The sequence below is a fragment of the Aneurinibacillus sp. REN35 genome (assembly GCF_041379945.2).
In the GTDB taxonomy this organism is placed as follows: domain Bacteria; phylum Bacillota; class Bacilli; order Aneurinibacillales; family Aneurinibacillaceae; genus Aneurinibacillus.
The window spans coordinates 115,344-173,014 of record NZ_JBFTXJ020000007.1; the positions used below are offsets into that span (position 1 = coordinate 115,344).

Annotated in this window: 54 protein-coding genes and 2 riboswitches (2 of these 56 cut by a window edge); of the genes, 11 read left to right on the plus strand and 43 right to left on the minus strand. The window is 46.4% G+C overall.

The window, feature by feature from the left end; genetic code table 11:
- The 7 genes from AB3351_RS14540 to AB3351_RS14570 all read right to left on the minus strand — a co-directional run.
- Nucleotides 1-10 carry the beginning of a mandelate racemase/muconate lactonizing enzyme family protein gene (locus AB3351_RS14540; protein ID WP_371147864.1) on the minus strand. 1,100 nt of this gene lie to the left of the window's left edge, so only the first 10 of its 1,110 coding nucleotides appear in the window; its start codon is at nt 8-10; its stop codon lies beyond the left edge, outside the window.
- Between the two features lie 144 nt (nt 11-154).
- Nucleotides 155-1,792, minus strand: a complete 1,638-nt coding sequence (locus tag AB3351_RS14545; RefSeq protein ID WP_371147865.1) for a peptide ABC transporter substrate-binding protein — start codon at nt 1,790-1,792, stop codon at nt 155-157.
- Between the two features lie 38 nt (nt 1,793-1,830).
- Nucleotides 1,831-2,850 (minus strand): ABC transporter ATP-binding protein, encoded by a 1,020-nt coding sequence (locus AB3351_RS14550; RefSeq protein WP_371147866.1) that lies wholly within the window; start codon nt 2,848-2,850, stop codon nt 1,831-1,833.
- A 6-nt stretch (nt 2,851-2,856) separates the two neighbouring features.
- Nucleotides 2,857-3,774, minus strand: a complete 918-nt coding sequence (locus AB3351_RS14555) for an ABC transporter permease (protein ID WP_371147867.1) — start codon at nt 3,772-3,774, stop codon at nt 2,857-2,859.
- A gap of 1 nt (nt 3,775) precedes the next feature.
- Entirely contained in the window at nt 3,776-4,708 is a 933-nt protein-coding gene (locus AB3351_RS14560; RefSeq protein WP_371147868.1) for an ABC transporter permease, read from the minus strand.
- 175 nt (nt 4,709-4,883) lie between these two features.
- The gene (locus tag AB3351_RS14565; RefSeq protein WP_371147959.1) at nt 4,884-5,216 is read right to left on the minus strand and encodes a DUF3870 domain-containing protein; all 333 of its coding nucleotides are present in this window, start codon (nt 5,214-5,216) and stop codon (nt 4,884-4,886) included.
- A 171-nt stretch (nt 5,217-5,387) separates the two neighbouring features.
- Nucleotides 5,388-6,530, minus strand: a complete 1,143-nt coding sequence (locus AB3351_RS14570) for a serine hydrolase domain-containing protein (RefSeq protein WP_371147960.1) — start codon at nt 6,528-6,530, stop codon at nt 5,388-5,390.
- A 176-nt stretch (nt 6,531-6,706) separates the two neighbouring features.
- Nucleotides 6,707-6,809, plus strand: a riboswitch (SAM riboswitch).
- Nucleotides 6,810-6,937: 128 nt separating this feature from the next.
- On the opposite strand from AB3351_RS14570, the gene AB3351_RS14575 reads away from it, so the two are divergent.
- Both AB3351_RS14575 and AB3351_RS14580 read left to right on the plus strand, forming a co-directional pair.
- Nucleotides 6,938-8,569 (plus strand): sodium:solute symporter family protein, encoded by a 1,632-nt coding sequence (locus AB3351_RS14575; RefSeq protein WP_371147869.1) that lies wholly within the window; start codon nt 6,938-6,940, stop codon nt 8,567-8,569.
- 36 nt (nt 8,570-8,605) lie between these two features.
- Entirely contained in the window at nt 8,606-9,073 is a 468-nt protein-coding gene (locus AB3351_RS14580; RefSeq protein WP_371147870.1) for an OsmC family protein, read from the plus strand.
- A 48-nt stretch (nt 9,074-9,121) separates the two neighbouring features.
- Here the strand turns inward: AB3351_RS14580 and AB3351_RS14585 are convergent, their stop codons facing one another.
- Entirely contained in the window at nt 9,122-11,443 is a 2,322-nt protein-coding gene (locus AB3351_RS14585) for an immune inhibitor A domain-containing protein (RefSeq protein ID WP_371147871.1), read from the minus strand.
- 224 nt (nt 11,444-11,667) lie between these two features.
- The gene (locus AB3351_RS14590; RefSeq protein ID WP_371147872.1) at nt 11,668-12,960 is read right to left on the minus strand and encodes an NCS2 family permease; all 1,293 of its coding nucleotides are present in this window, start codon (nt 12,958-12,960) and stop codon (nt 11,668-11,670) included.
- Nucleotides 12,961-13,099: 139 nt separating this feature from the next.
- A riboswitch (purine riboswitch) is annotated at nt 13,100-13,201 on the minus strand.
- 387 nt (nt 13,202-13,588) lie between these two features.
- On the opposite strand from AB3351_RS14590, the gene AB3351_RS14595 reads away from it, so the two are divergent.
- The 3 genes from AB3351_RS14595 to AB3351_RS14605 all read left to right on the plus strand — a co-directional run bounded on the left by AB3351_RS14595 (nt 13,589) and on the right by AB3351_RS14605 (nt 16,569).
- The gene (locus tag AB3351_RS14595; protein WP_371147873.1) at nt 13,589-14,500 is read left to right on the plus strand and encodes an SGNH/GDSL hydrolase family protein; all 912 of its coding nucleotides are present in this window, start codon (nt 13,589-13,591) and stop codon (nt 14,498-14,500) included.
- A gap of 33 nt (nt 14,501-14,533) precedes the next feature.
- Nucleotides 14,534-15,148 (plus strand): YpmS family protein, encoded by a 615-nt coding sequence (locus AB3351_RS14600; protein WP_371147874.1) that lies wholly within the window; start codon nt 14,534-14,536, stop codon nt 15,146-15,148.
- A 608-nt stretch (nt 15,149-15,756) separates the two neighbouring features.
- Complete coding sequence (locus tag AB3351_RS14605; RefSeq protein ID WP_371147875.1) at nt 15,757-16,569, plus strand: VanW family protein; 813 nt, start codon at nt 15,757-15,759, stop codon at nt 16,567-16,569.
- A gap of 115 nt (nt 16,570-16,684) precedes the next feature.
- On the opposite strand, the gene AB3351_RS14610 is transcribed toward AB3351_RS14605, so the two are convergent.
- Nucleotides 16,685-17,506, minus strand: a complete 822-nt coding sequence (locus tag AB3351_RS14610) for an STAS domain-containing protein (protein ID WP_371147876.1) — start codon at nt 17,504-17,506, stop codon at nt 16,685-16,687.
- Nucleotides 17,507-17,707: 201 nt separating this feature from the next.
- On the opposite strand from AB3351_RS14610, the gene AB3351_RS14615 reads away from it, so the two are divergent.
- Together AB3351_RS14615 and AB3351_RS14620 are read left to right on the plus strand one after the other, a co-directional pair.
- Nucleotides 17,708-18,157 (plus strand): MarR family winged helix-turn-helix transcriptional regulator, encoded by a 450-nt coding sequence (locus tag AB3351_RS14615; protein ID WP_371147877.1) that lies wholly within the window; start codon nt 17,708-17,710, stop codon nt 18,155-18,157.
- Complete coding sequence (locus tag AB3351_RS14620) at nt 18,154-19,788, plus strand: MDR family MFS transporter (protein ID WP_371147878.1); 1,635 nt, start codon at nt 18,154-18,156, stop codon at nt 19,786-19,788. Before AB3351_RS14615 ends, AB3351_RS14620 begins: the two co-directional genes overlap by 4 nt.
- A gap of 72 nt (nt 19,789-19,860) precedes the next feature.
- On the opposite strand, the gene AB3351_RS14625 is transcribed toward AB3351_RS14620, so the two are convergent.
- The 20 genes from AB3351_RS14625 to AB3351_RS14720 all read right to left on the minus strand — a co-directional run bounded on the left by AB3351_RS14625 (nt 19,861) and on the right by AB3351_RS14720 (nt 36,720).
- Nucleotides 19,861-20,280 (minus strand): VOC family protein, encoded by a 420-nt coding sequence (locus tag AB3351_RS14625; RefSeq protein WP_371147879.1) that lies wholly within the window; start codon nt 20,278-20,280, stop codon nt 19,861-19,863.
- A gap of 201 nt (nt 20,281-20,481) precedes the next feature.
- A complete protein-coding gene (locus tag AB3351_RS14630; protein WP_371147880.1) occupies nt 20,482-21,651 on the minus strand; it encodes a cation:proton antiporter in 1,170 nt (389 codons plus the stop codon).
- A gap of 247 nt (nt 21,652-21,898) precedes the next feature.
- Entirely contained in the window at nt 21,899-22,180 is a 282-nt protein-coding gene (locus AB3351_RS14635; protein ID WP_371147881.1) for a hypothetical protein, read from the minus strand.
- A gap of 179 nt (nt 22,181-22,359) precedes the next feature.
- Complete coding sequence (locus AB3351_RS14640; protein WP_371147882.1) at nt 22,360-22,611, minus strand: DUF2164 domain-containing protein; 252 nt, start codon at nt 22,609-22,611, stop codon at nt 22,360-22,362.
- Between the two features lie 13 nt (nt 22,612-22,624).
- On the minus strand, nt 22,625-23,221 hold the full coding sequence (locus AB3351_RS14645; protein WP_371147883.1) for a PD-(D/E)XK nuclease family protein: 597 nt from the start codon (nt 23,219-23,221) through the stop codon (nt 22,625-22,627).
- A gap of 312 nt (nt 23,222-23,533) precedes the next feature.
- Nucleotides 23,534-24,277, minus strand: a complete 744-nt coding sequence (locus AB3351_RS14650) for an MBL fold metallo-hydrolase (RefSeq protein WP_371147884.1) — start codon at nt 24,275-24,277, stop codon at nt 23,534-23,536.
- 22 nt (nt 24,278-24,299) lie between these two features.
- Nucleotides 24,300-25,280 (minus strand): sugar kinase, encoded by a 981-nt coding sequence (locus AB3351_RS14655; protein ID WP_371147885.1) that lies wholly within the window; start codon nt 25,278-25,280, stop codon nt 24,300-24,302.
- Nucleotides 25,267-25,911 carry a bifunctional 4-hydroxy-2-oxoglutarate aldolase/2-dehydro-3-deoxy-phosphogluconate aldolase gene (locus AB3351_RS14660; RefSeq protein ID WP_371147886.1) on the minus strand — a complete coding sequence of 215 codons (645 nt, stop codon included), beginning with the start codon at nt 25,909-25,911 and terminating at the stop codon, nt 25,267-25,269. The genes AB3351_RS14655 and AB3351_RS14660 overlap by 14 nt, the downstream gene beginning before the upstream one ends.
- Nucleotides 25,912-25,924: 13 nt before the next feature.
- Nucleotides 25,925-27,073, minus strand: a complete 1,149-nt coding sequence (locus tag AB3351_RS14665) for an aminotransferase class V-fold PLP-dependent enzyme (protein ID WP_371147887.1) — start codon at nt 27,071-27,073, stop codon at nt 25,925-25,927.
- Between the two features lies 1 nt (nt 27,074).
- Nucleotides 27,075-28,277, minus strand: a complete 1,203-nt coding sequence (locus AB3351_RS14670) for a M20 family metallopeptidase (protein ID WP_371147888.1) — start codon at nt 28,275-28,277, stop codon at nt 27,075-27,077.
- Between the two features lie 29 nt (nt 28,278-28,306).
- Nucleotides 28,307-29,302: a Gfo/Idh/MocA family protein gene (locus tag AB3351_RS14675; protein WP_371147889.1), complete on the minus strand. Its 996-nt coding sequence runs from the start codon at nt 29,300-29,302 to the stop codon at nt 28,307-28,309.
- Between the two features lie 61 nt (nt 29,303-29,363).
- Nucleotides 29,364-30,854, minus strand: coding sequence for a sodium:solute symporter family transporter (locus AB3351_RS14680; RefSeq protein WP_371147890.1), 1,491 nt, complete (start codon nt 30,852-30,854; stop codon nt 29,364-29,366).
- Nucleotides 30,835-31,197, minus strand: coding sequence for a hypothetical protein (locus AB3351_RS14685; RefSeq protein WP_371147891.1), 363 nt, complete (start codon nt 31,195-31,197; stop codon nt 30,835-30,837). The genes AB3351_RS14680 and AB3351_RS14685 overlap by 20 nt, the downstream gene beginning before the upstream one ends.
- 24 nt (nt 31,198-31,221) lie before the next feature.
- The gene (locus tag AB3351_RS14690) at nt 31,222-31,704 is read right to left on the minus strand and encodes a RidA family protein (RefSeq protein ID WP_371147892.1); all 483 of its coding nucleotides are present in this window, start codon (nt 31,702-31,704) and stop codon (nt 31,222-31,224) included.
- 42 nt (nt 31,705-31,746) lie between these two features.
- Entirely contained in the window at nt 31,747-32,427 is a 681-nt protein-coding gene (locus AB3351_RS14695; protein WP_371147893.1) for a helix-turn-helix transcriptional regulator, read from the minus strand.
- Nucleotides 32,428-32,742: 315 nt separating this feature from the next.
- Nucleotides 32,743-33,258, minus strand: a complete 516-nt coding sequence (locus AB3351_RS14700; protein ID WP_371147894.1) for a DUF6933 domain-containing protein — start codon at nt 33,256-33,258, stop codon at nt 32,743-32,745.
- Nucleotides 33,259-33,365: 107 nt separating this feature from the next.
- A complete protein-coding gene (gene rlmD, locus AB3351_RS14705; protein WP_371147895.1) occupies nt 33,366-34,787 on the minus strand; it encodes a 23S rRNA (uracil(1939)-C(5))-methyltransferase RlmD in 1,422 nt (473 codons plus the stop codon).
- A gap of 26 nt (nt 34,788-34,813) precedes the next feature.
- Nucleotides 34,814-35,692 (minus strand): diacylglycerol kinase, encoded by an 879-nt coding sequence (locus AB3351_RS14710; RefSeq protein WP_371147896.1) that lies wholly within the window; start codon nt 35,690-35,692, stop codon nt 34,814-34,816.
- 76 nt (nt 35,693-35,768) lie between these two features.
- Nucleotides 35,769-36,476: an ATP-binding protein gene (locus tag AB3351_RS14715; RefSeq protein ID WP_371147897.1), complete on the minus strand. Its 708-nt coding sequence runs from the start codon at nt 36,474-36,476 to the stop codon at nt 35,769-35,771.
- A gap of 46 nt (nt 36,477-36,522) precedes the next feature.
- Nucleotides 36,523-36,720, minus strand: a complete 198-nt coding sequence (locus AB3351_RS14720; protein ID WP_371147898.1) for a helix-turn-helix domain-containing protein — start codon at nt 36,718-36,720, stop codon at nt 36,523-36,525.
- 159 nt (nt 36,721-36,879) lie between these two features.
- Between AB3351_RS14720 and AB3351_RS14725 the strand changes: the two genes are divergently transcribed.
- Nucleotides 36,880-37,230: a helix-turn-helix domain-containing protein gene (locus AB3351_RS14725; protein WP_371147899.1), complete on the plus strand. Its 351-nt coding sequence runs from the start codon at nt 36,880-36,882 to the stop codon at nt 37,228-37,230.
- Nucleotides 37,231-37,308: 78 nt separating this feature from the next.
- Here AB3351_RS14725 and AB3351_RS14730 read toward each other — a convergent pair whose 3' ends face one another.
- Together AB3351_RS14730 and AB3351_RS14735 are read right to left on the minus strand one after the other, a co-directional pair.
- A complete protein-coding gene (locus AB3351_RS14730; RefSeq protein WP_373270235.1) occupies nt 37,309-38,676 on the minus strand; it encodes a (Fe-S)-binding protein in 1,368 nt (455 codons plus the stop codon).
- Nucleotides 38,627-40,075, minus strand: coding sequence for an FAD-binding oxidoreductase (locus tag AB3351_RS14735; protein ID WP_371147961.1), 1,449 nt, complete (start codon nt 40,073-40,075; stop codon nt 38,627-38,629). Before AB3351_RS14735 ends, AB3351_RS14730 begins: the two co-directional genes overlap by 50 nt.
- Before the next feature lie 131 nt (nt 40,076-40,206).
- On the opposite strand from AB3351_RS14735, the gene AB3351_RS14740 reads away from it, so the two are divergent.
- Nucleotides 40,207-40,905, plus strand: a complete 699-nt coding sequence (locus AB3351_RS14740) for a FadR/GntR family transcriptional regulator (protein ID WP_371147901.1) — start codon at nt 40,207-40,209, stop codon at nt 40,903-40,905.
- Between the two features lie 19 nt (nt 40,906-40,924).
- Here the strand turns inward: AB3351_RS14740 and AB3351_RS14745 are convergent, their stop codons facing one another.
- The 4 genes from AB3351_RS14745 to gatC all read right to left on the minus strand — a co-directional run bounded on the left by AB3351_RS14745 (nt 40,925) and on the right by gatC (nt 45,055).
- Nucleotides 40,925-41,695 (minus strand): sirohydrochlorin chelatase, encoded by a 771-nt coding sequence (locus AB3351_RS14745; protein WP_373270236.1) that lies wholly within the window; start codon nt 41,693-41,695, stop codon nt 40,925-40,927.
- A gap of 139 nt (nt 41,696-41,834) precedes the next feature.
- Complete coding sequence (gene gatB, locus AB3351_RS14750; protein ID WP_371147903.1) at nt 41,835-43,268, minus strand: Asp-tRNA(Asn)/Glu-tRNA(Gln) amidotransferase subunit GatB; 1,434 nt, start codon at nt 43,266-43,268, stop codon at nt 41,835-41,837.
- Nucleotides 43,269-43,285: 17 nt separating this feature from the next.
- Nucleotides 43,286-44,746, minus strand: coding sequence for an Asp-tRNA(Asn)/Glu-tRNA(Gln) amidotransferase subunit GatA (gene gatA / locus AB3351_RS14755; RefSeq protein WP_371147904.1), 1,461 nt, complete (start codon nt 44,744-44,746; stop codon nt 43,286-43,288).
- 18 nt (nt 44,747-44,764) lie between these two features.
- Nucleotides 44,765-45,055 carry an Asp-tRNA(Asn)/Glu-tRNA(Gln) amidotransferase subunit GatC gene (gatC, locus tag AB3351_RS14760; protein WP_371147905.1) on the minus strand — a complete coding sequence of 97 codons (291 nt, stop codon included), beginning with the start codon at nt 45,053-45,055 and terminating at the stop codon, nt 44,765-44,767.
- A 283-nt stretch (nt 45,056-45,338) separates the two neighbouring features.
- Here gatC and AB3351_RS14765 point away from each other — a divergent pair, with 283 nt between their 5' ends.
- The gene (locus AB3351_RS14765) at nt 45,339-47,387 is read left to right on the plus strand and encodes a methyl-accepting chemotaxis protein (protein ID WP_371147906.1); all 2,049 of its coding nucleotides are present in this window, start codon (nt 45,339-45,341) and stop codon (nt 47,385-47,387) included.
- A gap of 77 nt (nt 47,388-47,464) precedes the next feature.
- Here AB3351_RS14765 and speB read toward each other — a convergent pair whose 3' ends face one another.
- The gene (gene speB, locus AB3351_RS14770; RefSeq protein ID WP_371147907.1) at nt 47,465-48,445 is read right to left on the minus strand and encodes an agmatinase; all 981 of its coding nucleotides are present in this window, start codon (nt 48,443-48,445) and stop codon (nt 47,465-47,467) included.
- A gap of 162 nt (nt 48,446-48,607) precedes the next feature.
- Nucleotides 48,608-50,020, minus strand: coding sequence for a sigma-54 interaction domain-containing protein (locus tag AB3351_RS14775; protein WP_371147908.1), 1,413 nt, complete (start codon nt 50,018-50,020; stop codon nt 48,608-48,610).
- 187 nt (nt 50,021-50,207) lie between these two features.
- On the opposite strand from AB3351_RS14775, the gene AB3351_RS14780 reads away from it, so the two are divergent.
- Nucleotides 50,208-51,617 carry a sodium:solute symporter family protein gene (locus AB3351_RS14780; protein ID WP_371147909.1) on the plus strand — a complete coding sequence of 470 codons (1,410 nt, stop codon included), beginning with the start codon at nt 50,208-50,210 and terminating at the stop codon, nt 51,615-51,617.
- Nucleotides 51,618-51,690: 73 nt separating this feature from the next.
- Here AB3351_RS14780 and ligA read toward each other — a convergent pair whose 3' ends face one another.
- From ligA to AB3351_RS14805, 5 genes are all read right to left on the minus strand, one after another.
- A complete protein-coding gene (gene ligA, locus AB3351_RS14785) occupies nt 51,691-53,700 on the minus strand; it encodes an NAD-dependent DNA ligase LigA (protein ID WP_371147910.1) in 2,010 nt (669 codons plus the stop codon).
- A gap of 24 nt (nt 53,701-53,724) precedes the next feature.
- Nucleotides 53,725-55,968: a DNA helicase PcrA gene (gene pcrA, locus AB3351_RS14790; RefSeq protein WP_371147911.1), complete on the minus strand. Its 2,244-nt coding sequence runs from the start codon at nt 55,966-55,968 to the stop codon at nt 53,725-53,727.
- Between the two features lie 97 nt (nt 55,969-56,065).
- On the minus strand, nt 56,066-56,758 hold the full coding sequence (gene pcrB, locus AB3351_RS14795; RefSeq protein WP_371147912.1) for a heptaprenylglyceryl phosphate synthase: 693 nt from the start codon (nt 56,756-56,758) through the stop codon (nt 56,066-56,068).
- A 121-nt stretch (nt 56,759-56,879) separates the two neighbouring features.
- Nucleotides 56,880-57,182, minus strand: coding sequence for a YerC/YecD family TrpR-related protein (locus AB3351_RS14800; protein ID WP_371147913.1), 303 nt, complete (start codon nt 57,180-57,182; stop codon nt 56,880-56,882).
- Between the two features lie 136 nt (nt 57,183-57,318).
- A protein-coding gene (locus tag AB3351_RS14805) for a DUF3048 domain-containing protein (RefSeq protein WP_371147914.1) crosses the window boundary here: on the minus strand, nt 57,319-57,671 show its final stretch. The gene runs 685 nt beyond the window's last position; only the last 353 of its 1,038 coding nucleotides appear in the window; the start codon falls outside the window, past its right edge — the gene reads right to left on this strand; it ends in the stop codon at nt 57,319-57,321.

Here is a 57,671-nt window from a genome sequence, read left to right on the forward strand (position 1 = left end):
GAATGATCATTGTCTTGCGCCTCCCTATCCTTGCGTTCATATACTATATGAACTTCTTGCTGTGATGCCCCTTCCCCGCTTTTAGCAGCATACGGGGAGGATGCTGCGGGCAAAAAAAGGGCGGTCCGCCTGCGGCGGACGCCCCTCCGCTATCCTATTTGATGTCTGCCCATTTAAAGTCAATATAGCCAAAGGCGTGGCGCACAACACCGTCTACCTTATCGCTTTGCAGGTATGCTAAGTTGTAGTAGTAGAGCGGAATGATCGGTGCTTCATCCATTAAGATTTTCTCTGCTTCCTGCATAAGTTTATAACGCTTTGCATCATCCGCTTCGTTGTATGCATCCTTAATGAGTTTATCGTACTTTGGATTGCTCCATCCGGTACGATTCATGCTATTTCCTGTTTGGAACCCGTCGAGGAAGTTGATCGGATCGGCAAAGTCAGGCAGGAAGGAAGAACGAGACATCATAAGCTGACCTTTTTTCTGTTCATCCTGAAGCACTTTCCATTCTTTGCTTGTTACTTTGATATCGACGCCAAGCACTTCTTTATACATTTCCTGCATCGCCTGTGCGATTTTTGGATGGGTACCGCTGTTATTATACACAAGCGTAATCTCAGGAAGCTTGGTGTAGCCTTTTTCCTTCATGCCTTGCTCAAGCAGCTTCTTCGCTTCGTCTGGATTAAATTTAATTAGCTCACCGCTCACATCGCGGAAATCACCGCCGGACGGATCTTTAAAGCCGTAGGAGACAAAGCCTTTCGCAGGTTTTTCTTTTCGTTTGTTGACCAGATCGACAATCTTCTGACGATCAAGCGCCATCATGAAGGCTTTGCGGATATTCACATTGTCGAATGGTTCTTTCTTTACATTAAGACGATAGAAATACGTACCTGCTCCATCCTCTACTTTAACTTTGTTCTCTGCAAACAACTGGTCGCTTAAATCAGCAGGCACTGTGGTTGTCGCATGCAGATCACCCGTTTGGTATAACTGATATTCCGTATTGTTATCGTTGATCATTTTCCAGGTTACACCAGCAAGCTTGACGTTTGCTGCATCCCAGTACGTTTCGTTTTTCACTGTCTTAATCTCGCTGTCATGCTTCCATTCACTGATTTTGAACGGTCCATTGCTAACGAAGGTACTGCCTTCTGCCGCCCAGTTCTTGTTGGCTTCTGCCGTCTTTTTGTGTACCGGGAAGAACGCCGGGTTAGCCAGCATGTTCGGCAGATAAGAGGCCGGATTGATCAGCGTTACTTCCAACGTTTTCTCATCTACCGCTTTAATCTTGACACCTTCAGCCTTTCCCTTGCCGGAGTTAAATGCTTCAGCACCCTCGATCACATAGGTAAGCGGCGCTGCCTGTGAAGCGGTTGCCGGATCGATCATTCGCTTCCACGCATATTCAAAGTCTTGTGCAGTCACAGGATCACCGTTCGACCACTTCACACCGTCACGAAGAATAAACGTATATTTCTTTTTATCATCAGATACTTTCCATTCTTTAGCCATCGCAGGTTCCGGATTCTGGTCCTTGCCGAGACGGGTCATCCCTTCCATCAGGTTATTGAGAATGTCATACGAGCGCTGATCGAAGCCGATCGGCGGGTCAAGAGAGGTAGGTTCTTCGATGTTGTTATACATTAGAATTTTGGCTTGCTGTTCCTTCTTGCCTTGGGACGCATCCTGCTGCCCCGGTGCAGCTGTATCGCTTGACGAACATCCTGCTGCAAGCAGTCCGAACGCCATCGTACAGCTAAGCAATACCGTTGAAAGCTTTCTCACACTGAATCCCCCTTTTATATAGAAAAAATTGAACTACCTCATCCAATGGCCTTGTCGGACTGCGGCTGTACTTTTCTCGCACGCGGATCCGTAAGCCAACAAGCTACCTGATGACGCTCTCGTACAACTGTCGTCTCGGGCTGATATTTCCCGCAGACTTCAAGCGCATGCTCACATCGGGCGGCGAACGAACAGCCGATTGGTGGAGCAAATAAATCCGGCGGTGTACCAGGAATGGAGCGAAGCGGCACTTCTCGATCCGAGTCAAGCCGCGGCATCGAATCAAGCAGTCCTCTTGTATACGGATGCTGCGGATTGTAGAAAATATCCCGCACCGGACCGGATTCCACTACCTGGCCTGCATACATTACATTGACGCGATGAGCGATCTTTGCCACGACACCAAGATCATGTGTAATAAGGATGATCGAGACGCCGGTTTGCTCCTGCAGACGTTTAAACAAGTCAATAATTTGCGCTTGAATCGTTACGTCGAGCGCTGTCGTCGGCTCGTCAGCGATCAGAATCTTCGGGCGGCATACAAAAGCAATCGCAATCATAATTCGCTGCCTCATGCCGCCGCTAAATTCATGAAGGTACTGCTTAAGCCGACGCTCGGGATTTGCGATTCCCACCAGCTTCAGCGTCTCGATGGCTTGGGTTTTTGCCTGCTGACGCGACACTTTCTGGTGGCGGATGATGCCCTCCATGATCTGCTCACCAATCGTAATCGTTGGATTGAGCGCCGTCATCGAATCCTGAAAGATCATCGAAAGCTGTGATCCCCGCAGCTCGCGCATCTGCTTCTCACTCATCCGCACCAAATCCCTGCCTTCAAACAGGATGCGTCCATCCGTAATGCGGCCGATATGTTCGGGAATCAGCCGCATCACGCTTCGCGCGGTTACACTCTTCCCACAGCCTGATTCGCCGACAACAGCAAGCGTCTCCCCTCTGTTAATCGCAAAGCTTACACCACGGACAGCTTTCACTTCTCCGCCATGGGTTTGAAACGAAACACGGAGGTTCTCCACTTCTAGCAATGCTTCCTTCTCCATCGTGCGTCATCTCCTCTGTTTCGGATCGAATGCATCCTGCAATCCATCACCAAGCATATTAAAAGCAAGCATAGTAACCGAAATAAAAAATGCCGGGAAGAACAGGCGCCACCAATGACCGGATAGAATGGTTGGAAGCGCATCATTGGCCATCACACCCCAACTTGCAAGCGGCGGCTGTACTCCCAATCCGAGAAAGCTTAGGAATGCTTCCGCAAAAATGGCGGATGGAACGGTAAAGGTAAGCTGTACGATAATAATGCCAAGCGTATTCGGCAATAGATGCCGCCGGATGATGTACCACGGCTTTGCCCCCATGGTCCGAGCAGCTAGTACGTACTCTGAATTCTTTAGCTGTAGCACCTGCCCCCGAACCAGCCGCGCCATGCTAAGCCATCCGGTGGCGCTTAGCGCAATAATAATTGTCAGAAGTCCCGGCCCCATGACCACCATAAGAAGAATGACAATGAGCAGGTACGGAACCCCGTATAAGATATCGACAATACGCATCATGATATTGTCTGCTCTGCCACCTAGATAACCGGAGATTCCTCCATAAATAATGCCGATAAAAAAATCAATCAACGCGGCCATTACGCCAATAAAGAGGGAGATTTTAGCCCCGAATAAAATCCGGGCATATACATCTCGGCCTAAATCATCCGTGCCAAACCAATGTTCAGCGGAAGGAGCCTGATTCCCCTGCAAAAGCGACTGCTTCGAGTAGCTCTGATCGGTCAGCAGCGGACCGAAGATAGCAAGTGCGGAGACGAGCAGGATGACGACGAGTCCAAGCATTGCCAATTTGTTTTTACGCAGGCGCAGCCATGCATCCTGCCAATAGGTCAGCCGTGGACGCACCATTGCCTCGGCCGCTCCCGTATCCTTTTTCATCGGGACGAATAAATCATTGGGTACCGCCATACTACCCCTCCTTCCTATGCAGCTTAATCCGCGGATCGATGATGCCGTATACTACATCGACAAGGAACATCAAGAATACAAGCAGCGCACTATAGAAGACCGTCGTTCCCATAATCACCGCATAATCGCGGTTATTAATGCCATCGACGAAATACTTACCCATGCCAGGAATTGCAAAAATCTTCTCAATTACAAAGCTGCCTGTCAAAACATTGGCGAGCAAAGCGCCTAAAAGCGTTACGACCGGAAGCACTGCATTGCGCAGCGCATGCTTAAATATGATCACGGCAGGCGATAATCCTTTTGCCCTTGCTGTCTCAATATAATCTTGATTCAACACTTCAATCATATTGGCCCGTGTCATCCGGGCAATTAGCGCAAGAGGTCCTGTTGCCAGCGCTAGCGCAGGAAGCACCATATGCTTCCATGTTCCCCATGAGGCGACAGGCAGCAGCTTCCACTCAACTGCCACATATTTAATTAATAGCGTGGCGACAATAAAGTTCGGCACCGCTATACCGATAACCGCAAAGACCATCGCCATATAATCAATCAGTTTGTTATGCCGCAATGCGGCCACGGTACCAAGTGCCACCCCGGATATAATGGCAAAACCAAGCGCAAACATCCCTAATTGGAAGGAGACAGGGAAACCTCGTTCAATCATGTTGTTAACGGTATCCGGATAATGCTTAATCGATGGCCCTAAGTCCAGCATGACAAGCGACTTCAAATACAGCACATATTGGACGCCAAGCGGCTTATCTAGGTTATAGTGCGCCATCATGTTCTGCAGAACAATCTCATTCGTCTCCTGTCCATCCCGCTGGAACGGCGAGCCGGGAACCATATGCATCAAGAAAAATGTCGCCGTAACAATAAGCCACAACGTAATGATCATGGAGATGAATCTCCGCAGCAAAAACGACCCCATTTCCTCACCTCCGCTATTCACTCTGAATGAAATTCTCAATACAAAAAACCCAGCAAATGAAAAGCACCGCGACGTCTATCGCACTCATCATCTGCTGGGTTTTATTTACGTGTATGTATGCATACGGATAAATAAAGCAGCGCCTACTATTCAGTTGTACAGATATGCATCACTCTTACGATACAGACTCTGTATTCGTCTTAATTGCTTTATACTTCTTCTGCGCATCCTTATAAGCCACAATTAATGCCTTCTGTGATGAACCGTGATAACGGCGGCGAATCTCACCTGCCATCGCTTCTGTCTCCCATATCGTGCGCCCTACAAAGATTGAGCGCACAAAATCAGATGTAAGCGGAATGGTAGATGAACAGCCCGCGTCAATAATCTTATCGCTGCGGCAATCAATCACCAGCCCAATAAAAAACGCATTATACTGCTGGGTGATCGGATTGTTAATCGACGATTGCGCATCGCCTACGATATAGATAGAATCGGCATCATACAGCACAGAAGTCCTCATTTCTCCGCTATACGGCCAGGCTCCCCGGGATGTCCAAAGGAACGCTTCAGACGACCGGCTTCCTGCATAGCGGCGACTAGTTCTAGGCTTAATTTTAACAGAAAATAATGTATTTTGTAAATAATACAATTCGGATTATTTGTCTATATTTTCTTTCTATTTGGTATACAGTGTTCGACAGATTTCTTCTTCCGCCGTAAAAAAAGCCCCGCCTTTTCGCTGGATAAGTCCATTCATAAGATAAATCACACCTCGTTTTGCCTCCTTGTCAAAATACATACCAGAGAGAAGCCCGTATGCATCTCCTGCATGTCCGATGAGCAATCGATTCGGCACCAGATCTTCCGTAATATGAAAGTTCAATCCCGATTTGCAAAAGAAACGATCCGCTGAATGACCGCTCCACTGCACACTATGCATCTGCTTGCATGTTCCCTGCTGCAAGATACGTACACCATTCCATGCGCCGTCATGCAGATGCGCCAGCATGAACCTGCTCAAATCGGACGCATGCGTACGCACACCGCCCTGCGGTCCGAAGATGGAACCGTTTGTTCCGGGTACATAGCGGCTGTAATCAATGCTCGCTGGCTTAATACCCCGGTACTCATCCATACTCGCATGGAATGCTTTCTTCTCTTCATCGTATTCATACAAGACCGCAATCCTGTCCATCTGCTGGTAATCCTGAATCGCGAAGCTTGTATCCTTCATGCCAAGCGGTGTAAAAATATGTTGTTGGCAATACAGATCAAAGCGCTGGCCTGATTGTTTTTCTATAATGGTTGCAAGAATGATAGCGCCCAGATTCGAATATTCGAACCGCCCGTTATCTTCCGGCGGGTACGCCCCCCAGAGATCTTCCGTATAATAACGCCCTTGCGGGAGTAAAAGCTCTCGTAGGTCCAACATAGGCGGGTTCTCACTTCGGGAAGCGATTACAAAATCAACATACACATCCTGTAAACTAGATGTATGCGTCATCAATTGTCGCAGCGTAACAGGGTGTTCAGGATAGCCAGGATTACGCAGCTTATATCCTACATACTCTCCCACCTCCCTATCAAGATCGCATAAGCCTTGCTCAACAAGCTGCATGAGCGCGGTTGCGGTGATTGTCTTGGAAATCGATGCTGCCCGAAACACCGTATCATGCGTTACCGGTATTCGTCGGTCGTAATCCGCCCATCCATAGCTGCCACGCCAGCATATATCCTGCCCTTGCACTACAGCCGCAGATAGGCCGATTACTTGATGGGCAGCCATAATTTCTTTTATCCGTGCATCCACTCGCTTCATCTCCACCTTTCTTTTCCCAATAAAAATATGAGATGCTCCTAAGCTAGCACCTATTCAACCTATAAATTACCATATTATTTGATGCTCAGAGAAAGTAATTTTCAAAAAACAAATTCCTTATTGACATATCGGAATAATACATTTATGATTAGACACAACTTCATATCCACGATCATTTCTTATCCAGAGAGACTGAGGGATCTGGCCCAATGACGTCTCAGCAACCTGTCTTATACAAGGTGCTACCTCCAGCAGAAGCTTTATTCTGGCAGATAAGAGGAACGAATGCATGCAACCATCCTCTTCTCTTGTGAGAAGAGGATTTTTTATTGTCGAGAAGCAGTGCATGGAACTCTTATCAACGTTAAACCAAGTAAACCTATATACAAAAAAGGAGTGTGAACACAATGACAACGGTTGGATATTGGTTTGTGTCTTTAGCTGTCGCCTATACGGTTCTTCTTATTTCCATCGGCCGAATTGCCCGTAGAAAAGCAGCCGGCGGCAGCGGATATTTCGTAGGCGGCAGGAATTTTACTACACTATTCGTAGCAGTATGTATTACAGGCTTATTCTCAGGGTCTTCTTTCATCTCTATTATTGAGCTCTCTTATCTCAAAGGGGTATCTGCCGTGTGGTACGGTGTAGCTGAAACGCTGCAAGTACTGCTCATCGCTACACTACTGATCGCCCCTTTCCGTAAAAAACTTATCATTACTGTATCCGGATTGATCGGTGATCACTTTGGCCGCAAAGCACGGGCGCTTGGCGGTGCCATTACCGCTTTTGCCTTCCCGATGTGGTCGGTAGCCACAGCGTTAGCCTTCGCTTCGGCGCTCCATGTATTTACCGGTATTTCCTTACTCGTTTCGGTAGCACTGACAGCTGTATTGCTGTTTGCATATCTGCAATTTGGCGGTATGTGGGCCATCGGCTACACACAGCTACTGAATACGATCGTCTTCTATATTATGCTTGTCATCGGCTTTGCGGCTGTACTTATTTATCCGGGAATTGACGGACTTAAGGAATTTGCGGCAGCCAAACCGCACATGTACTCTCCTGCGGGTGCAGGCATTCAGACGATTGTAGCCTGGTTCGGTACGTTTCTCGTCAACGTCGTATTAGCACAAGCAGCATTCCAGATGGCACTATCATGCCGTACACCAGAAGAAGGGAAACGCGGCCTATTATGGGCAGCCGTTCTTGGCATCCCGCTCATCATCGGAGCGGTTGTCTTTGGCTTGGCAGCAGCAAGCGTGATTCCAGATGAGACGCGTGGGTTGATTGCCATTCCACAGTATTTGATGCAGGCCCTGCCGGCACCGCTCGTCGCTTTATTCTTCCTCGGCTTCTGGGCTTGTGCGTTGAGCTGGGGCGCACCCTGCCAGTTCTCTGGGGCCACAAGCCTTGGCAAAGACGTCGGGGAAGCCATCCATCCAGGACAGAGCGAGCAGACATACATCCGCTATACGAAATGGTCTCTGGCAGCCCTTACGGTACTAATGGTCATCTTCGCCTCACTGCGGGCCGAGCAATCCGCATGGTGGAACGTTCTTGCCTGGGTCACACGCAATTCCGCAACATTCGCACCCGTCGTTGCAGCGCTGTTCTGGCCGCTCGCTACACGACGTGCTGTACTTGCATCTATGGCAGCAGGTACATTCACCGGTCTGCTCTGGTATTATTTGAGCGGCTGGCAGATTAGCAGCTTTTTCTTGAACACACACCCTGTATGGCCGGGCATGATCGCCAATATGCTAACACTCATACTCATAACGATTGCAGAGAATAGCGGCCGCATCACCTGGAACCTGCACACGTCACGCAGCGCACTTGGCAGGATATGCCTCGCTACAGGTATTGTATTCGTAGGAATAATCAGCTTTGCTTTTTCCTGGCTCTATCAAACAGGATTATTGGGATTGTGCCTGTTTATCGTAGTAATTAGCGCCTTCTTCACGCTGATGACATTCACATCCGCTAAAGATCCGGAAGCAATGTATACACAAGAAGTTAAAAAGGCTTCGGCACAATAACCAAGTCTAGTAATAGAAGTAAGGAGGAATTATATAATGACAACAACCAAAGAAAACGACGCAACAAAAGAGATTCGAAAAGTACGCGCCCAAACAGAATGGGTACATGGTTTTGAAACGGTACAGCATATACGTGACTTCGCCTTCACCATCGACGAGCCGGAGAAAATCGGCGGTACAAACAAAGGGCCGACTCCGCTCGAATATGTGCTCGGTGCTTATAACGGCTGTCTGCAAGTTGTCATTGAGACGATTGCCCGTGAACTTGGCGTGCATATTGTAGCAATCTCCTTATACAGCGAAGGTACAGTAGATCGGCGCGGTATGTTCGGAACAGCCGATGTCTCTCCTCATTTTCAACAGATTCGCACTACTATAGAAATAGAGGCAGCAGGCAAGGAAAAACTCGAAGAACTCAAGAAAAAGCTGTACCAACGATGCCCGATGTACAACTTAATCAAAGACGCAGGCATTGAACAGGAAATCATTTGGAAAGTCAAATAAGAAAAGGGGGCCGGATCATACATCGCGGCTCCCCTTTTCTTATCCAAACTACTTAAATAATCTTATTGATCCTGCTGAGTTGTCTTTCGCCTCTCCCGTCACTTCGAATTTCAAGCCATGCTGCGGGATCAGACGCCCCGCATCCGGGATGGACGAGTCAAGATACGATTGTGCATCATTAAATGTTCTAACCCCTGCAAACCCTGGTGAAACAATCGTACCCCAGCGAGCGCTTGTATACTCCCAAGCAGGTGCTTTATCGAAGGAGAAAGCGGCATCCGCAATCTGATAACGCGTTGAATTTGCCGTCGTCTTCTGGCCATCCGCATTGAAATACAACACATTATGAGCATGCGAATCCACTACTCCGAGGAAACCTTCTCCCGGATGTGCACCTACCCAATTGTCTGTATGACTCTCATCTGCATACCAGACCAATAGACCCGTATTGTATTTAGCTCCACGTGCATAGGCCAGCGCCCTGTCAGCTCCGGCATAGTTACGCCACTCCAACAAATAATAATTCTTAGCAAGACTCTTACCGTTCGAGCGGACAAAACCATCCAATTCAAACTTCGGTGCTTCTTCGGCATCATCACTGAACACCACCTGTTCGTCCACTGTCAATACCGCACGATCCAGCAGGAATCCGTTTAATGCCAACCCACCATCTGTTATATAGTTAAAGCGCAGTTTTACTTTTTGGCCTGCATAAGCACTAAGATCAATCGTCTCATCAACCCAACCATGCGTATCGTCATCGTATGCCGCGAGGTTGGTCCATGTCTGTCCACCATCCGTACTGGCATCAATATACAAGTAATCATAGCCCGTCTCGATCTGTCGGTACGCTTTGTATTCAAATACTGCCGTCTTCGCATCAACCAGATCGAATTCCGGTGAATACATTGCCGTATTCAAATCATCTCCCTTTGTACTAAAGTACGAATACGCTCCTTCAAACGGCGCTACTCCCTGCACTTCTTTATCCGGTACATTTACCTTTATCATACCTGGCCGCTTTGATTTGGTTACGCTTTGATCAATAACCGTCCTCAAGCCCCGTGAGGTGATATCTTCAGCATCTACTTCCTTTATGTTAGCCCAGTTGCCGCCCATCGTTGTTTGAAAGAATAGCTTATTCTGTGGGCTGAAGCTTGTCGGTGCCGTACCCGCGATCTTACCTGCCCAGCTTCCTCCACTCATAATTGACCAGACGCCCACCGGCTCACCCTGTCCGCTATACTGCGTATCATATTCATCAGGAAGACCTAGATCATGACCGAACTCATGTGCAAATACGCCGGTCGCTCCATCTTCCGGTTCAATCGTATAATCGTATGCCGCCATCTGTCCGCCCCAATTCGGACTGTTCGATATCGTATTCGGCACTGCATATACTCCGTCAAGCGTCCAACGATGCGACCAGATTGCATCATCGCCAAGCTGGCCTCCGCCGGCCTCTTGTCCCGTTCCGGCATGAATAATCATTAGATGATCAATTAGCCCGTCCGGTTCATTCAGATTTCCGTCTCCATCCAGATCATATTGGTCAAAACGATCATACTCAGCTAGATTAATACCGCTTGCTACCGCTGCATTGAGCGCATCTTTTACCAAATCACGCGGACCCTTTGGCTCTAAATTATCCTGCCCGCGGCTCGGATCATCATCGCCATACTCCTTGGCCATACCTGGCACAGTTAACCATTCAGACACCGTACCATCTACGGTATAACTTCCTCCTGACTGCTCTTGGTAGTACTGCTTAAGCGTCTGAACCTTAGAGCCGTCAAACAAGGTAAATTCTTTATCCCCAAACAGCATCTCCTGATAGTGCTGACGGCTGAAGTCATCAGCATACATATAGCCCGGCTCCTGTTCCACGCTGTTATGTTTAAAATCAGGGAACTCTGCCAGAAGCACCAATACCTTATCCTGACGTACAGGTCCGCTGTATCCCGCTTTTTTAGCAGGCGTCACATTGGAGCCATCATGCTTCATTTTTTCTTGTTTATTCATTTTGTCTTTAAACTTATTTTTTTGCTTGGTAAGAAACTTTTTGGCTTTCTTGTCCATTTCCGTGACGGTTGTATGCGGCTGCTTTGCTTTACTTCCCGCCTTCTTTTGTATGTACGCTCGAACCGTGCGATTTATCTCTGCCTGTGAAGCTTGCGGTGAGATGATTCCTCTTTTTTGCAGCCCTTTTGCCAGCCTGTCCTCGTTTATTATCGCAAAATCAATGGCAGGCTGTGCGACTCCCTGAATAACCGCCTCCACCTGCTTCGCCTGCGCGCTAAATGAAGTCGTGCTGAGCAGTGAACCAGCCAGCATAAGCGATAATACACAGCCAATCGTTTTTCGTTTCATTGTAAGCGTACTCCCCTTCTCTTTTCCATTTCTAATTTTCAGTAAACTAATACTACATAGATTTCTACAAAAGAGAAATAGGTCTAGTAAATTACTTTCATTTTTGTTTTTTTCCTTCCTAGGTACGCATAACTAGGAATTTGTTGGAAAATGGAGCTGTTTTCTTAAAATAAAAACACAGCCGCCTATAAAAGCAGCTGTGTTCTCAAACTTATTATTCTTAATTATACGTAAGCAAAATAAGCGATAAAGATAACCGCTAAACCGTACATAATCGGATGAACGTCACGGCCCCGTTTTAATGCCAGCATCGTAATCGGATATAGAATAAAACCAAGCGCAATGCCAGTTGCAACGCTGAACGTGAGCGGCATCATAATGATGGTGACAAAGGCAGGAATCATAATATCGAGACGGTTCCAATTAATATGGCGGATTTCAGACGCCATCATTGCGCCAACAATAATCAATGCCGGTGCCGTCACTTCCGATGTGACAACAGAAAGAATCGGCGAGAAGAACAGAGCCAGTGTAAAGCAAGCCGCGATAACAACCGATGTAAAGCCGGTTCGGCCGCCTACCGCAATGCCTGCTGATGACTCGATAAATGAAGCCGTCGTAGACGTACCAAGCACAGAGCCGATCACAGATGCAGAGGAATCGGCAAGCAGCGCACGTCCCGCATTCGGAATTTGATTATCCTTAATAATACCGGCCTGACTCGCTACCGCAATCAGCGTACCTGCCGTATCGAAGAAGCCCACGAACAGAAACGTAAAGATAACCGCTAAAAGCTCCGGCGTAAATACATCCGGCAGGTGCTCGAACGCGACGCCAAATGTCGGCGCAAGACTTGGGATGGTTCCCACAACGTTAGAAGGAACATCAATCAGGCCAAAAATCATACCTACAATTGTAGAGATGATCATCCCGTAAAAAATACCGCCCTGTACATTTCTGATTAACAATACCATGGTAACGATGAATCCGAACAGCGCAAGCAGTGTCGGTGCCGCCTTCAGATTACCGAGCGAGACAAATGTCGCATCACTCTTCTGTATGATCCCGGCGCTTTTCAAGCCAATAAAGGTGACAAAAAAACCGATGCCCCCGGCAATTGCGTATTTCAAATCCTGCGGAATGACATTGATGATCTTCTCCCGGATTTTTAACACGCTCAGAATCACGAATAGCACACCAGACACAAATACGCCGGTCAGTGCAGTCTGCCACGGAATTCCCATGCTGATTACAACCGAATAGGTAAAGAATGAGTTCAATCCCATGCTTGATGCAATCCCGATTGGATAGTTGGCAAGAAGCCCCATCAACAGCGTTCCTAGAATGGCCGTCAAAGCGGTAGCAGTAAATACCGCGCCTTTGTCCATACCGGATTCACTCAGTACAATCGGATTTACTACAAGAATATAGGCCATCGCCAAAAACGTGGTAATACCTGCGACAGTTTCTTGTCTGTACGTTGTCTCCCTTTCCTCAAAAGCAAAAAACTTCTTCATTATCATGTCCTCCAGCCGCGTCTCCCTGCATAAACCAAAAAAGCTCCAGCAAGCCGTCTACGGCTTCGCCAAAGCTTCTGAATAACAAAGGATACGGAAAATGAGGCAGCAACATACAGAGTAGACTGTAGTATTCGCAGTTTTCAACGCAATCCTCTGTAGTCAAGCTTTTTACGGAAGCTCGGTAGAGACGTGCGGGCCATATTCCCGAACATATACAAGGACTTCAATCATGTTTTATAAATGTATGGAGACAAATGTACCAAGAACACGAACGTTCGTCAATACAAGATAGAAAACACGAAACATTAAAAAAACGGTCAGGATATATCCTCAAAAACACTGAACACACAACCCAATTAAAATTCAAACAATGAAACCTCCCCATAGAGACGACTTGGTCACATATTCGGTACGTAATCCGTTCAGTTCCCTCAATGATCGCTTCTCTTTCAGCATACTTTCGCGCATTTCTTGCCACAAGCTCGGAAATATTCATTCTCCTCCCCACCTTCTTGAGACATACATAGTGCTCTGTTTCTTATATATAAGAAGGGGGTAGTAGAGGCTTGAGATTATTCCGACCCTGGCGGTACGATACTGTTAACAAGAATTAGGTGTGAGTGCATTGAAAAAGATACGAATCGGACTTGCAGCAGCAGGCGTGGCCGCATGTGTGCTCTCCATCGCTGCGATGGTGTTAAAACAACCTACACAGCCTGCCAACTCGTCCGCTGCTTTATCCCATACGAATAAACAAAGCGACATTCCCCTCTCCACCCAACCAGCTATGCGGCAGTATACGAAGCAGGCGGCCCCACCTGCCGCAGAAGTCAAGCAAAAGGTGATTCAGGTGATCGAGAGTGCGCAGGGACTGGCGCTTAAAAAAGATATTAAAATTGTTGCGCTCGGCGACTCCTTGACGCAAGGCGTAGGAGACGAGACGAATGAAGGCGGATATGTCGGCATCATCAAAAACACGTTAAAAAATAATAAGAATCAAAGCCACATTTCAGTGGAAAACTTCGGAAAAAGAGGGAATCGAACCGATCAATTGCTTGAGAGAATCGAACAAAAAAAAATTACGTCCTCCATTCAGGACGCCGATATTATACTCATTACAATCGGTGCCAATGATGTGATGAAAATCGTTCGCTCCAATTTTAACCATCTTACCTATGAAGACTTTGTTAAAGAACAGGTGAACTACCAAATCCGGCTTCAGCATGTCATTGAACGTATACACAAAAAAAACCACAACGCTCATATTTATTTGCTTGGTATCTACAACCCGTTCGATAAATACTTTGGTGATATTAAAGAAATGGATCTTATTATCGCAGATTGGAACCGAATCGGCGCACAGGTGATTAGCCGATACGATCGTGCTACATTTGTTCCGATTCAAACCATCTTTCAAAAACCAAAAGAAAATCTATTATATGAAGATAATTTTCATCCGAACGAAATAGGATACAAGCGCATGGCTGAACGGGTACTGCAATATATCAAACCCGAAATCGAAAATCATAGCCGATAACTAGCACACTAGAACGAAAGTAGGGACTGACCCATGATAGACAGACAAAATAAAGAAAACAACTGGAAACGCTGGTTTTTGGTCCTGCTCGGGATCAACCTTTTTATACTCATCGGAATGATCTGGCTGATTTTTGCTCCTGCTTCGCAATCCGATCTTCCTAACATGGAAAATACGAAGCAGAACGAAGCTGAATTTACCGTCTCCTCCACCAAGCAGAACGTAAACCAGCTAATCAGCAGCTATCTCGCAACATTACCGAAAAATAAGGCACTTCACTATTCGCTTACCCTTAAAGATGATGTTGAACTGCAAGGAGCGGTTTTTGCCTTCAACCGTAAAATTCCGCTTACTGCGACATTCGAGCCGCTTGTACAGGAAAATGGAGATCTTATTCTGCGGCAGAAATCACTCGCACTAGGCAAGCTAGAACTCCCGAATAAAGCGGTGCTTGCATATGTGCGCGACAACTATCCAATGCCCGAGTGGGTGAAGGTTGATCCGGTAAAGGAGGATATCTATGTAGCCGTAACGAAAATGGAGACAAAAAGCAACTTTAAGATTAAGGCAAAGCAAATTGACCTTGCACGTGATCAGCTCGTCTTCACGTTTACCGTACCGAATGATGCTTTGAACTTTCAAAAGTAACAGTTCCTTGCTCCTTTGGATTATGAGTATATGATTTCGTCATAAGTTTTTGCAACCTTATGCCTGCCGACCCGTATGTAAAAGTGTACTATCCCCTTTATTCCCACCCCTACTGTTGACAGCCTGTAGGGGTATTTTTTTATCTATTAGAAAAGAATCAGCAAAAACATGGACATAAAACCCATATCCCAGCCGAATCCTATTACCATAGAAGCCTTTTATGGAAAGGGAGAAAGAAAAATGAGGGTATACGGTAGCAGAAAATGTGACGAGTGTCTCCAAAAATATGACTGGGTAGGTTCATTAGATAATCAAATAAGTATAGAAACACAAAACCAAATTCTCCGAAATCGGTATTTACAATTCGCTAAATTCTCCCATCTGCAGATGAACACATACAATGTACATGCTCGATGCCCCTACTGCAAAAAAATAAATGAATTCAGCTATATAAGCTTATCTTTTGACCATAACAGGGAAAGCAACGAAATGCGATTGGGCCTGGCTATGATCTAACCATACAGCCTAGGTAACTCATACCTCGGCTATCTTCACAGCACAAATCAATTATAGTATAATACATGGAAAAATTATACAGGTGAAAAGAGATGAAAACGTTACAGCCGATAAAAAGAAGTCCACTTCGCATCTATGCAGGCAAAAAGTTCTACCGCTTAAAACGATATGTAGAGTGGTATCTAAGCGGGAAACGCTATGCCACCCAAAAAGAACAAACCACATTGCTTTATGTAATGTATACACATGAGACTCCCTTGCTTCGTGAACTGAAAGATGTGGACATGTGGCTGCAGCATAATAAGGTAACGAACCTCAAAATCGCTTCACAGCGACTCAATCACCTCATTATCAAACCTGGCGAGACGTTCTCTTATTGGCGCCTTCTCGGAAATACGACCAAGCGAAAAGGATATGTCGATGGCATGATTCTGTTCTATGGCAAAGTTACAACCGGAATCGGTGGAGGACTGTGTCAGTTGTCCAATCTGATCTATTGGATGACGCTGCATTCGCCGTTAACAGTTACTGAAAGATATCGACATAGCTATGATGTATTTCCCGATTCAAAGCGAAGCCAGCCGTTCGGAAGCGGAGCAACGTGCGCGTATAACTATGTGGATTTGCAAATAAAGAACGAAACAAACCAAGCCTACCAATTAATTGTCTATGTAACAGATACACATCTGGTCGGGGAATGGAGAACGGAGAACCCGGCAACAAGAACATATGAAGTATACGAGAGGGAGCACCGCATCACACATGAATACTGGGGTAGTTATGTACGCCACAATAAAATTCATAGAAAAGTATACAATCTTAGCAATGAACTAATTGATGACGAGTTTGTTACAGAGAATCATGCGATTATGATGTATGAACCACTGCTAGAAAATAAAACCTAACAATATTTGATGATAAAGAAAAGGAAGGCTGTCTGCACTGCCTTCCTTACCAACTTAATTTATACGCATATAATCAAGGATTTCCCATTCTTCATAATTATCCGTGCTATGAAGCTTATTTATTCTGCATACTTTCCAATGCCTGCTTCACATTTGCATACGTCTTAATAGATGACAGATCAATTCCGCCGCTTACAACCGTCTGAGCGATTTCAGGGCGGATTCCCGTTACGATTGTATGAATTCCTAATATGCGAAGCACCGTTTCAATCTTAAACAAGTAATGGGCAATCGCTGTATCAATCGTCGGAATACCGGAAAAGTCCACAATAAGATGCTCAATCTTTAGTTCGGTAATTTTGGGTACAACCTTCTCTAAAATATATGTAGCTCTATAAGAATCAATGGAACCAACCAACGGCAGAACTGCAATAGTCTCTTCAATTGGCACAATCGGTGCTGATAACTCCGCCATTTCTCTTTGCGTCTCTTTCATAATCTTATATCTAAGACGCTCAAATGCAAAAACGGTTTCATTCGCACTTATATCCAGCATGAAGTTAATTCGCTTGATAATAGAGACCGTCTCTTCTACAGAAAGCCCATATTCTACACTCAACCGGGTCACACGTTCGGCAAAGACTATGCGGGTGGACGGGTAACGAACAATGATATCAGAAATTCTGCCCCCTGAAGATGCTTCGCGTTCCCCATTCTTTTTGCTCCAAGCAATAAGGTCATCCGGAATCTCTTCTTCCTCACAAGCTGCCGTTTTCCCCAAAAACGCCAAAAACTCTACATACATGGTGATGGCTTGTTCTTTTTCCCATTCCGGAATGTGTAAATTCATCCTGTCAAGAACACCTTCAACGATTTCAACAGCCAAAGATTGCGCATGTTCAATTAAGTAGTTCGTCACTTTAGATATCGAGCTCATTGTTTTCTCCACACCCTTAGTTCTGTGATGATTAAATTATACCCCAAATTCGTAAAAAGGCATGTCCATAAAACACATTCACATTCAACAGAAAACATGTAGTTGACGTAAATACGTACTACATTATATACTCATAAATACTTTAGCGGGTAAATATTATATGCGGTATATAATTAACAAAGCTAACCAGGAGGAATAAAGATGCCTGACCAAAATAACCGAACTGATTTTGAAGAATTGTATCTACAGGTGCAAAGGAAAGTTGCCGCTGAATGGCATAAGCGCTTAGATCAGCTTATTTCCGGATCGCAGTCCATGATTCTGCGAATGCTTGAGGTAAGCGGACCACAAAAAGTCTCTACATTAGCAGAACGATTGTGCATCACACCGGGAGCTGTTACCAGCCTTTCTGATAAATTGATTTCCTGCGGTTATGCTACCAGGAAAAGAGATACCGTTGATCGCAGAGTAGTCAATCTGGAGATTACAGAGAAAGGGCGCACAATATTGCGGCAGTACAGAAAAGAGGTTAAAAGCACGGTAGAGTATTTTTTCGCGGGTCTATCTGATGAAGATATCGATCACTTAACACGTATCTATCAACAGGTGCTGAAGAATATTGATACACAGAAAGAGGAATACACCGAATGACACACCTAACGGAAAAGAAAAAAATCACGATTATGATTGCTCTGATTGCCTCCTTGTTTTTTGCGGCGATCAATCAGACTATTATCGGAATCGCTATGCCACGTATTATCGCTAAGCTGGGCGGCATGGAATATTACTCTTGGGCGATTACGATTTATTTGCTGACATCAACCGTCGCTTCCGTATTGGTAGGAAAGCTCTCCGATATTTATGGGAGAAAGCCTTTTATCCTTACCGGTATTGGATTGTTTATGCTCGGCGCACTTCTGTCCGGCTTTTCTGCTGATATCTTTCAACTCATTACGTATCGGGCCATTCAAGGTGCCGGCGCAGGTATTATCATGTCAACCGTCTTCACAGGAATTGGAGATTTATACGAACCGCGAGAGCGTGCTAAATGGACCGGAGTAATGAGTGCGGTCTTTGGCATATCAAGTGTAGCCGGCCCCTTAATGGGAGGCTACATTGTTGACCATCTTGATTGGCATTGGGTATTTTGGATCTTCCTGCCGCTTGGTATTATCGCCTTTATGCTCATCTTAATCAATTTTCCACAGGTGGAACGCCGCAAGGATGAATCGGTTGATTATTTGGGCTCACTCTTCCTAACACTAACCATTGTGCCGATGCTCCTGGCCTTTTCATGGGTCGGGGATGGAGCTGGCAAATATGCGTGGGATTCATGGCAAATCCTCGGCTTATTTGCAGGCACTATTTTGTCTTTGCTCCTTTTTATCTGGATTCAAACGAAAGCAAAGAGTCCGGTTATGCCGCTCGGATTATTTAAGAACAGTATTTTTACCGTCTCCAACCTGGTTAGCTTCTTCATGAATGCCGGAATGATGGGAGCCATCATTTATGTTCCCTTCTTTGTCCAGGGAGTAAAGGGAATTTCCCCAACAATTGCCGGATATGTAGCCATGCCGATGTCGATTGCGATGCTGATTACCTCCGCCCTTTCCGGACAGTTCATGTCCAAAACAGGAAAGTATAAACGAATGGCGATTATCGGGTTGATAATCATGACCATCGGTATGGTCTTTATGTATTTTATGGATCCTGCCACTCCAATTTATCTATTGATTCTCTATATGATTATATTGGGCTTAGGGCTTGGCGTTGCGATGCCCGTATTCTCACTCACCGTACAAAATGCTGTCGCTCCGCAGCAATTAGGCGTAGCCACAGCAACCTCACAGCTCTTCCGCAACCTCGGCGGGACGATCGGAATTTCTGTGATGGGAAGCTTAATGAGTGCGAGCATTGCAAAGAAAATGACGCAGCTATCAACAGAACTGGGGCAAAATGCAGCGGCTGCACCGATGAACCCTGCTTTAGCAGAGAAGCTGGCTTTATTCCAGAATCCACAAAACCTATTGGATCAGCCTAAGATAGAGGCAGCGCTACAAAGCCTGCCACCAGAATCGCAAACTTTATTTATGAACATGCTGGATCTCATTCGTGGGGCGCTAAGCTATGCCATAACCACCACATTTTTGGCTGGTGCGATTGTAGCTGGCGCTGCGGTGCTGATCGCATTATTCCTAAAGGAAATCCCACTGCGTTCTAGTAAAGGGACAGATCAAAAAGCAGTACAGTTCAAGTCAGACGGTGCTTCTGAAACAAACTAAACACATAAGCAGCAAATGGCACCTGCTCGGCATATATGTACGAGCAGGTGCCATTTTTATCAATATACGCCCTTACATAGGATGAACAGTACTCTGATCCATATACATGACTTCCCACAGATGACCGTCTAGATCCTGAAAGCTCCATCCATACATGAAATCACCCTGACTAAACGGTTCATTGGAAGCCTTTCCCCCGGCTGCTAGCGCCTTATTAACGATCTCATCTACTTTTTCCTTGCTCTCGGCAGACAGCGCTATAATAACCTCTGTCGTTTTTGTTGCATCAGCAATTTCTTTTTTGGTAAATGTTTTGAAAAAAGGTTCAACCAATAACATGACAAAGATATGCTCACTGATAACCATACACGCTGCATTTTGATCAGTAAATTGAGGGTTGAATTCAAAACCGATTTTAGTAAAAAACTCGACAGACTTATCCAGATCTTTAATCGGCAAATTAACAAAAATCTTCTCCGCTGTAACTGCCATACTAGATCACCTCGAATGTAAAATTGTCATGCATATGTAAACCTCATCTCCAATTACTACTTATTCTAGCACGAAGGATATAAAGAGATTTCTTATCGATTGCTATCTTACAATTACCGCTAAAAACAAGAAAAAAGGGACTGTCCAGAAAGTCGACTTTTTGACTTTTGGATGCCCCTTTTAATGGTGAATGATCATGCTCTATAAAGTTACTCGCGCATTCTCTTGATTTTCATCGGCTTGGCTCTTTGCTTTAAAAAATCTTTTCATCATCGGCGGAGTTACGATGGTTGTAACGAGAATGACAACAACAAGCACTGCAAACATATCCTGACTCAACAGCTTAGATTCTAAACCAATCGCTGCAATAATCAAGGCTACTTCCCCACGAGACACCATAGCTGAGCCAATCCCAAGTGAGCTATTCCAAGAGAACCCGGCTGCTTTGGCACCAAACGTACCCCCGATTAATTTCGTTAAAATAGCCAAAACGCTCAAGGCAACAATCAGCCATAAATTTTCTGTAATTCCGCTAAATTGAGCGGAAACACCGATCGAGGTGAAGAATACCGGCACAAATATAGAGTAACTAATGGTTTCCACCTTTTCAACTACTTCATTCTTGTAATCGGTTAAGCTAATAGCAACCCCTGCAATATACGCTCCGATGATGGCCGCAACGCCTGTATATTCTGCTAAATACGCATATACAAAGCAAATAATCAATGCAGAGGAAATCACCGATTCCGTTACTTTTAATGGCGCAAATTTCTTAAGGACCCATGGAACAATCTTCCATCCGATAAGTATGGCTCCTGCGAAGAACAATACTTTCTTCAGTACAACCATACCCAGGTTGACATCTCCACCAGCCATACTCATCAGGAATGCCAACGCAATGATAACCAAAACATCATCAATAACAGCTGCTCCTAATATGGTTGCCCCCTCACGGGAATTCAATTTATTCATCTCTTTAAGAGCTTGAACCGAAATACTAACACTTGTTGCGGAAAGCAATAATCCTAAGAACAACGCCTCTATAGACGTAAGATTCAGCATAATTCCAGCAAAATACCCCAAAGCCAGAGGCACAACAATGCCGGTAACCCCTACATATGCCGAAGCTTTTCCCGTCTTTTTAAACTCGTCGATATCCGTTTCCAGTCCCGCAATAAACATAAGCAGTATGACACCGATTTGGCTAAATTCTGTTAATATTTCCGTGTCATTCACTAATCCCAGTACGGAAGGTCCGAGTACAATCCCAATCAAAAGCTTACCAAGAACAGAAGGCTGTCCCAGCCTTACGCTGATATCCCCAGCGATTTTAGATGCGATTAAAATAATAGCTAATTGAAGTATTAGCACAGACATTCCACCTTTCTTTTGTTTATTTTTTTGTTTGCTGTGCAAAAAAACACAAAAGGAGCCCGTCTACCAAGGGACATACGAATCCCTTGGTGACAGACTCCTCCAAAAAAAATTACTCATAATCATATGCATAAACCTACGTATTATTATTACATACGGTGTAAAAAAGAAAAAGTTCCAAATTAATTAAATTTATTTAAATTAATTTCCGTATAGAATAATACTACCCTATACGGAAATGCTATTATAGATCTTTTGCGATATGGGGCTTGCTGTAATGGCTGGTTCCCCCGCCACCTACCAGGATTCTTCCCCCACGGTTAAAAATAAGCAGCTTCCTTGCACCGCCTGAAAGCAGCACGACCACCCTCGCATTATTTCTTGTAGCCACATACACAACATACCCGCTTTCAGAAACAAATGTGCGCCAGTTTCTGTCGAACTCAGAACGCAGCACTCGGCTTGAATATACCTGATTTTCCACTCTTGTTGCCCGTACGTTTGGCAATGGTATTTCGCCTCCCATAAATTAGTGACTTCCATACCATTGTATGTGGAAAAGCTATATTCGCTTGGACAACTGTTACTAGACAATACCCATTTTTTAACGCGAAAAAACTCGTTGTAATCTTATCCTTTCCTTCTCTCACCCTTTTCTTTTATACGTTGACGCCAGCCTCAATGACGTACTAAACAATCTTGTGCTTATCTTCTTTCCACTGCTGCACGCAGTGCATAGATCTCTTCTTCGAGGGACGTATACTGCTGCTGAATGACATGACTGGCATCATGCAGCGCCTGATTATAAATCAGCGGGGCAGCCTGATTTACTATGAAGTCGAATAACTGTTCCGCTTCCAGATTCCCTATCGTCTCTCCTCTTTCCTCACTAAAATAGCGCTGGAGCTGAGCAATCATCGCATCCTTTTCTTCCCGTGGTATCTTCTTAATCAGCATGAGCGAGCCTCCCTTATATTTGTTGATCCTTCCATACGTCCGTCAACAGCGCTCTTCCTACACCGTCCGGACTCTCGCTATCCTTCCAGTAGATCATAACACCGGCAGGCGGATTGGTTATATCGAGCTTCCGAATCAGCTTTTTGTTTGCTTCCTCCGGATAATAAAATAAATTTTTCTCCATTTTAAACGGACTGTTCACACCATAATGTCTACGGTTGCGGTCATTTACGATATAGGAGTTATCAAAATTCGCATTCTTAATGATCAGTCCGGATGCCGCTTGAATTTTGTCCTTTACCCAGCGTTTCAACTCCTCATGTTCAATATCTGTACCGATGTCTACCGCATCATAGAAATCCTTTATGTATTGAATCACCGGCTTTCCATAATCCGACTTCTCATTCGATAAATCCCTCACCCTGTTATTATAAAGCAGCTCTTTATAGTGTTCTTCGTTTCGTAAAATCATGGGAGATAAAAAGCGTTCCACAAACCGCGATCCCAGTCCAGGATTCTCATTTGGATCAAGTAAATACGCTAAAAATGAACTCACATTCGGCTCGTTGATTGAGCCGTCATTTGAAGAAAGAACTTTAAAAATATTCATCTCACGCTACCTCTTTTTTATGATGTATATGTATATCCTCTTAATCTCTGTTCCGCTGGCTGAGAAAGCTCTGTTGCTCTCTTTCGCTCGATTTCAAACCGGTATATCTTGTTATATTTCACCATTCCATATAACCTGCTTAAAAACCTGCTCTACACGAAAAATAAACACGCAGGGAGCGGTACCATTGTACCTTACATTCTCTTAGACCGTTTCCTGTCCTGCATGTTTCTTCTCTGCATTTGCTCATAAAAAAGAGCGCTGTCCGTTAGCGCTCTTTGACAGATCTATTCTGTTTGGTAGCTAGACTCTTTAATAGATGATACTTTGCGGTATGACCATTCTTTCTATCGACTCAATCGCCTTAGTAATATGATCTTGGGCATGATTAAGAACAAACATATCATGACCTGGCAGTAGGGCATCAATTTGTTTTTCTTTTAATTTACGTAAGCTATTGCCCAGATCGAATACATTACAATCAGGTATGCATTGTGTGGCTACTCTTCCTTCATAAAAAATGAGATCGCCCCCAAATAGATAACGCTTTTCCGGTGTATTCATCAGGAAAGAAATATGGTCTCTACTATGTCCCGGTGTTTCAATGACTTCTATTTTGTGCCTCCCAACTGTGATCACGTCTCCTTCTTTTACCACACGGTCAACCGGGGCTGATTCAAAGACATAATCCATAGGGTAGAAGCCTGCTTTTTTTGCCATAGATAAGCTAATCGCTTCTTCATCACCTTGTTCTAAATAAGTAGCTGTATGTGAAGAACACAGTACTTGTGCATCTATTTTTTCTAAAAGTTTCTTTGTTCCACCAGCATGATCAGCATGCCCATGCGTTAAAAGCACATATTTTACCCTCTCAAGCGAAAAGCCATCCTCGACTATATTTTGGAGGATTTGGTCAATCCCTAAGCCTGCCCCGGTATCCACAAGCGCCAATTCACTTCCACCATCTATTACGTACACATGACAATCAAACGCATCGGTAAGATGAATTCCCTTTCCACCGCTTCCAACAAGATACACATCTTTTGTAAGCTTCATTACGTACCCTCCTTACCTTTTTCTATCTCGTTTTCAGGTCCCCATCTCCACAGAACTCTCTCATCCGCTCTTTTGTAGGGAGGTTTTCCCAATCCCCTTTAAATTGAGTAACCAGTGCTCCAACAACATTGCCTCTCCGCAAACATTGCTGCAAGGATTGTTTCTCAATAAAACTTGATAAAAATCCAGCAGCAAACCCATCTCCTGCTCCCACGGAATCCACAACCCTTTTTACTTCAACACCCGGTTCACTTATTTTTTCTAACTCACCATGTTCCGTCGTTGTATAGAGGACCGAGCCGCGTGCGCCCAGCTTCATAACGACATATTTCGGTCCAAGACGGAGTAGGCTTTGGGCAATTCGATCAGGCTCTGTTTCCCCTGTAATTAGCTTTCCTTCGTCAAGACCCGGTAGGATCAAGTCAGACAACTTTGCCAGCTCAAGGAATGTTTCTCTGGCCTCTTTTTCTCCCCATAACTTGTATCTCATATTTGGGTCAAAACTGATTTTTATCCCTTGCTTTTTTGCAAGATGTACCGCATGAAATATACATTCTCTCGCCTGCGGACTTAAGGCAGGAGTAATGCCTGTAAAATGGAAAAGCTCCGCCCCAGCAAAAATCTCTTCCGTTATTTCTGACGCATTCCACTGACTGGCAGCTGAATGTTTTCTGTAATAATAAATGGTAGGGTCTAATTCACCGTTAATTTCTTTAAACATAATGCCCGTGGGATGTTCTTTATCCCTGATTACAGCAACGTCTACGTCTTCTCCCTTAAGAACCGATTGGATATAATCTCCAAACGGGTCAACACCTAAGCGACTTATCCATCTCGTTTTCACTCCCAGCCTCGTTAGCCCGATTGCAACATTTGATTCCGCACCAGCCAATGTTTTCGCCAAATACGGCATATATTGAATGCGGCCATCCTGGGGAGTTTGAAAGGAGACCATGGTTTCTCCTAAAGTGACAACCTTTGCATCAATATTAACTCCGCTCATTTTTTACACCCTTTATATTCTCTAAAAATAAAGCCGCTTTTTCAGTAATACTTTTGAAATCACCCTGTTTAATTGCGGTCTTATCTATTAAGCTGCCCCCGACACCAACCCCTACCGCTCCTGCTTTAATAAAAGCAGCTACATTTTCAGGGGTAATGCCTCCCACAGCAACCATTGGAATATGAGATAGCGGTCCTTGCAATTCTTTGATATAGGTACTTCCCAGGCTGCTGGTAGGAAACACCTTTACCATCCTCGCCCCAGCTTTATAGGCATGTACGACTTCAGAAGGTGTCATGACACCAGGTAAAATGCCAATAGTATGATCCAATGCAAATTGGATGACCTCTTCATCCACGTTAGGCGTTATAAAATACGTTGCGCCTGCGCTATATGCTCGTTGGGCTGTTTCTACGTCCAGTACCGTACCGGCGCCGATCAATAGCTTGCCCTCAAATTGCTCATTCAGCAGTGAAATCATCTCAGAAGCATCTTTCGTATTCATCGTCACTTCAACCAATCGAATCCCACCATCATAGAGAGCTTGTGCCAATGGAAGAATATCATTTTTTTCTATTCCTCTAACGATAGAAATTAAATGGTTTTCCATTACTGCATCATATACATTCATATGGTTCACCCTTTTACTTGATTATAATATCCAAAAGCTGATCGATTTCCTCTTTTGTATTGTAGAAATGAGGTGAAATTCTCAACCCATTTCGTTTATTCACAATAATGTTTTTCTGCTTAAGCCTTTCAAAGCAATCATCGACGTCAGAACATTGAAGCAAGAGAATGTGCGATTGATTTGCCTCATCAAAATTCGATAGGCACGTAACATTCCCCAAGCGAGACACACAGCTCCGTATATAATTTGCAAGCTCCATGACCTGATGGTAGATTATGTGACTGCCAACTTCATTGAGTAAATCCAGCCCTTTATGGACGCCTCTGATAGCGGAAAAGTTTAAATTCCCCGTTTCAAAGCGCCGGCTTGTTTGCGATAAATTAAAATCATATGTTGAATAATTAAATTTATCTTCCATGCTTGTCCAGCTAACAAAAGGAGGGTCGATGCTATCCAGCATTTTTTTACTGCAGTATACAAACCCCAAGCCGTCCGGGCCGCATAACCACTTGAAGAATCCACTCACTAAAAAATCAATTTGAAGTTCTTCTACATCAATTTTCTGTACTCCCAGCCCTTGAATCGCATCTACAACGAAGAAAATATCATGCTGTTTACATAGGTTTGAAATAACTTTCAAATCATTTTTAAATCCATTTCCAGCCTCAACAAAGCTCAGACTGATCAATTTTGTCTTTTTGTCTACCAATCTTTCCATATCTGATATAGACAATCTTCCGTCTTTATTTCTCACAAAGCGAACTTCGATGCCCTTGTGCTGCAAATTCATCCATGGGTACACATTTGAAGGAAACTCTAAATCAGAAATAATTACATTGTCTCCTCTTTGAAGCGGGAGTCCTTGAGCAAGCAGATTTAGCCCCATCGAGGTATTTTGAGTAAATGAAATTTCATCTGGATGGCTTCCAATCAATGCGGCAACTTTACTGCGAACCATCTCTACTTCATCCCACCACGCATCAAAAGCTGCACCATGAAGCGACCGGAATTCATGAAAGGATGCTATCGAATCTCTTACCCTGGTCGGAAGCGGCGACATAGCAGCGTTATCTAAGTAAATATATTCTCTCGTAATCGGAAACTCTGACTCCCGCCAAGCGTTTACGTCAAACTGAGTTACCGCCCTGTTGATCGCACTCAAGCTATTCCTCCTCCCTAAAATAGGTGTGGAAGTGTAAAATCAATGTTTTATATATTTCTGCAGCTTTTAAAACCTCGCTAATCTCAATGAACTCATCTTTCGTATGAGCTTGGCTGATACTGCCTGGGCCAAATACGATCGTTGGAATATGGCGCATTGCAATTTTGCTGGCATCGGTTCCAAATGGCACTCCATACATATCGCTATCTTCCCCCAGCTTGCTCATCGTATCAGTCATGGATCTGACAATAGGAGAATGCCTATCCGTTTCTAGGGATGGATCAATTAAATATGGATACTCGATAGAAACGTAGGGATGGAATGCACCGTCTATATTTTCCATTATCGCTTGCTTTATTTCTAGGTAGGCTTCCTCCCAATGCTCCCCGGGTAATAATCTGCGATCCACATCAATTACGCATCGATCCGGAACAATGTTTACCTGGGTCCCGCCCTGGATCGTTGTCACACTCATCGTTGCTTTTCCGCATAACGTATGATTTCGTTCACGTAGCATTGGCACTATATGTTTATGGATCGTTTGTATGATATCTGACATGATATAGATTGCATTGATTCCATCTTGCGGATTGGCGCTGTGCACCGACTCTCCAGTTGTCACGATTTTAAAGCGAATACTTCCTTTTGTAGCAGCTACTACCTTCAATTCGGTTGGCTCTCCTGCCACCGCACCATCTGCTTCTACTTTCATATCTACTAATCTATCAACTCCGCGATGAAGGTGTTCTTCATCCACCGTGGCTGCTACATGCACATTAATCGGAAGGTTTCCATTCGTTTCTTCAAGTGCCATCTCAAGGCCACAAATCATCGCTGCTAACTGTCCCTTTGCATCGCAGCTCCCTCTTCCATATAGTTTTCCGTCTTTCACACATGCTGTGAATGGCGCTATCGTCATTTCATCCACACGTACGGTATCTGTATGTGTCTCCAATAACAAGGTCTTTTTCATAGGGTCCCGGCCTGTCTTAATATAAACATTAGGCCGATTCGGCAGGATCTCCTCTTGTGCCACATCCAATGTAAATGGATGGTTTCGAAAGTACTGGCACAAATAATCGGCCATGCTTTGTTCTCCGTGAAGATCCTGAAGCGGGCCGTCTCCAGGATTAATGCTTGGTATCGAAACCATGTCAGATAATAGATGTATCAATCTCGTTTCGCGCTCGATGTCTTTATCCATTATGTCCACTGTCCTTATCACGTATATTGTTATAATTCAATAGGCTGCCCCGTTTGTGCTGACTTGATTAGTAACTGCGCAAGTTCGATTCCTTGAACCGCTTCGTCCCCTCGAATAGATGTTGGTTTTTCGTTATTCTCTATAAGCGAAATAAAGTAATCCAGTTCATTTTTAAGCGCTCCTGTTGATGTGCCAAATATCTCCGGCCATAATGTGACATCCGGCGTTTCCAATTTGTTATTCACAGCCAGTCGCAAATGAGTACCAGGATATTCAAGCGCAACTCTTCCTGCTGACGTCATCATTTCAAGCCGCACATCAAGATATTGTCCCAGATGATTTGGTAGGGTCCATTGTGTTTCAAAGGTCGCAATTATTCCATTGGAAAACTCAACAATTCCCCAGAAAATATCTGGATTTTTATATTCAGGTGACGTCTTTCTTTCCACTGCATACACTTTTTTTACAGTTGATTGCACATACCATAGAGTAATATCAATGTCATGGGCTAATGCCATAAAAACAGGGTGTGTCCTGGAGTGAAGTCCAAACCGCTCTCTCGGCACATTCCTTCTAGCGTAAATCGAATAAATATCGCCAAGTTCACCGGACTCCAATTTTTGTTTAATCGTATAATAGCTCGCATCATAGCGTAATAAGTGGCCTGGAAGCAAAATAACATCCTGTTTTTCTGCGATCGCTACCATTTCTCTTGCTTCTTCTGCCTCTAATGAAATGGGCTTTTCGATTAACACATGCTTCTTTGCCTCAAGGCACTGAATAGTAAGCGGATGATGCGATTCTTCTGAGGTTGCAATAATAACCCCATACACATTTTTATCTGCTAAAACGGTCTCAATATTGTCTGTATAGTGTGCAGCTGCAAAACGATCCGCTACTTTTTTTGCCTGCTCTATTGATTTATCGCATATATAGAGAAGCTCTACCTTTCCCATTTGCGAAAGAATCTTAGCATGGTTCTGTCCGAATTCCCCGACTCCTACAACCGCTATTCCAATTTTCATCGTCATAACCTGCCTTCATGTGAATCTGAACAGGGCATACTCGTGTATGCCCTGTTCTATATTAGAGTTCTTTGTCTGCTGCTGAAAGCTTCGAAAAGAAGTTGTCCACTCTTTTTTGTTCAACAGTATTTCTAGATGTAACCAAGCTAATGATGATTCCCATCGTCAGAGCTGTTAAAGTACTAGTCGCAGTCGTGATCGCTAAGTTCTGAATTCCACCGACACCCATTCCAACGGAGGATACAATTCCACCCGCAATCGTTCCGCTTAAAATAGCTGCTAATGCACCCTTGGCATTCATTTTTCTCCAGAACACCGCTAAACAGATAATAATAAAGATAGGCATATCCGTAATAGCGATAATCGTTAAGATCGAATTAATTACCCCACCCAGCTTCGGTACTAAAAACGCCCACGCAGTCCCAATCACACAGAGAACAATCGTTGCCATACGAGTAACCTTTAAGTAATGCTTTTCAGACAGATTCGGTCTAGCCTTTTTGTAAAAATCTTCTGTAAATAGAGAGGATGCTCCACACAATGCCGAATCCGCCGTTGACATTCCGGCAGCCAATAGAGAGGAGAAAAAGATCCCTACCGCTCCTACAGGCAAAAGCTGCAAATAAATTTCCGGCCCGATCATATCCGGATTCATGTTTTTTACTGTCTCAGGATCAAGCATGACCCTCGCTGCAAGACCAGGGATGATTTCCATAATCGCCATAGGAATAGCTAGCACTGCCGCAAAAAGCATGCCCCACCTTGCTACGTTAACCGTCTTTGCTCCCAATCCGCGCTGCATAACAAACTGGCTGGTAATAAAATACGGGAAGCCTAACACCGTTAAGGCAATAATCCACGGCCAACCCGTCGCACTTGCTGCTGATGGTACCCAGTCAACTAGATTCGCAGGTACAGATTCAACGAGACCACTCAACCCGTTAAAGTGACTTAAAATATAAATGGACCCTATAAACAGCCCCGCCCACATCAGAACGAATTGAATCGCATCCGTAATAACGACAGAGACGATTCCACCAATAAAGGTCAAAGCTAGCACCAATACCGCCATTAGAAGGATCATATAATTAACCGAAACATCCAATATTAAACTCAAAATAAGCGCTGAAGCAAAAACGGTTACGCCATATCGATTAAATGTATCAGCCAAAATCCACAGGATACTGATTAATCCTCTATTTACACCGTTATATCTATCTTCGAAAATTTCAGACATCGTATGGTAGCGCAGCTTTCGATAGATCGGAATAAAAAATACGGCTGCCGCTACACACGCCATGGCATTCCAAGCGAGCCATACTACGGAAATTCCCGAACCATAAACCATACCCGGCTTTCCAACAAGGCTCCATGTGGAAAAATTAGTGGCCCCAAAAGTTGCTGCTAAAATAAAAGGGCCGAAGGAGCGTCCACCTATGGAGAAATCTTCATATCCGGAAACTCTCTTTGAAACATACCAGCCTATAAAAAGAGTTCCGATGATATAAAGAACTATAATCGCTAGATCGATACTAGAAATTCCTAGATTCATTCAATTCACTCCTTGGGCGCTCAACTTCTGTAATCGCTAACATTACTTTCAGTACTTCATTGCGAATAACTGCTGCAAATCCCCCAACAAACCACAGCACAAAGGAACCCAGCACAATTGGTGTAACAACTTCAGATGGAAGAGCCGCTCTTAAAAAGAGGCCGGCTATGAATAAGATAAAAGAGACAATCATCAGCCCCATCCCCCATCTTGCCTTGGTCTTCGGCGGTTTCGATGGTTGTAAAAAGAGAATCTTGCCTCTCATTTCCATGATGGGTCCAACGATCATAAGTAACCCTGAAGCTACTATCGACAAAATGATAATACCGCCCCAAAAATCCATCTTTATTTCCCCCTTTTGCTGTTACTACTCCACTTCCACAATCATTTCGATTTCTACGGGTGTATTAAATGGCAGTTCGTTAGATGAAATAGCGGAACGCGCATGCTTTCCTGCCTCTCCGAATACCTCTTCTAATAATTTGGAAGCACCATTTATCACATAGGGCTGCTCAACAAACCCTGGTGCGCTATTTACGAAGCCAAGTAATTTCACAACTTTTTTAACTCGATCTAGGTTGCCCAAATGACCTTTTAAAACCGCCAGACAATTAATCATTGTTTGACGAGCAGCTTCCTGTCCCTGCTCGACGGTTAAATCCTTCCCCACTTTTCCTTCATAGATTAATACTCCATCCTTACGGCAATCCTGGCCAGAAGTATACACCAGATTGCCCGTTTGCTGCGCTGGAATATAAATAGCTGCAGGCTTTGGAACTTCCGGTAATTCGATTCCCAGCTCTTTTAATCTCTTCTCAATGCGGCTTTCATTTGACGTAGTGTTTTTCATATCTAAATCTCTCCTATACTTTATTTATCTATATAAAATCAGCTATATAAGCGGACGTTCCTTCTGCTTCCTATCCTCTTCCTCACGCACCAGATCAAGATACGTATACAGCGTATATTTAGAGATATCAAAGTACGTGCACACCTTATCACTGGACTTTTTAATCAGAAACGCACCTTTTTGGTCCAGATACTTTATGCCTTTCATCTTGTCTTCCTTCAACATCAACGCCACAGGCTTCCCTACATGCTCCTGTGCCTCCTGAAGCAAATGATCCAACAATTCATTTACATCATTTACAAAGAACTCTTTTACCTCTTTATTGATCTCTCTTACCTGCGCGAATTCGTGGATCGTCTTCTCCGCCATAATTAAATCGGTGATGTCTAAGTTAATACAAATACAGCCTATCGGCACATTGTTTGAATTTCTAATATACATTGTTGTAGAGCGGAGGACTCTTCCTGCTTTCGTTTGTGTTACATAATTATGTTTATCTCCCTCTCGATCCGTACCCCTGAGTACTTCCAAGCCAAGATTGGTTCCGGAATCTCCAACCTTTCTGCCTGTTACGTGTCCGTTTTCAATGGAAACAATAACACTGCCGACTTCTTCAAAATTCGATAAGTCCAGTAACACTACCTCACAGTTTTGTCCAAACTGATTTGCAATTCCTTTTATGATGCCTTGTAAAAGAGGCAACTCATCTTTAATGTTTTCCAAGGATCTGCTCCTCCTAAAGTTTATATTGATATTTTCAAACTATTTATAATTGATTATAATTAAAAATTTTTAGCTAATCAACAGAAAAAAAATTATTATACCTAATTTTTTTTCTGTTGATTGGTGATAGAGGTAAGATCAAAGACATAACTTCTATTTGAAACTCTGTAGTTTGGTAATTCGGGGATGTGAGAATCACAAAAAAGCACCTGCCCATTACTCAGCAGATGCCTTTTGCTTTACGAAGTTTTAGCCACGACAATAAAAAAATCTAGAATAAGCTCATCTGCTTCATTTTTTTACTCACCAACGCTCCTAGACATTATCATTGAGCAATTCTTCAAGCATCGTTTCTCCAGAATACAGCTTTGGCAACTTCATCATAACGTAGCGATTCAACCAGCGATTAAGTTCGTAACTTTTTACCTCGATTCCATCAAGCTTGTCCTGTTCCATGCTATGCTTAGCAGCCATTATCATCTCATTAACCTGACTGATAATACTTCGATCGCTTGTCGCGGCATATGAAACCTCGTGGCAGTTCTGTATATACTTTTCAATATTGACCTTATTCGCCCCATCTGCGGATAGGTTCTCAGCTATCGCTTGAACAACGATGTCATCAAATCGTTTGAAGTCATCCTTCCTGAGACCAAACAGAACAAAATTGTATCTTGTCTTATTATTCATCACCAGCACACATTTGCGACGGTTCCATAGAAACAGATGCGCATGCCACGAATAAAGCGGATTCGTATGTACTAACTTGTTTTCCGATATGTTGACGTTTAACTCCTCAGAAAGCTTTTTGGTGCATTGAATTGTAAGCATTATTTTTAATCTCCAGTTCAAATTTTAAACGTTCCGATCCCGATAAATGTTTTACTCCTATGAAAAAGCACCTGCCAAATTACTCGGCAGATGCCCTTCTTTACGCCTTACTTTCTATCCTTCAAATATAGCTTTACCACGCACTCCACATGATTCGTATGCGGAAACATATCCACCGGCTGCACCTCTACCGTCGCATAGCCGCCATCCTCAAGAATCCGAAGATCGCGGGCCAGCGTGGCCGGATTGCAGGACACATACACGACCCGCGCAGGCTTCATTGCCAGAATCGTAGCCAGAAGCCGCTCGTCACAGCCCTTGCGCGGCGGGTCCACCACGATCACATCCGCAGCGTTTCCTTCCTCATACCACTGCGGAATCACGGTTTCCGCCTCCCCGACAGCAAAGGTCACATTGTCCATGCCGTTCAACTCCGCATTCCGCTTCGCATCCTCGATCGCATCCGGAACAATCTCCACACCGAAGACCTGCTTCGCCTTCTGCGCAAGGAACAGTGATATTGTACCGATGCCGCAGTACGCATCAATTACATTCTCTTCCCCCGTCAGTGCCGCGTAGGCAAGCGCAGTGCTATAGAGGCGCTCCGTCTGCACAGGGTTAACCTGATAGAACGAGCGAGCGGAGATGGCGAATTTCACGTCACCAATCGTGTCATAAATGTATTCCTCACCCCACAGCACGCGGGTCGTCTCTCCAAAAATCACATTCGTCCGCTTCGTGTTAATGTTCTGTACGATGCTGGCGGTGCCGGGAACAGCCTGCGCGAGTTCTTCTACGAACGCATCCTTGTTCGGCAGATGTTCGCCGTTCGTGATGAGCACGATCATGATTTGTCCGGTCGCAAAGCCGATCTTGGTCACAACATGGCGGAGCTGGCCGCGGTGCGTTTCTTCATCATAGGCGCGCACACCGTGCTTATGTGCAATCTCCTTGACGCGCGCAATGACCTCATCGGTTTTTTCGTGCTGGATGAGACAGGCTTCCATGTTGATGATGTCATGCGAGCGCGCAGCATAAAACCCACCGATCAATCCGCCTTCTTCCTCGCCGATCGGCACCTGGGCCTTGTTTCGGTAGCGCCACGGATCAGCCATGCCGAGCGTAGGATGCACCGGCACGCCTTCAATCTTACCAATCCGCTTCAGGTTGTCCTCCACCAGCTTGCGCTTGAAGGCGAGCTGCGCCTCATAATCCATGTGCTGCAGCGTACAGCCGCCGCAGCGCTGGTAGATGGGACATGGTGGCGTGGTGCGGCTTGCGGCCGGCTCTATGATTTCTACAAGGCGTGCATAGCCGAACTGCTTTTTCAGCTTGGTCGCCTTGGCCATTATGCGTTCGTCCGGCAGCGCGCCTGGCACGAACAGTGTATATCCTTTATAGCGCGCAACCCCGTTGCCTTCATGTGTCAAATCTTCGATCACGACGTCCACCGTCTCGTTTTTTGCGAGCGGCAGATTGGCAGGTGTCAATGCGGCTGTGCGCTTGTTGGTACGTGATGTATTTGCCAAAATAGTTCACCTATATTTCCTTAATTTTATCGAATGAGCTGGATGTGCCGCGGCAGCGACGTAAATGTGCACGGCAGGCGGCTGCCCAGCTCGCCGTCCAGATTGATATCGACGCGCTTCGTCGAGGTGGCCTTTAACTGCTTCGTCTGGAAATAAAGAACGTCCGGGTGCTTGAGATGGTCACCCTTTAGGGCCATGGTAGCGATGCGGATAAACTCAGGCAGCGACGTTTTTCTAAGAATGATGCAGTCAAATAAGCCGTCATCGAGCTTGGCATTCGGTGCGAGCTTCTCAAATCCGCCGACCGAGTTGCTGTTGGCAATGAGAAACAGCATGATCTCTTCGTCAATCACCCGTCCGTCAATTTCCATCCGTACATGCATGGGCGAGAGAAAGGGCAGCTTTTCAATCCCTTTAATATAGTAGGCAAGCTGACCAAGCATTGTTTTTACTTTACTTGGCACTTCATAGGTCAGCGTGGTGAGAACTCCGCCGCCCGCAATATTGATAAAATACTTGTTATTGATTTTTCCAATGTCGATCGGGGACGGCTTGCCTTTTGCGATGACGCTGACGGCTTTCATAATCGACTTCGGCAGGCCGATGGCGCGGGCGAAATCGTTCGTCGTTCCTGCGGGAATGATGCCGAGCGCAGGCCGATAGCGCTGTTCCGCAATACCATTGATCACCTCATACACCGTTCCGTCACCGCCCGCAGCAATGACCAGATCGAACCGGTTCTCCACCGCCTTGCGGGCCGCAGCCGTAGCGTCTCCCTCTCCCTTGGTTGCATGGCACGAGGTTTCATAGCCGGCCTCTTCTAACACATCTAAAATATCAGGAATCCGCTTGCGGACTTCTTCGCGTCCGGCGGAGGGATTATAAATAAGCCGAGCTCGTTTCAACTTGTATCCATCCTATCCACTATTTTTCTATGCTTATCATACCTTCTTTTAAATCTTTTTAAAAGCATCGAGAAATTTAACCATGCGGTAGAGTAAACATGACCGCGGTCCCTTGGCCTTTGCGGCTGCGGATGTTCATCGTTCCGCCATGCATGGCAATGATTTTTTGGGAGACGGGCAGCCCTAAGCCCATCCCTACTTTTTTTGCGGAAAAGAACGGATTAAACGCTTGCGAAAGCGCATAGCCATCCATTCCTCTTCCATCATCAATAAAGCATACGGATACCGTCTCACTGCTGGTCTTTGTTTGAATGGTGATGGATATGGTTTTATTATCGCTAGATTCCATAGCGTTGCTAAAAAGAGAGAACATAACGCGCATGATTTGTTCCGTATCGACATGGAGCGGAAGTTTATTTGCATCAGGAGAGAGGTCAAGAATCACATTCGTATCCCTTAAGGTAAGTTGTTGTGTTACTGTATGACGACAAAATTCGTGTATGAGATGATTCATATATGTATATTGCTTTCGAGGGGTAAAGGGTCTTGAAAAAAGCAAGAAATCATGAATAAACTTATCCGCCCGGTCAAGTTCCGGCAGTAAAACATTCAAGACGATCTCTGCTTTGTCTTGCTCTGCTCCATCAGTCTCAAGAAAGTACTGCAGATATCCACGAACGGTTGTCAAAGGATTCCTTACTTCATGAGCCAGCTTCATGGCAATGTTTCCGAGCAAGGGTGGAACTTCCCTCGCTATTTCTTCCTTACATACGGATTCCTTCATATCGCCTCTCTCCCTTCTCTCACTTCGGTTATCTGCCTATACGGCATTACCGCTCATCAAAAAAGAATGTCCATTCAAACTGAAGTATCCCAGCTATTTTCTGCGCTACCGGTACGCTTGGTGTCCGCACGCCGTTTTCAATCTGTGTATAGTATGCTCGCTTGATATCGGCTCCCGCTGCAACCTGTTCCTGTGTATACCCTTTGCTTTCTCTTATTTCTACGAGCCATTTTCTTCGCTGCACAACCCCTTCGCCTCCTTTGTAGCAATCAGCAACTTTTTTCCTTAATTTTACTTTACGATGCATGGAAATACAATGATCTTTGCAACGTATTGCGACAAACATTTTTATGTAGCAATTTGCTACAGTATAATAAAGCAAAAAGCGAAGGAGGGGATTGTTGTGTTTGGCACCCGGTTAAAGGAGCTTCGTCAGCAGCGGCAGCTTACCCAGGAAGAGACTGCAAGGCTTCTTAACATTTCTCGCGGTACCTATGCCCACTATGAAATCGATAAACGCCAGCCCGACTTTGCCACACTACAGAAGCTGGCTGACTTTTTCGATGTATCAATTGATTATCTGCTTGGCCGCACCAATGAACCGGATCATCTCCCGCAATTCCTCCGCGATCCTTCCGTTGATATTTCTGCTTATGAAGGCTATCAGGATCTCTCACCGAAAGAACAGGAAATTGTCAAAGAGCAAGTGCGGCATACGATAAAAATAATAAAAGAACTAAAGGATAAAAAATAAGCAATCTCCCTTCGTTTTAGTAAGCACCAAAAAGCGAAGAGGATTGCTTATTTTAATGACAGAAACAAAATGTACGAACTACAGTGCGCGATCGAGAAGGTCCATGATATGCACAGCTTCCATCTGATCCTGCATACCGGCCCGGATGATTCCCTGCTTCATCTGAAGCAGGCAGCCTGGGTTGGAGGTGACGATCAGGTGTGCCTGGGTTTGCTCGACGTTTTTCATCTTGCCATCGAGAATGCGCATCGACATATCAAAGTTCGTAATGTTGTAGATGCCTGCCGAACCGCAGCAGCTGTCCGCATCGATCATCTCAATGTATTCGATACCCGGAATGCGGCGGATGAGCTGGCGCGGCTGATTGCGAATGCCCTGTCCGTGTGCCAAATGGCAGGAATCCTGATACGTAACGCGCATATTCATCTCTTTGGTAAAAGTGATCTCAGGCAATTCTGCGAGCAGTTCGTTGGCGTCTCGGCTTTTCGCTACAAAAGCCATCGCCCGCTCCTTCCATTCCGGATCATCATGGAACCAATGGTGGTATTCCTTAAGCGCGGCACCGCAGCCGCCGGCATTGTTGACGATGAAATCCACGCCCGCTTTTTCAAACGCCTCGATGTTGCGCTTCGCAAGCTCCACCGCACCATCCTTCTCCCCGGCATGGGCATGAAGTGCGCCGCAGCAGGCTTGATCCTCGACAAATACGACTTCACAGCCAGCCTTGGCCAGCACGCGAGCTGTCGCCTGATTCGTTTCGTAGAACATCACATCCATAATGCAGCCTTTGAACATCCCGATTTTGAGTGTGGCTGTCCCGTCTTGCGGCTGCATTACCTTTTCGCGCTTTTTGCGTTCGGCAGGCGAGGCGATCTTGTCTACGGCACGCTGCATTTCCGCCATCGGACGCGGCAGGATGTTAATTAGGCCCGTCTTCTGCGCCATCGTCTGCAGCCCCGCCGACTGTGCGGCCCAGAGCGCTGTTCCCATCTTATCGATACGCTCCGGATACGGAAAGACCTTATTGAAGATCACATCACGAATCCATGGCGCCTTCTTCTCTTCCTTCTTGCGGGTCTCGACAACCTCGCGTGCCGTCTCGACCAGACTGCCATACGGCACACCTGCCGGACAAGCGGTCTCACACGCTCGGCAGCCGAGACATAGATACATATTATCTTCGAATTCATGATCCACCTGCAGCGCATCCTGGGCGATGCCTTTCATTAAGGCGATACGGCCGCGCGGACTGGCGACTTCCTTTCCTGTCTGACGGTATGTCGGACAGGATGGAAGACAAAAGCCGCACTGCATACAGTTCATAATTTCATTCATGTCAAACTTGCTCGTTAAGGATGTATTCGTCGTCTCACAGGCCGGTGTTGTATTCTGCGGCTTAGTTGTGAGTGTGTTCATGTTTGCATCCGCACCCATTGCTTTGTACAACCACCCTTCTTCTTGCGTTTTTCGCAAAAATTTTACCCGGATTCATAATGCCGTGCGGATCGAACGCTTCTTTAATCCGCTTCATTAAATCCATGCCAACCGGACCTACCTTAAGATCGAGGTATCCGGCCTTTGCCAAGCCGACGCCATGCTCGCCCGTAATGGTACCGCCAAGCTTAATTGCGGCATGGAAAATCTCTTCAAATGCTTGTTCAACGCGGTGAATTTCTTCCTGATCCCGCTCATCCGTCAGGCAGGTCGGATGCAGGTTCCCATCCCCAGCATGTCCGAATGTGCAGATTTGCAGGCCGTATTTTTGGCTGATGATCTCAACCTGGTCCACCATCTCAGCCAAGTTGGCCCGTGGAACGGTCGCATCCTCTAGAATGGTCGTCGGCTTCACGCGTGCAAGCGCTGACAATGCGGAGCGCCGTGCTGCCATCAAGCTCGCACCCTCCTCAGCCGTCTGAGCGGTATGCACTTCAGTTGCCCCTTCTGCTCGGCAAATATCGGCAATCCGAGCCATATCATGCTCCACCTGCCACTCGGAGCCATCCTGTTCAATAATCAACATCGCCTTCATATCCAGCGGCAGACCGATCTTAGCAAAATCCTCGACGACAACCATTGTGGCTTGATCAAGGAATTCAAGCGTCGCCGGAATAATCTTGGCGGCGATAATACGCTGCACGGTGCGGGCCGCTGAGGTCAGATCATTGTAGTAGGCTACCATTGTCTGCTTTGCTGCCGGAAGCGGCACAAGCTTCGCCGTAATCTCTGTAATAACCGCAAGGGTGCCTTCCGAGCCGACGAGCAGCTTCGTTACATCATAGCCAGCTACGTCTTTCGCATTTTTGCCGCCTACACGCAGCACCTCTCCACCCGGAAGCACCGCCTCTAAGCCCATGATATAATCTTTGGTCACCCCGTATTTCAATCCGCGCATGCCCCCGGCACATTCGGCTACATTGCCGCCCATCGTAGAGATTTTCATGCTGCCAGGGTCCGGTGGATAGAAGAGACCGACAGCTTCCACTGCTTTGTGTACATCGGCCGTAATGACGCCGGGACCGAATGTCGCGGTCAGATTCTCTTGATCAACCTCTTTAAATGCATTCAAGCGATTCATATTCAATACAATACCGCCCTCAACCGGAACGGTTCCCCCACACAGATTCGTTCCCGAACCACGGGATACAATCGGAATCCGGTGCTGATTGGCGGCCTTCATAATCGCAGCTACTTCTTCTACGCTGGCCGGAATCATTACCGCATCCGGCATGGCTTGATACAGCGGCGTCGCGTCATACGAATATACATACAGCTCATTCGGCGAATCCAGAAAATAATCCTTGCCGACAATGCTGCGCAGTTCACTTTTAATACGTTGCTCCACAATTGTTCCTCCCTCTCTCAAAACAGCAGGTCATCAGATGAATTTTATTTAACTCTATCATACTTTTCAAAAAAACTGTAGAGTATATAAGAAAGCATATGCGGAGAGAGAATAAATAAGGAGAAAAGAGAACCATGAGCCTGATGAAAAAAAGCTACCAAATCGTAGCGGAAGATCTGCAGAAATTGATTGAAGAGGGGATTCTTACCCCCGGTGCACGCCTAAAGACCATCGATAAGCTCGCAGAACAATACGGTGTGGGCAAATCAACCATTCGGGAGGCACTAAGCCAGCTTAAAGCACGAGGCTTGATTGAGTCACGGCAGGGAGAAGGGACATTCGTGAAGAGCAGCGCGGTTACAGCGCTACAGCAGCTGCCTGTACTGACCGTAGGCAACCGTGAAGAGCTTGTTCATCTGCTGCAAGTCCGCAAAATTATCGAGACAGGCTGCGCCGAGATTGCAGCGATTGCCCATGATGAACAGGACGAAGCGGATCTAAAAGAAATCCTTACCAACATGGCGATTTCCGGAGACAATGAAGAGATGTCGAGAATTTATGATATCCAATTCCATATAGCGATTGCAAAAGCAAGCAAAAATCCATTTCTCAAAAATATGATGGACAGCATCTCAGAGGTGATGAACTATACGATCCGGGACAGCCGCAACCTGTGGCTGTACAGCAAGGACGGGTCTGCGAATCGCTTGTATCAGGAGCATTATGAAATATTCGAGGCCATCCGCAGCCGTGATCCTAAAAAAGCGCGCCGGATGCTAGAGAAGCATCTGAATCGCGTTGAGAAGGCGCTCGAAGCGAACCTTCTGCAATAATAGGAGGGCAGAAGGCGGCTTACTGCTCTTGGGGGCAGGATGCGGCGGTAAGCCACTCGGCGATGGAGTTCTCAATCCACTGTGCCACACGGGAGTCGGGAAGATAAGCGGCACCGTCATAACGATGTGCAATACCTCTGAGTCTTTCTGGTATCGCTTTTTCTGTATAATAACCCGGACTTACGAACAGAGGAACAACAAGCACCTGATTCTTCCTTGCCAGGACACGCGCACGCCGGGCCACTGTGTCCGGATGAATGGTTGCATACGAAGCACCCCTAAGCCCCAGCTCACGCCGCAGCTCAGCGCTAAGCTGGCCGAGCATACGCTGCCACCGCTCAGCAAATCCTGCTGTATCGCTGCCGTGTGCCACAAGAAGCAGCACTTCATCTTCCGGGTGCGTTGACAGCGCACGAATGCGGTCTCGAAGAATGTCATACACAAGCGGATGATCGTTCATTGGCCGCCCCCAGACAATGCGTGCCTGCGATGGGATCGGCTTCAGATCGGTCTCAATCGCAGCTGCTTCATCAAGGCCGAGCACATACCGAATTTCACTTAGGTGCGTACTACCATCTGATACGAACAGTGGTACGGCAAGAATCTCTTGCACGCCATCCGCTTCTAATCTGCGTATACCAGCTTCGATTGTCCGCTTCTCCACCTTATCCAAAAATACGGCTTCAAGCACTACATTCGTCTGTACCTGTGCAAGTAAACTGTCTACAGCATCGATCCACCTGCGGTTACGTGAGCCATGACTGATAATAAGTACTCCACGCTTCATCATATCCCTCCTCACTTTAAACCCATTATACCAGTATGAATTATAATATTAACAATAGCGCCTCCCTCTTTCGTTTTCAAACCAAAATCCCATAAAAAAAGAACCAACCCTGTATTGATACAAGATTGGCTCTCTCTTTGCTTTATAATTTTTCCAGCGCATCACGCAGCAGTTGATTAACTACACCCGGGTTGGCTTTCCCTTTGGATGCTTTCATAACCTGACCGACCAATGCGCCGATTGCTTTTTCCTTACCGGCTTTGAAGTCTTCTACCGCCTGCGGATTTCTAGCAACCACTTCATCCACCATTTGCTTAATGGCGCCTTCGTCACTGATCTGTACCAGCCCTTTTTCTTCGACGATTGTCTCCGGCGCTTTGCCCGTGTCTACCATCTCTTTGAATACTTTTTTCGCGATGCTGTTGCTGATGGTGCCTTTCTCAATCAGCGTAATCAATTGACCCAGACTATTCGGTGTTAGTTGAATGTCCTGCATCTCTTTTTCATTCGCATTCAAATACCCGATCAAATCACCCATCAACCAGTTGGATACCGATTTCGCATCGGCTCCTGTTTGTACCGTGGCATCAAAGAAATCGGACAGCTCCTTGGACATCGTAAGGACGCCCGCATCGTATTCCGGCAGGCTGTATTCCGACATATAGCGCGCTTTACGCGCATCCGGCAGTTCCGGAATGGTGGCGCGAATTTCCTCCACCCACTCGCGGTCGATTTTCAGCTTAATAAGATCCGGGTCCGGGAAGTACCGGTAATCATGCGCTTCTTCTTTGCTGCGCATGGACAGGGTACGGCCTTTGGCATCATCAAAGCGGCGCGTCTCCTGTATGACTTGTCCCCCATCACGCAGAATATCTGCCTGACGCACTTCTTCATATTCGAGTCCGCGCTGTACGTTACGGAATGAGTTAACGTTTTTCAGCTCCGCACGAATTCCGTATTCCTTCTGACCTACCGGACGAAGACTGATATTGGCGTCACAGCGCAGCGAGCCTTCTTCCATTTTCAGATCAGATATTTCACAATACTGCAGAATGGCCTTTAACTTCTCTAGAAAAATACGTCCTTCTTCCGGAGAGCGAAGATCCGGTTCCGACACGATCTCTAGCAGAGGCGTTCCCACGCGGTTGTAATCTACGAGGGTTGCATAGCCGCTCTCGGCATGCGTCAGCTTACCCGCATCCTCTTCGAGCTGAATCCGCGTAATGCCAATGCGCTTGGTCTCTGTGCCTACTTCAATTTCTACCCAGCCGTTTTTGCCGATCGCTTTATCAAGCTGAGAGATCTGGTAGGCTTTTGGCAGATCCGGATAGAAGTAGTTCTTCCGATCAAATACACTTTCTTCTACGATTTCACAGTTTAAGGCAAGCGCTGCTTTCATGGCGTATTCAGCTGCACGCTTATTCAATACAGGCAGAACCCCCGGGTGTCCAAGACAGATTGGACATGTATGAGTATTCGGCGGCGCTCCGAACTCGGTGGAGCAGCCGCAGAAGATTTTTGATTTCGTGGCAAGCTCGACGTGAACCTCAAGCCCGATGACGGTTTCGAATTGCATGGTTATTCCGTACCCCCTTACAGCTCAGGACGAGCCTTATGATAGTCTGTATGTTGCTCGTAGGCGTGCGCGACGCGCAGAATCGTGGATTCGTCGAACGCTTTCCCGATAATCTGCAGACCAATCGGCAGGCCGCTGCTCGCAAAGCCGCAAGGCACGCTAATAGCCGGAATACCGGCCAGATTCACCGGAATCGTGCAGATGTCTTCTAAATACATCGTCAGCGGGTCGTTCACTTTCTCGCCGATCTTAAACGCAGTGGTTGGCGCAGTCGGTCCGATGATGACATCGTATTTCTTGAACACTTCATCGAAGTCCTGCTTGATCAGCGTACGCACCTGCTGCGCTTTTTTATAATACGCATCATAATAGCCGGAGCTTAACGCATAGGTACCAAGCATGATGCGGCGCTTCACTTCAGCACCCAATCCCTGACTGCGCGTCTCCCGATACAGCTCAATAAGGTTCTCCGCGTTGTCAGCCCGTACACCGTAGCGCACACCGTCATAACGCGCCAGATTCGAAGACGCTTCGGAGGGCGCAAGAATGTAGTAGGTTGGCACCGCATACTCTGTATGCGGCAGCGTTACTTCCTCTACGATTGCTCCAAGACCTTCGAGCACCTTTAATGCCGCGTTTACTTTTTCTTTTACTTCCGCATCGATGCCCTCACCCATCAGCTCTTTCGGCACACCGATACGCAGTCCCTTCACCTCGCCACTCAAGGCAGAGATGTAGTCCGGGATCTCCACATCTGCAGAGGTGGAATCAAACGGATCGTGCGCAGCAATTCCCTGCAGCACATAGGCAGAATCCTCTACATTCTTCGTGATCGGACCAATCTGATCAAGCGAAGAGGCAAAAGCAACCAGACCAAAGCGGGATACGAGACCGTATGTCGGCTTCAGCCCTACCATACCGCAGTATGCCGCCGGTTGGCGAATGGAGCCTCCGGTATCGGAACCCAGGGCAAAGTAGACTTGTCCTGCTGCAACAGCCGCAGCCGAGCCGCCGCTTGAGCCGCCCGGTACGTAGTCTACATTCCACGGGTTGTATGTATTATGGAAGCCTGAATTCTCCGTCGAGCCGCCCATCGCGAACTCATCCATATTCAGCTTGCCGACCATGACGGACTGTGCTGCATGCAGACGATCCATCACGCTTGCGTTATAGATCGGATTGTAGTTGGCCAGAAGCTTGCTGGCGCACGTTGTGGTTACATTCTGTGTAACGATATTGTCTTTAATGCCTGCAGGCAGACCAAATAGCAATCCCTTCTCCTCACCCCGGGATTGCTGCTCATCTAATTCTTTAGCGCGTTTGCGCGCATTTTCCTCATCGAAAGAGATAAAAGCCTTTACCTTATCTTCTGTCTGCGCGATGCGTTCGAACGAAGCATGAACCAGATCGGTTACGGTCAGCTCACCTTTATCAAGCTCGGTATGTATATCCGTTAACTTCTTATCAAATAAAGACACCTCTAAATCCCCCTTCCTCTATTCCATGACAGCCGGCACTTTGAACTGCCCGTCTTCTTCATCCGGTGCATTGCGCAGCGCTTCTGCACGCTCAACTGACGGACGCACTTCATCATCGCGCATCACATTAGATACGTCGAGCACATGGCTGGTCGGAGGGACTTCACCCGTGTCCAATTCGTTCAATTTACCTGCGAATTCAAGAATGCTATTCAACTGTTCTGTATATTTCACCGCTTCCTCCTCGGTAAGGTTTAAGCGGGCGAGCTTCGCTACATATTCCACTTCATTACGCGAAATTGCGCTCATGGTTCCACCTCCTGGTTCTCCTGGCTTTCTGCCGCCTTGACACGCTCGTTACGAGGCGGACACACCTAGATAAAATCATATCAAAGAAAGCATACAGCCGCAACTGAACGGCCTTGCTTCCTTTTGTCATCTCAGCTATATGAAAACCCTGTTCTTGATTTAGAATATTAAGAAATTAGATACAAATAGAAATTACTAATATAGATAAGATAAAAACCTGCCGATATATAATGATATACTACTAGGCCAAAAGGTCCGATAAGAAAGGTGAGTCTTGCATCCAATGAAATTTCGCAGCATCAAATCGCGTACCCTCGTGTCCTTGCTTCCCACGTTTATCGTCGTTCTCTTGTTCATCACATTGTTCACGTATTTCTATGGCACCGCGCTAATGAGTCGACAGATTGAAGATAAGATGAATGAGCAGCTAAAAAGCCTTAGCTACTCCATTGAGAAAAATCTAGTCGAGCAAAAGAAAATCCCGGAAGTACTTGCTCGCGGTCTGGAACTCTCGTCTTCCTCCTTAACTAAAACGCAATATGAAGCCATACTGAAAAACACACTGAACGCAAACGATGGCACATTTGCTGCCGGTATTTTTTTCGAACCTTATAAACACAGCCAAGATATGAAGTACTTCTCCATGTATGCTTTCCATAAAGAAGGCAAGATTGAAGTGACAGATGAGTTCAATGACCCGACATATGATTATCCAAATAAAGATTGGTATAAATTAGGTAAAGAAAGCAGGCAAACCGCTGTCTACACCGACCCATATCTCGATCCTGTCACCAATGTCTCGATGGTCACTGTAAGCGTTCCCTTTTACAGTACAAGCCGCGAATTCCTTGGCGTGATGACATGCGATATCGATCTGTCCAGCCTGCAGAAGTTCGTCGGCCAGACGAAGGTAGGTGAAACAGGGCATGCCTTCCTCCTCGATGACAAAGGAACATATCTCGTAGATGAAGATACGAGTAAAGTTATGAAGATGAATATCAAGGATGATGCTAACCCTTCACTCGCTCAAGTGTCTTCGCTTCTAAAAACGGAGAAGAAAGGTATGGTTACATACAAAGATGAGCAAGGCATGAATCGGGTCTATTATATGAAGATTCCAGAGAACGCCTGGACACTCGCGCTTGTCATCCCAGAACGTGAAATGTTCGCTCCCATTCAATCTCTTGTCAACGCGCTCATCGTGGCGGCTGTTATTTCTCTTGCGGTAGCCATCGTAATTATCCTGCTGTACAGCCGCTATATTACCGGAAGCATTACACGCGTCAACGAGCTATCAGCCTCGATGTCTGCCGGAGATTTCACGCATCATATTCCGGTTCAGTCAAGAGATGAGTTCGGCCAGATGTTCCATAATTTCAATTCCTTAAATGACACGCTGCGGGGTACACTTGGCCAGATTGCTTCCCATACCCACCAGGTCGCCTCTACGTCCGAGCAATTGACCGCAGGTTCCGAGCAGACGAGCAAGGCAGCGGAACAGATTACCGAATCTATGGTAGAAGTCGCAAGCGGAACCGACCAACAAGCATCTATTGTCGAGGATACGAGATATGTCGTAGCCGAAATTACAGAGGATATAGACCGAATTGCTGAAGGTGTAGAAAAAGTGAATGAACGCTCTATGGTCACTGCCGAAAAAGCGGAGAATGGCAACCGCAACGCCAAAGAAGTTACCGAGCAGATGAATCATATCTACCAGCGAGTCGAAACATTGGCGCAGGCGGTACATTCACTTGGGAAAAAGTCGGAGGAAATCGATCACATTGTCGCTCTTATTACCACTATCTCTGAGCAGACGAATCTGCTGGCACTGAATGCGGCGATTGAAGCAGCCAGAGCGGGCGAACACGGCAGAGGCTTCTCGGTCGTGGCCGATGAAGTACGCAAACTAGCAGAACAGTCCTCCCAATCGGCACACCAAATCAGCGGCCTTATCTCTCAAATCCAGCATGAGATGCGAAGTGCGGTCGAAGTTATGAACGAAACCAATACGGAAGTGAAGCAAGGCATCGCTATGGTAGACAGTGCCTCGGATTCTTTCGAAGATATACTCCAAGCAGCGGAGGAAGTCTTCGCGCATGTAAAAGATGTTACGAGCACCGTTAAACAGATGGATGGAAAGAAAAATAAAATGACAGCGGCCGTCAATCGAATCGCCCACATCTCAGAACAAACGGCGGAATTAACGCAAGAGGTCGCAGCATCAGCCGAAGAACAAAACGCTTCAATGGAAGAAATCGCCTCTGCGTCCCTCACACTTACAAAGATGGCCGAAGAACTGCATGATGTTATGAACAAATTCAAGGTATAACAATGAAAAAAGGGAGGACAGGCAATCATGCCGTCTTCCCCTTTTCTTATTTCCCCAGCAGCGGATGCCTGTTATCGTTACCGGCCCTGCGTCTGCACAGCCGTTTCTTTCCCTGCCTTCTTTTGCAGCGCAAGATGCGTAATGAATTCAAAGATGACATTGGAGGCAGCATTCGCGGTAATTTGTGCATGGTCAAAGGACGGCAGCACCTCTACCAAGTCAAAAGCAACAAAGTTCAAGCCTTCCAATCCTCGCACCAACTGCAGCGCTTCCGTTGTGGTTGCCCCGGCTACTTCAGGCGTACCGGTTCCCGGCGCATATGCCGGGTCGATAAAATCAATATCAAAAGATAAAAAGAGCGGGCCGTCGCCAACACGGCTGCGGATACGTTCGATAACAGCCGGAATCCCCATCTCCTGCAGTTCATGCATCTCAACTACATCAAAACCCATCTTACGCGCATCATCCAAATCGGCCGGCTCATACAATCCACCGCGCATCCCCACTTGAATGCTGCGGCTTGTATCAAGCAGACCTTCTTCATATGCGCGCCGGAATGGAGTGCCATGATTATACTTCTGTCCGAAGTACGAATCCCATGTATCGCTATGCGCATCGAAGTGAACAAGTCCAACCGGTCCGTATTTCTTCGCCACCGCTCGCAGTTCCGCAAGCGTGATAGAATGGTCGCCGCCAATCGTAATAGGCACAACGCCTTTTTCCAAAATCGGCTGCAATCCTTCTTCTATTTTTTGATATGATTCCTGAATGTATCCAGGAACAACAGGCACGTCACCATAATCAACACCGGATAAATAATCGAATACATTAATTTTGCGTACTGGATTGTACGGCCGAAGCAGAATAGAGAAATCACGAACCGCTCCCGGACCAAAACGCGCGCCGACGCGGAATGAAGCCGCCGTATCAAACGGTGCTCCTAAAACGACAAAGTCTACATCTTCTGTTGTCTGAACATGAGGCAGGCGCATAAATGTACGCACGCCGCAAAAGCGTGGGGATTCAAACGAGTCCACCGGTTGATATTTTTTTGTCATGGTGCATTCCTCCAATTTTCTCCCGAATTTTTTCTTCTCAGCCATTTATCAAAGCAATAATCATGCCAATAAATTCAGGAGAATTCTGTACTAAAAAGGGACGGAACGGGACAACCATACAAAAATCAACCTACTATTTGATTCATTTTTGAATTAAACATACTATTCATCCGAGTTTCTACTTTTTTTCCGATACTTTTGTAGCCGGCGCACAACAGAAGGCTGGCTAATTCCTAGATGCTTTGCCATTTCATGCGTTGTTTTGTACTTTCGGTATGCCTTCATCATTACCTGCTCTTCCACACGATCAAGAATGTCCTTTAACGTACCTGTATGCGTAAGCCTAGAAGATTCGACAGCTTCAGCATCTCCGCGCAGCGATTCAGGAAGATGGTGCAGGGAAATTACCGCCTCATCCGTCGTCACCACAAGTCTCTCTATCACATTTTCCACTTCACGTACATTGCCCGGCCAATCATAGCGCAAAAAAGCGTCTACCGCCGATTCATCCAACCGTTTGGTTATGCCGTATTTCTCAGCAAACTGCTTACTAAAGATGCGGATGAGCGGCAGGATATCCTCCCGCCTTTCACGGAGCGAAGGCACCTCAATCGGCACAACATTTAAGCGAAAATATAAATCCTGACGAAACTTCCCCTCGCGCACCATTTCCGCTAAATCCCTGTTTGTTGCAGCAATCAGCCGAAAGTCTACCACCTTTGCTTTTGTACCACCAACCGGTGTAATCTGTTTTTCCTGAATAACCTTAAGCAGCTTGGCCTGAAGGGCAAGGGGCATCTCACCAATCTCATCAAGAAATAACGTGCCTTTATCAGCCAGCTCAATGATTCCCGGTTTGCCGCCCTTACTTGCACCCGTAAAGGAGCCGGAGGTATAGCCGAAAAGTTCGGATTCAAGCAGCCCTTCCGGAATAGCACCGCAGTTAATTTCAATGAACGAACGGGCTTTTCTTTTGCTTTTTCGATGAATCGCTTTTGCTATTACATTTTTCCCCACACCTGATTCTCCAAGCAGAAGAACGGTTGTATCCACTTTCGCAACACGGCTCAGCAGTGCCATTACCTTCTGCATGTGCGGGCTTTCCGCTATAAAACCTGGGATGCGCGTTTCTTTCTCGCGCAGCTCCTCTAGCTCACTTTCATAGCGTTTCACCTGCTCTGTGAGCAATTCGTACTTCTCCTTCAGTGCCATAATTTCAGTCATATCAGTGGAATAGCTAATGACTCTTATGATTTGCTTTTTTTGATTAAACACCGGGTACGCTGTCGCCATGACGACTCGTCCTGTGGGAGTATGCTGAATAATCTCCTGCTTTGTTTTTTGTGCAAGCACACGCATTGTAACAGAGGGGTGGAAAATCTGTTTTTCTTCTAATTCAGCAACGTTTTTCCCACAAAGTTCTTCCGGTTCTACCCCATAGATCTCTTTGCAGTTGTTGCTTACACGAAGCACACGACCTTCCCCATTCGTTACCACAATGTTATCTTTGGAGGTTTCGACGATCGCCTCTAGCTCCTGTAAAGCCTCCTCTATGTTTACTTCCGGCTTTTTCATGGTGAACCTCCTCTCCTAAAACGATACAAAATTGAATCATCATCACCATTTTTATTCAAAAATGAATCAAATTGCAAGTACATCCTTATAAATTCTCACTATTTTTTTGGCATCACTCTTGCAGTTGCAAGATAGTTAAGAAAAGTAAAACATTATGCCGTATAATGTTTTCAATTGGAGGGATGGTATGCATACAGTCGACGTTATTATTATGGTTATTTATTTTCTTGTGTTAATCTTTGTCGGCTTCATCGGAGCAAAAAGAGCCAAAACATCAGAAGATTATATCGTGGCCGGTCGTAATCTGGGCTTCACGATGTATCTGGCTTGCCTGGCCGCTGTTATTCTCGGTGGAGCTTCTACGATTGGAACGACAAGGCTTGGCTACCAGTACGGGGTCTCTGGTATCTGGCTTGTCTTTATGCTTGGTATCGGAATTGTCGGGCTTGGCCTATTTCTGGTTAAGAAAATTTATCACCTAAAAATATTAACCATCAGCGAATTGCTCGAACTGCGATTTAACGCCCATACAAGACTTATTAGTGCGGCTGTCACCGCATTGTATACGATTATGGTTACCGTAACCCAGGTTATCGGAATGGGAACGATTCTAAATGTTCTTGTAGGATGGGATTTAACCTTCTCTATGGTCATCGGCGGCGGCATTGTGCTGTTCTACACGCTGCTTGGCGGTATGTGGTCGGTTACAATGACCGATATTGTACAATTTATTGTTATGACCATCGGTATTTTTCTCATTATGCTTCCGCTTAGCATTTCAAACGCAGGCGGCTGGAGCAATCTACAACAATCGCTGCCCGCTTCTTACTTTGATTTTTCAAGCATTGGCTGGAGTTCGATTCTGTCTTACTTCCTGCTGTTTTGTCTCGGAATGGTGATTGCCCAGGACGTGTGGCAGCGGGTGTTTACAGCGAGAAACCTGCAAATCGCACGCACAGGAACGATCGGAGCTGGCGTGTACAGCTTCTTTTACGCTTTGGCTGTCAGCATTATCGGCATGTGCGCGTTTATCATCCTTCCGGATTTGAAGGACCCGCAAAACGCCTTTGCCGAGATGGCTATAACCATATTGCCGACCGGCCTGCTAGGACTTGTACTGGCGAGTGTAGTGTCAGCTCTGATGTCTACCGCTTCTGGAACGTTGCTCGCCTCTTCTACGCTCATTGTAAATGATATTATCAAGCGCTTTTCCAAAAACGAAATGAGCGAGGCCCGCTTTCTGCTGACATCACGTATTACTACACTGATTATCGGTCTTATCGTTATTGTTTGCGCTATCTGGATTCAGGATGTACTTGTCGCGCTAGATGTGGCCTATGCTGTGCTTTCCGGTTCAGTGTTTCTCCCGATTGTTTTGGGCCTGTTCTGGAAACGAGCCACTGCAAAGGCAGCGTTCTACTCCATTCTTATTAGCGCCATCGTTACTCTTACCGGATTGGCGATGGAAGGGATCACCTCTACGAATCCAATTCTTTATGGACTGGCGTCAAGCCTGATCTCCATCGTGCTCATTTCTTATCTGGATTCATCAAAAGGCTTGCCACAATCAGAGCGATCCGAGGATAAAGTCGGATAACTCGATCCAGACTTTTCTACATGATATGGAAGAAGGGCTGACTCAATAATACGAGCCAGCCCTTCTCTTCCGTTTATTTGTTTACCCACTCAAGAAATGTCTTCTCATCAATCACCTGGATGCCGAGTTCATTCGCCTTGGCAAGCTTGGAGCCAGCCGCTTCACCTGCAACGACAAGATCCGTTTTCTTGCTGACGCTGCCGGATACTTTGCCGCCGTGCGCCTCGATCAACTGCTGGGCTTCCTTACGCGTGATTTCTTCTAGCGTTCCAGTCAGCACGACCGTCTTGCCGGAGAATGGAGAATCCATGTCTACATCTTCGATCCGCAGACCTTTGTATTCCATATTCACACCGGCCTCACGCAGACGGTTCAACGTCTCTGTCACTTCAGGCTTATCGAAATACTTGACTACGCTCTCCGCAATCTTCGTACCAATCTCATGAATGGAGACAATCTCTTCCTCTGTTCCCTGCCGCAGCGCATCCATTGTACCGAAGTGTTGGGCCAGCAGACGAGCCGCTTTCTCGCCGACAAACCGAATGCCAAGTCCGAACAACAGGCGCTCAAGCGAATTGTTCTTGCTCTGCTCAATTGCCTTAAGCATATTATCGACCGATTTCTCGCCCATGCGCTCAAGGGCAAGCAATTGCTCCCGTTCCAAATAGTAAAGGTCAGCCACGCTGTGAATCAGGTCATGCTCGAACAGTTGGGTTATAACCTTCTCACCCACACCATCAATATTCATTGCATTACGTGAAACAAAATGAATAATACCCTCGCGAATCTGTGCCGGACACTGCGGATTGATGCAGCGAAGGGCCACTTCTTCTTCGAGACGTACCAATTCACTGGCACAAGCGGGGCAATGTGTCGGCATATGGTACGGCTGTTCTTCCCCTGTCCGCATTTCCTCTTTTACCGCTACGATTTCCGGGATGATGTCGCCCGCCTTCTTGACCACGACATGGTCACCGATCATGATGCCCTTCTCGCGGATGATGTCTTCATTATGCAAGGATGCACGCTGTACGGTCGTACCAGCCAGGCTAACCGGATCAAGAATTGCGGTTGGCGTCACCGCCCCGGTACGGCCTACCGTAACCTCAATTCCACGCAGAACCGTGACCGACTCTTCGGCCGGAAACTTATAGGCAATCGCCCACCGTGGACTTTTTGCTGTAAAACCTAATTCTTCTTGATAGCCAAGGCGATCCACCTTAACGACAATCCCGTCAATATCATAGGCAAGCTCGCTTCTTCGGTCCTGCCAGCCGACAACGAAGGCAATCACTTCATCGATCCCTTCGCAGATGCGGCGCTCCGGATTTATTTTGAAGTTCAACTCTTCAAGCATCTCCAGCGCGCCGCTATGCGTATCCACCGGCAATACATCTTCGCCTACCATGGAGTACAGAAACGTATCAAGCTGACGTGAGGCCGCAATTTTCGGGTCTAATTGACGTAAGGAACCTGCTGCGGCGTTGCGCGGATTGGCAAACAACGCCTCTTCACGCTCCGCCCGCTCTTTATTTAAGCGTTCAAACGCGCGGCGTGGCATGAACGCTTCCCCGCGAACTTCAATGGTAAGCGGCTTCTTGAGTGTAACCGGGAGCGAACGAATCGTGCGCAGGTTCTGTGTAATCTCTTCACCGACGCGCCCATCTCCCCGGGTAGCCCCCCGCACCAGTCGTCCGTTTTCATAGCGAAGCGAGATGGCCAGCCCATCGATTTTCAGCTCACACATGTAGCGAATTGGCCCTTCTACACCAAGTCCTTGCTTTACTCGGCGATCAAAGTCTCGCAATCCCTGCTCATCGAACGCATTGCCAAGACTGAGCATCGGGATAGAGTGTTCCACTTTCCTAAATGACTCAAGTGGTGTTCCACCCACCCGCTGCGTGGGAGAATCCGGGGTAAGCAGCTCAGGGAACTCGCCCTCAAGCTGAATCAGCTCCTGCATCAGTCTGTCATAGTCATGATCGGAAATTTGCGGTTCGTCTTTCACATGGTACAAGTAATTGTGCCGCTCAATGATTTCCCGCAGCTCCTCTACCCGCTGAATAGCTTCATTTCGATCCATCCTTGTCCCTCGCTTACCTCAAATTTATACTTTCTCGATCGGCGCAAACTTAGCTAATAGCTTCTTTAGGCCTGTTGGATTCGGAAAGGCGATGGTCAGCTCGAGATCCTGGCCGCTGCCCTTTGTCGAGACGACTGTACCTATCCCCCACTTGCCATGCTGTACCTTATCTCCTGCCTTCCAATCTACCGCCTCTGTACTGCGCGCTATACCACCTGCCGCCTGTGTACGCATCGGTACGACACCGCTGCGCGGCGCCTGCGGCTGTGTGCTGGAGTTGTTGTCCATACGCATGGTACGGGCTGCAAGCCGCTGCTGTACGGTGCCTTCCGGCTGGATCAAATGCTCCGGAATTTCTTCGATGAAGCGGGAAGCCGAGTTCATCTTCGTCTGACCGTACAAGGTGCGCATCAGCGCACGTGTTAAGAATAGTTCTTCCTCGGCACGCGTGATTCCTACATACGCAAGACGGCGTTCCTCCTCCATCTCGACTTCTTCAAGCAGTGCGCGCGAATGAGGAAAAATCCCCTCTTCCATTCCGACGAGGAACACCATCGGGAATTCCAGCCCTTTTGCGCTGTGCAGCGTCATCAAAGCCACCGAATTGCCTCGGTCTTCCTCCGATTCATCCAACTTATCAATATCGGCCACCAATGCAAGGTCAGTAAGAAAGGCTACTAATGTCTTGTCTTCACTCGCTCGCTCGAACTCCATCGTTACCGATAAAAACTCTTCAATATTCTCAATGCGACTGCGGGCTTCAAGTGTCCCTTCACGCCGCAATTCCTCGCGGTATTCCGTACGCTTTAGCACCTCTTCCGCAAGTTCTGTTACTCCAAGGTATTCCTGCATGCTTTCTAACTCAGCAATCATACGTGCGAACTTCACGATCGCGTCAGTAAAGCGGGCAGAGAGTCCGATCTGATCCGCTTCCTGGATCGCCCTATACATCGAAATCCCCTGCTGAGCCGCATATGTCGCGATTTTTTCCACGGTTCCCGCACCAATGCCACGCTTCGGTACATTAATAATCCGGGTTAGGCTCAAGTCATCGTCCGGATTGGAGATGAGGCGCAGATACGCCAGCATGTCTTTAATCTCCTTACGGTCATAGAACTTCGTACCACCGACAATGTTGTACGGAATGCCTGACTTGACGAATACTTCCTCTATAACACGGGACTGTGCGTTCGTGCGGTATAGAATCGCAATCTCACGGTAGCTGCGTCCGGCCTGTATCGCTTTTTGAATCTGGTCTACAACGTAATATGCCTCGGAATGCTCGCTGTCTGCCGTATAGTAGCGGATGATGGCACCCTCATCATTATCGGTCCACAGGTTTTTTGGCTTGCGTCCCGCATTGTTGCTGATGACCTTGTTGGCCGCTTCCAGAATTTTTTTGGTGGAGCGATAGTTCTGCTCCAGCAAGATGGTTCGTGCGTTCGGATAGTCCTTTTCAAAGTTGAGGATGTTCGTAATATCCGCGCCGCGCCAGCGGTAGATGGATTGATCCGAGTCACCGACCACGCAGATATTTTTGTGGCCGGCCGCCAGCTTTTTAACCAACATGTACTGTGCACGGTTCGTATCCTGGTACTCATCCACATGCACATAACGGAATTTTTTCTGATAGAAGGCCAGTACTTCCGGTTCATCCTCAAATAGCTGAATCGTCTTCATGATCAGATCATCAAAATCAAGCGAATTGTTGCTCTTCAGCTTCTTCTGATAGAGGGTATATACCTTCTGAGCGACCTGCTCAATCGGCCCAAGGATCATATTGCCGTATTGTTCAGGCGTTTTTAATTCGTTTTTTGCATTGCTGATGAAGCCTAGCACTGCGCGCGGATCGTATTTTTTGGGGTCGATGTTCAACTCTTTTAAACATTGCTTCACAACGGAGATCTGATCACCGGAGTCAAGAATGGTAAAGTTGCGGCTGTAGCCAATCCGGTCAATGTCCCGGCGCAAAATGCGCACGCACATGGAGTGGAACGTTGAAATCCAGATATCCTCGGCGTCGGGGCCGGTAATCATTGAGATCCGGTCCTTCATCTCACGAGCAGCTTTATTCGTAAAAGTAATGGCCAAAATGCTCCATGGCGCTACTTTCTTCTCATCTAATAAATACGCGATCCGCTGTGTCAGCACCCGCGTCTTTCCGCTTCCCGCACCCGCCAAAATCAAAAGCGGGCCGTCCGTCGCCAATACGGCTTCCTTCTGCTGTGGGTTCAATCCCTTCAGCGCATCTTCCCTATTTATAAACAAGGCGGATCACTCCTTTCCCATACAAGCATTACCTTGTCATTATAGCAAACATTCATTCCTATTTGGCTGCAGATTTCTTCTCCAAATTCCGACGTGCCTATCGCTCTGTTGACTTGACTGCCTCCACGGTAACCAGCGCCTGAGCAAGATCCTCATACACGATATTGCCGACAACGACCGTGTCCGCGTACTTCGCCATTTCCTTCGCCTGCTCCACGCTGCGGATGCCGCCACCGTAGAAGATGCGGCTGTTATGTACGACCTTCTGGGCTGCCTGCACAAGCTTTGGATCGCCATATATGCCGCTGTATTCGATATAAAGAATCGGAAGCTTTAACATCTGATCCGCTAAGCGGGCATACGCCTTCATCTTCTCTTCTTCAAGGTCGGAGCGGCTCTCTGTCAGCTTCGCCACCGTCGAGTCTTTATTTCCCACTACGTATCCTTCCACAAATACCTCGTCCCACTTAATAAATGGGCCGTGCTCTTGTAAGCCCTTCATATGCGCGTTAAAAATCCATTCAGGGTTCTGTGCATTCAGTACAAGTGGAATAAAATATGCATCAAATCCCGGTACAATCGCATCCACATGGGATACTTCCAATACGCACGGTACCACATACCGGCGAATCCGGCTTAAAAGATCAATCGTATTATCAAACGTCACATTTGTCGTGCCGCCGACAATTACCGCATCTGTGCCAGACTCGCAGATGGCTTCGAGCGCCGCGTCATCAATCTCCTTATCCGGGTCTAACTTAAACACATGCCGCCATTCCGCTATATTCATCGCATACATCCTTTCTCTCCAAATAAAAAATAACACTTTTATTTATCAATACCAACAAGTGTAAGGAAATATAAAACACCTGTCTTCCAGTCTTGCCTGAAAAACAGGTGTGTATCGCTTTCTATGCTTTTTCTTTGTCGCTCATCCGATCAAGCGCAGCCATATAGCCGCCGTTTCCGTAGTTCAGGCAGCGCTTCACACGTGAGATGGTCGCCGTGCTTGCGCCCGTTTCTTCTTCAATCTGGCTGTATGTCTGCTTATCACGCAGCATACGCGCTACTTCCAAACGCTGCGCCATTGATTTCATCTCGTTGACCGTACATAAATCATCAAAGAATAAATAACAATCTTCCATCGAATCCAGCGAAAGAATCGCTTCAAAAAGCTGTTCTAGCTCTTTGCCCTTGATCTTATCTAACTGCACCGACTTCCCCTCCGTTCTCGGCACACTACTCTTTAAGCAAGTACCGCTTTACATTATTTAAGAAGTAAAGCATGCGCTATTTTTATAATATGAAATTCGGTGAAGTTTGACAAGGAAAACGTTTTCTACTACAAAGCTACTTAAACGTTAGATGGTCAGCAAACGTTGGTGTCGTAGGCACAATGTTTACCCATGTCGTACCACGATAGAATGGCACCTCTTCTCCATTCTGATATACGCGGATCATCCCTTCCTTACGCTCCCATGTAACAGCAAGCGCCTGTCCATGCTGAAAAAGGTATCCTTTGCCCGGACCCATCGTATCAATCTCCAAGCGGCCCTCGCTATCAAGCGTTCTGTGGCGGGCAGCAATGACCAATACATTCGTTGCAGTAAGCTGCTTACCGCTCTCCTTGTCCATATGCGGCTTGTCTGCCGTAAAACGCTTATACAGCTTCGTCTCCGAATCATATTCATAGCCTGCCGTAT

Excerpts from the sequence above, each read along its gene's own strand:
- AB3351_RS14685 (WP_371147891.1), bottom strand. The coding sequence starts at position 31,197 with ATGGATTTTTGGGGCGGTATTATCATTTTGTCGATAGTAGCTTCAGGG.
- AB3351_RS14740 (WP_371147901.1), top strand. The coding sequence starts at position 40,207 with ATGAGCCTGATGAAAAAAAGCTACCAAATCGTAGCGGAAGATCTGCAG.
- AB3351_RS14680 (WP_371147890.1), bottom strand. The coding sequence starts at position 30,854 with ATGAATCTAGGAATTTCTAGTATCGATCTAGCGATTATAGTTCTTTAT.
- AB3351_RS14745 (WP_373270236.1), bottom strand. The coding sequence starts at position 41,695 with ATGATGAAGCGTGGAGTACTTATTATCAGTCATGGCTCACGTAACCGC.
- AB3351_RS14645 (WP_371147883.1), bottom strand. The coding sequence starts at position 23,221 with ATGAATATTTTTAAAGTTCTTTCTTCAAATGACGGCTCAATCAACGAG.
- AB3351_RS14585 (WP_371147871.1), bottom strand. The coding sequence starts at position 11,443 with ATGAAACGAAAAACGATTGGCTGTGTATTATCGCTTATGCTGGCTGGT.
- ligA (WP_371147910.1), bottom strand. The coding sequence starts at position 53,700 with ATGGATCGAAATGAAGCTATTCAGCGGGTAGAGGAGCTGCGGGAAATC.
- AB3351_RS14700 (WP_371147894.1), bottom strand. The coding sequence starts at position 33,258 with ATGCTTACAATTCAATGCACCAAAAAGCTTTCTGAGGAGTTAAACGTC.
- pcrB (WP_371147912.1), bottom strand. The coding sequence starts at position 56,758 with ATGAATATAGCGGAATGGCGGCATGTGTTTAAGTTAGACCCGGATAAG.
- AB3351_RS14575 (WP_371147869.1), top strand. The coding sequence starts at position 6,938 with ATGACAACGGTTGGATATTGGTTTGTGTCTTTAGCTGTCGCCTATACG.
- AB3351_RS14600 (WP_371147874.1), top strand. The coding sequence starts at position 14,534 with ATGATAGACAGACAAAATAAAGAAAACAACTGGAAACGCTGGTTTTTG.
- AB3351_RS14590 (WP_371147872.1), bottom strand. The coding sequence starts at position 12,960 with ATGAAGAAGTTTTTTGCTTTTGAGGAAAGGGAGACAACGTACAGACAA.
- AB3351_RS14690 (WP_371147892.1), bottom strand. The coding sequence starts at position 31,704 with ATGAAAAACACTACGTCAAATGAAAGCCGCATTGAGAAGAGATTAAAA.
- AB3351_RS14635 (WP_371147881.1), bottom strand. The coding sequence starts at position 22,180 with ATGGGAGGCGAAATACCATTGCCAAACGTACGGGCAACAAGAGTGGAA.
- AB3351_RS14570 (WP_371147960.1), bottom strand. The coding sequence starts at position 6,530 with ATGAAGCGAGTGGATGCACGGATAAAAGAAATTATGGCTGCCCATCAA.
- AB3351_RS14780 (WP_371147909.1), top strand. The coding sequence starts at position 50,208 with ATGCATACAGTCGACGTTATTATTATGGTTATTTATTTTCTTGTGTTA.
- AB3351_RS14610 (WP_371147876.1), bottom strand. The coding sequence starts at position 17,506 with ATGAGCTCGATATCTAAAGTGACGAACTACTTAATTGAACATGCGCAA.
- AB3351_RS14560 (WP_371147868.1), bottom strand. The coding sequence starts at position 4,708 with ATGGGGTCGTTTTTGCTGCGGAGATTCATCTCCATGATCATTACGTTG.
- AB3351_RS14670 (WP_371147888.1), bottom strand. The coding sequence starts at position 28,277 with ATGGATAAAGACATCGAGCGCGAAACGAGATTGATACATCTATTATCT.
- AB3351_RS14675 (WP_371147889.1), bottom strand. The coding sequence starts at position 29,302 with ATGAAAATTGGAATAGCGGTTGTAGGAGTCGGGGAATTCGGACAGAAC.
- AB3351_RS14580 (WP_371147870.1), top strand. The coding sequence starts at position 8,606 with ATGACAACAACCAAAGAAAACGACGCAACAAAAGAGATTCGAAAAGTA.
- gatC (WP_371147905.1), bottom strand. The coding sequence starts at position 45,055 with ATGAGCGCAATTTCGCGTAATGAAGTGGAATATGTAGCGAAGCTCGCC.
- AB3351_RS14660 (WP_371147886.1), bottom strand. The coding sequence starts at position 25,911 with ATGAATGTATATGATGCAGTAATGGAAAACCATTTAATTTCTATCGTT.
- gatB (WP_371147903.1), bottom strand. The coding sequence starts at position 43,268 with ATGCAATTCGAAACCGTCATCGGGCTTGAGGTTCACGTCGAGCTTGCC.
- AB3351_RS14775 (WP_371147908.1), bottom strand. The coding sequence starts at position 50,020 with ATGAAAAAGCCGGAAGTAAACATAGAGGAGGCTTTACAGGAGCTAGAG.
- AB3351_RS14620 (WP_371147878.1), top strand. The coding sequence starts at position 18,154 with ATGACACACCTAACGGAAAAGAAAAAAATCACGATTATGATTGCTCTG.
- speB (WP_371147907.1), bottom strand. The coding sequence starts at position 48,445 with ATGACAAAAAAATATCAACCGGTGGACTCGTTTGAATCCCCACGCTTT.
- AB3351_RS14655 (WP_371147885.1), bottom strand. The coding sequence starts at position 25,280 with ATGAGCGGAGTTAATATTGATGCAAAGGTTGTCACTTTAGGAGAAACC.
- AB3351_RS14615 (WP_371147877.1), top strand. The coding sequence starts at position 17,708 with ATGCCTGACCAAAATAACCGAACTGATTTTGAAGAATTGTATCTACAG.
- AB3351_RS14605 (WP_371147875.1), top strand. The coding sequence starts at position 15,757 with ATGAAAACGTTACAGCCGATAAAAAGAAGTCCACTTCGCATCTATGCA.
- AB3351_RS14555 (WP_371147867.1), bottom strand. The coding sequence starts at position 3,774 with ATGGCGGTACCCAATGATTTATTCGTCCCGATGAAAAAGGATACGGGA.
- AB3351_RS14640 (WP_371147882.1), bottom strand. The coding sequence starts at position 22,611 with ATGCTGATTAAGAAGATACCACGGGAAGAAAAGGATGCGATGATTGCT.
- AB3351_RS14550 (WP_371147866.1), bottom strand. The coding sequence starts at position 2,850 with ATGGAGAAGGAAGCATTGCTAGAAGTGGAGAACCTCCGTGTTTCGTTT.
- AB3351_RS14765 (WP_371147906.1), top strand. The coding sequence starts at position 45,339 with ATGAAATTTCGCAGCATCAAATCGCGTACCCTCGTGTCCTTGCTTCCC.
- AB3351_RS14715 (WP_371147897.1), bottom strand. The coding sequence starts at position 36,476 with ATGAAGGAATCCGTATGTAAGGAAGAAATAGCGAGGGAAGTTCCACCC.
- AB3351_RS14650 (WP_371147884.1), bottom strand. The coding sequence starts at position 24,277 with ATGAAGCTTACAAAAGATGTGTATCTTGTTGGAAGCGGTGGAAAGGGA.
- AB3351_RS14625 (WP_371147879.1), bottom strand. The coding sequence starts at position 20,280 with ATGGCAGTTACAGCGGAGAAGATTTTTGTTAATTTGCCGATTAAAGAT.